Origin of the sequence: Acidovorax sp. (assembly GCF_046291265.1) — a bacterium.
In the GTDB taxonomy this organism is placed as follows: domain Bacteria; phylum Pseudomonadota; class Gammaproteobacteria; order Burkholderiales; family Burkholderiaceae_C; genus Acidovorax.
This window is the reverse complement of sequence record NZ_JBKBTV010000010.1, coordinates 1-57,671: the sequence shown is the minus strand read 5'-3', so window position 1 is coordinate 57,671 and position 57,671 is coordinate 1. Positions and strand designations below refer to the sequence as shown.

Here is a 57,671-nt window from a genome sequence, read left to right as displayed (position 1 = left end):
CGCCGGGTACGACGGCCAGCCGCTGCCGCTGCAGAACCCCGCGCTCATCCTCATCAACCGCATGAAGGTTGAAGGTTTTATCGTGAGCGAACACATGGAAGTCTGGCCCGAGGCCTTGAAGGAACTGGGCACGCTGGTCGGCACCGGCAAGCTGCGCCCACGCGAGACGGTTGCCGAGGGCATTGCTGCGGCGCCCGAAGCGTTTCTGGGTTTGCTCAAAGGCAAAAACTTTGGCAAACAACTGGTGAAACTGATCTGAGCATGCGTACCTTGCCACCCACGCTGCGCTGGACCTGGGCCCGGTTCGACGACCTGGGGGTGAACGCGCTGCACGACGCGCTGGCGCTGCGCTGCAAGGTCTTCATCCTGGAGCAGGGCCCGTACCAAGACCCGGATGGGGCCGACAAACAATCGCACCACCTGCTGGGCTACGACGAGGCGGGTGTCGCACAAGCGTGCCTGCGCGTGGTGGACCCGGGCGTGAACTTCCCCGAGCCCTCCATTGGTCGCGTTGTGACGTCGAAGGAGGCGCGTGGCAACGGCACTGGCCGGGTGTTGATGCAGGAGGGCATCGCCCGCTGTCAGCAGGCGTTTCCCGGCCAGGGCATCCGCATCAGCGCGCAGGCGCACCTGCAGGGCTTTTACGGCAGCCTGGGTTTTGTGGCCGTATCGGACGAGTACCTCGAAGACGATATTCCCCATATCGAAATGTTGTGGAGCCCCCCATGACCACTGCAACCGTACCCACCGCCAGCCCTGCACGCACCCACGACGTGTTCAACCAGAGCACGCCTTGGGCGGATGTGAACCTTTTCACCACGAACCAGCCCCTGCAAGACGCGCTGCGTCTGCATGCCCCCAGCCTGCCGCTGGCCGACCTCACGGCGCTGGGCGCAGAGATGGGATCGGCGGAAATGCTGGCCCACGCGCGCCTGGCCAACACGCACCCGCCGCAACTGCGCACGCACGACCGTTTTGGCCACCGCACCGATGTGGTGGAGTTCCACCCCAGCTATCACGCGCTCATCGGCGCTGCGCTGCGCCACGGATTACACGCCACGCCCTGGTCGCGCAAAGACACCGCCCACGCCCACATTGAGCGTGCCGCAGGCTTCATGCTGTTCACCGAGGCCGAGCCGTCGGTGCTGTGCCCCGTGTCGATGAGCTACGCGGTCACGCCCGCACTGCGCGGCAACGCGGCGGTATGGGCCGACTGGAGCGCCGGACTGGCCAGCACGCAGTACGACCCGCGCCTGGCCCTGTTCTCGCAAAAATCCGCGCTCACCATGGGCATGGGAATGACCGAGAAGCAGGGCGGATCGGACGTGCGCGCCAACACCACGCAGGCGGTGGCCGATGGCGAGGATGCCTGGGGTGCGCGCTATCGGCTGACCGGCCACAAATGGTTCTTCTCGGCGCCCATGTGCGACGCGTTCCTGATCCTGGCTCAGGCGCCGGGCGGCCTCACCTGCTTCTTCCTGCCGCGTGTGCTGCCGGACGGCGGGGAGGGGGCGGTCAACAACATCCGCATCCAGCGCCTCAAGGACAAGCTGGGCAATCATGCCAACGCCAGCTCCGAGGTCGAGTTCATCGACGCCATGGCCTGGCGCGTGGGCGAGGAGGGCCGTGGCGTGGCGCAGATCCTGGAGATGGGCACCATGACGCGGCTCGATTGCGCGCTGGGCACCAGCGGCCTCATGCGCCAGGCGCTCAGCATTGCGCTGCACCACACCCGCCAGCGGTCGGCCTTTGGCAAAAAACTGATCGACCAGCCGCTGATGCGCAACGTGCTGGCCGACCTTGCTCTCGAAAGTGAAGCGGCTACCGCTTTATCCATAAGGCTTGCAAGTGCTTTTGACCATAAAGACAAAAGCGAACACGAGGCGCTGATGGCCCGCCTGCTCACGCCCGTGGCCAAGTTCTGGGTGTGCAAGCGCGGCAGCGTGTTTGCCCAAGAGGCCATGGAGTGCCTGGGCGGTAACGGCTATGTGGAAGAGGGCGGCGAAGGCGTGATGGCCCGCATCTATCGCGAAATGCCCCTCAACTCCATCTGGGAGGGCGCGGGCAACATCATGGCGCTGGATTTGATGCGCGCTGTGCGCCGCGCCGACACCGCCGCCGCCCTGGCCGCCGAACTGGCCCCCGCACGCGGTGCCCACCCGGCGCTGGACCGCCTGGCGGGCGCATTGCCTTTGCGCGTGGACGCCATGACCACCGAGGCCGAGGCCCGCCGCCTGGCGCAGGACGTGGCCCTGGCCGTGCAGGCCGCACTGCTGCTGCGCAGCGCGCCCGGTGCCGTGTTCCGCGCCTTTTGTGATTCGCGCCTCTCCGGCGACTGGGGCTACAGCTTTGGCACGCTGGGTGCTGGTGTGAACCTTGACGCCATCCTGGCCCGCGCGCTTCCGGCCTGATTCGCCCTACAAATTTTTGCGGAGAACCCCATGTCCCACCTCATCCTGCACCACTACCCCTCGTCGCCGTTTTCCGAAAAAATCCGCCTGGTGCTGGGCTCCAAGCAACTGGCCTGGAAGTCTGTGGTCATCCCCAGCATCATGCCCAAGCCCGATGTGCTGGCGCTGACGGGCGGCTACCGCAAGACCCCGTTTCTGCAGATCGGTGCCGACATCTATTGCGACTCGGCCTTGATCTGCGATGTGCTCGAGCACGAGCAGCCCGAACCCGTGCTGTACCCGCCGCACTTGAAGGGTGTGGCCCGCGTGTTTGCGCAGTGGGCCGACACCACGTTGTTCTGGGCCGCCATGGCCTACAACCTGCAGCCCCGTGGCGCGGCCGTGATGTTTGCCAATTTGCCGCCCCAGGCCGCGGAGGCCTTTGGCGAGGACCGCCGCGAGATGAGCGCTGGCATGCAGCGCCTGCGCCCGGCCGACGCCACTGCTGCCTACCGCTCGTACCTGCGACGCATTGCGCACATGGTGGAAGAACACGACTTTTTGTTTGGCGCCGAGCCCTGCCTGGCCGACTTTGCGGCCTACCACCCGCTGTGGTTCACCCGCCAGTGTGTGCCGGTGATGGCCGACATTTTTGCGGCCACCCCGGCAGTGCTTGAATGGATGGACCGCATGGCCGCCCTGGGCCACGGCCGCACGGAGAAGTTCACCGCCCAAGACGCGATCACCGTCGCGGCGGGCCTCGACCCATTGCCCCTGATGGACGATGTGTTCCAGGACGAACATGGCATTGCACTGGGCACCCAGGTCACGATTGCCGCGGAGACTTTTGGCACCGAGCCCACCGAAGGCGAGCTGATTGCCGCCACCCGCACCCGCTACACGGTGCGACGCACCGACCCGCGCGCCGGAACAGTTCACGTGCATTTCCCACGCATTGGGTACGTGTTGAGGGCTGCGTCGTCCTGAGTGGCACTGCCGCTGCGTCGCCCCGCGCACCGCTTGCGCGACATGCGCCACGGACGCCGCACCAAAGGCCCTCTGCCCATACGTTTCGCCATCCCACCCCACCCGTTCGGGCTGAGCCTGTCGAAGCCAGGGCGCGCATCGCGCAGAAAGCGCTTCGACCCTTCGACAAGCTCAGGACAGGCAGGCTCAAGGCGAATGGGCGTAGATGCACCGTACCGACCTGGACCCTGATCAACACAACCACCGTTCAATTCAAGGAGACAACAACATGATCGACAACTTTTCTGGCAAAACCGCCGTACTCACCGGCGCAGGTTCGGGCTTTGGCCTTGAATGCGCGCGCATTGGTGCTCGCCTGGGCATGAACCTCGTGCTGGTGGACGTGCAGCAAGACGCGCTGGACGCCGCCACGGCCGAGATGCAAGCCGCCGGTGCCCAGGTGCTGGCCCGCAAGGTCGATGTATCGAACGCCGCCCAGATGGAGCAGCTGGCCGCGGACGTGGAGCAGCGTTTTGGCGCGCCGCACCTTGTATTCAACAACGCAGGCGTGGGCGCGGGCGGGCTGGTGTGGGAAAGCTCGGTGAAAGACTGGGAATGGGTGCTGGGCGTGAACGTCATGGGCGTGGTGCACGGCGTGCGCCTGTTCACCCCCATGATGCTGGCTGCCGCCAAAAAAGACCCGGCCTGGCGCGGCCACATCGTCAACACCGCCAGCATGGCGGGCCTGCTGGCGGCGCCCAACATGGGCATCTACAACGTGAGCAAGCACGCAGTGGTCAGCCTGTCGGAGACGCTGTACCAGGACTTGGCGCTCGTCACCGACCAGGTCAGCGCCAGCGTGTTGTGCCCCTTCTTTGTGCCCACCGGCATCAGCCAGAGCCACCGCAACCGCCCGGGCGAGCTGCCGGCCGACAAGCCCACCAAGAGCCAGCTCATCGGCCAGGCCATGAGCGACAAGGCCGTGGGCAGTGGCAAGGTCACCGCTGCCGAGGTGGCGCAGAAAGTGTTCGACGCCGCGGCGCAAGGCCAGTTCTACATCTACAGCCACCCCAAGGCCATTGCCTCCGTGCAGACGCGCATGGAAGACATCATGCTGATGCGCAACCCCACCGACCCGTTTGCCGCCAAGCCTGAGTTGGGTGCGCAGCTGCGCACCGCGCTGCGGGCGGATTGATGGCGTTGATCGGTTAGTGTGGCAAAAATATGAGTAAAAATGGCCTCTAGCGCTTATCCAGTAAGCGCTGATAGCTATTAAAAGAGTAGTAAATGGTGTCTCTTGCCGCATCTGCTCACCCCGTGCCGGGCAGCGCTTGGGGCCATGGCCATGCGCTCTTCGACACGGCCATCGGCACCTGCGGCATCGCCTGGGGGCCGGGCGGCATTGTGGCGGTGCAGTTGCCCGAGGCGGATGCCCAAGCCACCCAGGCGCGTTTGCTGCGCGGCCTTTCTCCGTGTTGCGCCGGTTCTGCAGAGTCACCGCCCGCCGTGCGCAGCGCCATCGAAGGCATCCAGGCGCTGCTCACCGGGCAGCCACGCGACCTGTGCGAGGTGCCACTCGACATGTCTGGCATCTCACCGTTTCACCAGCAGGTCTATGCCATTGCCCGGGCCATACCGCCGGGCAGCACGCGCACCTATGGCGAGGTGGCCGAGCAGATCGGCAGCAAGGGGCTGTCGCGTGCGGTAGGCCAGGCACTGGGGCTGAACCCCTTTGCGCCGGTGGTGCCATGCCATCGTGTGCTGGCGGCGGGCGACAAGCCCGGTGGCTTCTCGGCCGGTGGGGGCGCGCTGACCAAGCTGCGATTGCTTCAGATCGAAGGCGCTTGTCCAGGTGGGACATTGCCGCTTTTTTAGGTAGGCCAAAGGCCCGAAACGGCACGGCGCGTGTAGGCCAAATACCCCGTGTCCCCATGTGTTCGGCAGCGCACAGACCCAGTGTGTTGGCGCCTTGTACAAGAACCTCAGAGCGTTGCTGCCACGCAGCCGCGCAGTTCATTCGTACAAGGAGGTTTTCATGTCCCATTCATCCACTTTCTGCTCTGCGTGGGACACCTCTTGCGCAGGGCAACCTGCGGACATGTCCCTCGTAGAGCTGTCCACCCTGGGTGACCACCTGACCCATTGCGGCGCGCAGCGTGGGCCGTTGGATTCGGTGCTGGCGGGAGCCGCTTTTCTGCAGTCGGTGGTGGCCACGCATGTGGTGACCGCAGCGCTTGGCATCACGCTGCTGGTGGGGGCTGTATCGCTGGTCGGTTAGGCGTGGCGCGCCAGGGGTTGCGCACGCAGTGGCCCTGGGTAGAACCCGCCATCGACCGCATGCTGGACCCGCTGCGGGCAGAAGTGTTTGGTATTGCGCGTTTTGAGGAGCATGGCCGCCACCTGGGGGCATCGCACGAGGCTGGCAAGGCGCCCTTTGGCCGCACCACGTTCTACCCCCGGCTGCAGAGCAACATCCGCGCGCTGCGGGGGGCGTACCGCTACATCTTCGACGCATCGCACGATGAGCACGCCGTCAGCCCCGCGGCGGAATGGCTGTTTGACAACTTTCACCTCATCGAAAGCCAGCTCAAGGAGATCCGCGCCGGGTTGCCGCCGCGGTATTACCGTTCGTTACCGGTGTTGCAGCACGCGCCGCTGGAAGGGCTGCCCCGTGTCTACGGCGTGGCCTGGTCGTTTGTGGCGCACACCGACAGTGCGTTTGACGAGTCGCTACTGGTTCACTTTCTCGATGCTTACCAAGGCACGCGCGAACTGACGCAGGGGGAGCTGTGGGCGTTGCCCACCACCTTGCGGGCGGTGCTGATCGAAAACCTGCGCCGTCTGGCAGAGCGCCTGGCCAGCCACAAGGCGGCCCAAGAGCTGGCCAGCCAATGTGCCACCCACTACAAGGACCTGACCATGGAGGCGCTGGACGCTGCCGGGTCGGCCATGGCACAGCGCGGTGTGGCCCCCGTCTTTCTGGTGCACTTGGCGCAGGCGCTGGCGGGGCGGCGTTCGCTGGGGGGGCATGCTCAAGAGGTATTTCCTGCGCTGCGCTGGCTGGACACGGCGGTGCCGGACCTGGTGGCGCTGCAAACCCGTCAACAAATCGACCAGGCAGCCGACCAGCTGAGCATAGGCAACGCCGTGACCGCACTGCGGTTGATTGGCGCGGCCGACTGGGCGGACATCATTGCCCAGACCAGCCTGGTGCTGCGCGTGATGCTGCAGTCACCCGTGTTCGCAGCCGAAGACGAATCCACCCGCAACACCACGCTGCACGGCATAGAACGCTTGTCCGCGCGCAGTGGCTGTGGCGAGGCCGCCGTGGCCAAGGCGCTGCTGGCCCTGATGACGGGCGCCACCGGGCCTGCCGCACTGGCGGGCTACTGGCTGCAGGGGGCAGGGTGTGCGCAACTGGAGCAGGTGCTGGGCGCGCGCCGCCACACCACCGATGCGGTGGCGTTGTGGCGCTCAGCCGCCGCGCTGTCGCGCGTGCCGGTGTATCTGGGGGCGTTGTTGCTGGGCACCCTGGTTTTGCTGGTGGGTTTGATGGTCTCACCCGAACTGTGGGGGTCGTCCGGTTGGCACTACGCAGACGCATTGCATTGGGCTGGCGCTTTTCTGGTCGCCGCCTTGCTGGTGCTGCCGCTGTCTGAAATTGTGGTGGCTGTGGTCAACCGGCTGATTGGCGAGTCGGTCAAGCCCACCTACATGCCGCGTTACTTGCTCCCCGCAGGCATTCCGGCTTCTGCCCGCACGGTGGTGGTGATCCCCGCCATGCTGAGCAGCCAGGGCGCCATCGCCCGGCTGGTGCACCGCCTGCATCTGCATTACCTGGCCAACCCCGAGCCGCACGCGCAGTTTGCGTTGCTGACCGATGGGGTCGATGCCCACACGGCCGAATTGCCCGAAGACGCTGCGCTGCTGGCCCATGCGCAGGGCCTGATGCGGGCCTTGAACGCGCAGTACCCAGCCGTGTTCGGAAGCCCACAGCGCTTTGTGCTGTTGCACCGCCCGCGCACTTTCAGCGCCACCCAGCAGCAGTGGATTGGCTGGGAGCGAAAACGGGGCAAGCTGGAACAACTGGTGGCCGCGCTGGCAACGGGTGCGTCCGATGTGTTCGCCAACCTGGGCAGCTTGTCGCGGCTGGCGCCGCACACCCGGTATGTGCTCACACTGGACAGCGACACCCAGTTGCCCCCGGGCCGCCTGCGCAGCCTGGTGGGCGTGGCCGAACACCCCGAGAACCAGCCCCGGCTGGATGCCTCCGGGCAGCGGGTGGTGCAGGGATACGGCATTTTGCAGCCGCGCGTGCTGGCGCCGTTGCCCGTGCACGCCACCACGTCGCTGTGGCAGTGGTTGTTTGCAGGCCAGCAGGGGCTGGACCCCTACAGCGCCATGACGTCCGACGTCTACCAGGACTTTTTTGCCGAAGGCAGCTTTACCGGCAAGGGCCTGCTGCATGTGGCCACCGTGCACGCCGTGCTGGGCGGGCGGCTGCCGGAAGGCCAGGTACTCAGCCATGACCTGCTGGAAGGCGCGCTGGCACGCTGCGCCGTGGTGAGCGACGTGACGCTGGTGGAGGCCGAACCCGAACACAGCGACACCGCGGCATCCCGCCTGCACCGCTGGACGCGGGGGGACTGGCAGCTGTGGCCGTTTTTGCGAAACGCTCACCGCTGGGGCATTGGCCCGATCCACCGCTGGAAGCTGCTGGACAACCTGCGCCGTTCGCTGGTGGCGCCCGCGTCGTTGCTGCTCACGGTGCTGTCGTTCATGGGCGTGGGGCTGCCGCTCAAGACCACCTTGGCGGTGGTGGTGGCCGCCTATGCGGCCGCACCGCTGATGGGGGCGCTGGCAGGCTGGGTGCCCAGCCGCTGGGGGCAGGTGGGTGTGCGGTTTGTGCACGAGGCCTCGGTAGACCTGTTGCGCGCGCTGGCAGCGGGTGTGTGGCACCTGGCGCTGCTGCCGCAGCAGGCCTGGTTGCTGGGCGATGCGGTGGTGCGCACCGTGCACCGGCAACGGGTGAGTCGCCGACGTCTGCTGGAATGGACCACCGCCGAGGCCGCGCAGAACGCCCTGAGCACGGGGCTGCTGGCCACGCTGCGGCGGCATTTGTTTGCACCGGTGTTTGCCATGGGCTGTGCGGTGGCGCTTTGGGGCCTGAGTCTGAACCAGGGCGCAGGCTCCGATGGCCTGCTCACCGCGGCCTTGCCGGTGTTGGTGCTCTGGGCCCTGGCCCCGTTGCTGGTGTGGTGCGCGAACATCGCCCGGCCCGTGCCCAGCGCACAGCCGCTGACAACGGAAGACCGCCTGCTGCTGGAAGGTGTGGCACGCGACACGTGGAGGTTGTTCGAGCGCAGTGTGGACGCGCAAAACCACCACCTGCCACCCGACAACCTGCAAACCGTGCCCTACGAGATGCTGGCGCGCCGCACCTCGCCCACCAACATCGGACTGTATTTGCTCAGCACCATCTGCGCGCGGCAGTTTGGCTGGATCGGGACACAAGAACTGCTCGACCGCCTGGAGGCCACGTTGGCCACCTTGCACACCATGGAGCGGCACCGTGGGCATTTTTTGAACTGGTACGACACCGAGACAGCGCTGCCGCTGCACCCACGTTATGTGTCTACGGTGGACAGTGGCAACCTCTGTGCGCATTTGGTGGCAGTGGCGCAGGCGTGCAGTGTTCTGGCCCTCCACCCGCTCGACCCGCAGGCGGGTGCCACGGCCCGTCGAGCGTCGCTGGCCAGGCTGCAACCGCGCTTGCGTGCGCTGCCGCGTGTCGGGGTGGACATGGCGCGCCAGGTCGCACTCAGCCGCTTGCTGGGCATACATTCGGCCACGGATTTGGCCACCGGCGAGCCGCTGCCCGGTACGACAGCCTTCCGTACTTTGCTAAGCCAAGCGCAGGAGGAACTGCGCCTGCTGGCTGTACCCCGCCATCCGGCCATCGTCCACTCCCATCCGACAGAACACGACGAACTGCTGTGGTTGCTGGCCGACCACCTGGCCACGCTGCATTCGGCCGACCGGGACGCAACGGCAGTGCAACTGGGGGGTGCAGAAGCAGCGAGCAAACGCCTAGTGGCCTTGGCAGAGGCGTTGGATGCCCTGGCCTGGCAGGCGGACTTCCGGTTTTTGTACCACCCCAAGCGGCACCTTCTGCACATTGGTTACCGGCTGGAGGACCAACAGCTCGACACCTCGTTTTACGACCTGCTGGCGTCTGAGTCGCGCACCACCAGCCTGTTTGCCATGGCCAAGGGCGATGTTCCGATGCGGCACTGGGCCGCGTTGGGTAGGCCGTTTTTTGCCAATGGTTTTCACGCGGTGCTCCGGTCCTGGTCGGGCTCGATGTTCGAGTACCTCATGCCGACCCTGGTGATGGCAGAACCGCACCACAGTGCGCTGAGCGAAGCGGGGCGGTCCGCCCTGCGCGAGCACGAAACCTTTGTGCAGCGCACGGCATTGGACATGGGGCTGGGCGGCAGCATTCCCTGGGGCATTTCTGAGTGTGCCTATGCGGGGCGGGATCACACGCTGGCCTACCAGTACGCCCCGCAGGGCGTGCCGCGCCTGGCACTGCGCCGCGCGCCCGTGGGCGAGCTGGTGATCGCGCCCTATGCCACTGCGTTGGCCACACAGGTTGACGTGGGCGCGGCCTGCGCCAACTTTCGCGCGCTGACCACGCTGTCGGCGCGTGGGCGCTATGGTTTTTATGAGGCGCTGGACTTTACGCCCGAGCGCCAGACCCATGGCGAAAAACACACGCTGGTCAGCACCTACATGGCACACCACCAGGGCATGACCATTGTGGCGCTGGCCAACGTGCTGCTGGGCGGAATAGCGCAGCGCTGGGGTGTGGCGCATGCCCGCATCGAGGCCATGCTGCCGTTGCTGCAAGAACGCGCCCCGCGCGAGTTGCCTGCGCTGCTGGTCACGCCGCCACGCCTGCCGCTGCACACGCGCCAGAAAAAGACGCCCGACCACGTGCGCCCCGTGGTGCCCGGCGCCCAGGCGCTGGAGCCCACGCACCTGCTCAGCAACGGGCGCTACAGCGTCACCCTGCGCGCCAACGGCGCGGGTTGGAGCCGCTGGCACCAGACGGGCATCAGCCGCTGGCGCGACGATGCCCTGCGCGATGCGCAGGGCAGTTTTTTGTATGTGCGGCAGTCGGGCTCCAGCGTGCCAGCCTCCATCACCAGCCACCCGGCGCCCGACGAGCGTGCGGTGTACCACAGCATTTTTCACACCGACCGCGTGTGTTTCGACGCGCTGTGGCCCGGGCTCAAGGCGCACACCACGGTGTGGGTCAGCCCCGAAGACGACATCGAGCTGCGCAAGGTGGTGGTGAGCAATCTGGGCGACGCGGTGATCGAGCTGGAGCTGATCTCCGCCCTGGACGTCACGCTGGCCACTCATGCCGCCGATGAAGCGCACCCTGCGTTTTCCAACCTGTTTGTCAAAGCCGAATGGCTGCCCGCCCAACAGGCGCTGCGGTTTGTGCGCACGCCGCGCCTGCAGACCGAAACCACGCTGCAGGCCGCCCATTTTGTGGCCGACGTTGAGGGCCATGTGCTGGGTCTGCGTTGCCAGACGGACCGGCAGCTTTGGCTGGGGCGCAACCACACGCCCGCCCAGCCGTTGGCCCTGCTCAGCCGGGTGCCTGAGGTGCCGTCCACCCTGGACACCGGGCTGGACCCGGTGGCCGCCCTGGGCGTGATGCTGCGCATAGCACCCGGCGCCCAGGCCTGTGTGACGTTTGCCACGGCGGCCTCGCAAGACCCCGCCACGCTGGAAGCGATCATCGACAAATACCGGCAACGCACCTATGTCGAACGGGCTTCGGCCATGTCGGCCACGCTGGCCAGCATTCAGTGGGCATCGCACCGGCCGCACCGCGACTATCTGCCCGCATTGCAGGCGCTGACCACCGCGCTGGTGCTGACACTGCCCAAGATGGAGGGGCAGGGTGTTGGCATGGTGGCCCTGCAAGCGGCCCCACACCGGGTGTGCGACCGGCGCGTGTTGTGGCCGCTGGGCATCTCGGGCGACCGGCCGCTGGTACTGGTCATGGCGGGGTCGCCCCAGGGCATGGGCCTGCTGCGCACCATGGCCCAGGCGCTGCGTGAATGGGCCCATGGTGGCGTGGCGTGTGACATGGTGGTGCTCAGCAGCGAATCGCACTCGTACCACATGCCGCTGCAGCGCGAGCTGACCTTGCTGCGCGAGCACCACGACGCCGATCTGCTGACCCGCACGGGGCCCGCGGTGACCAGCTTGCGGGTGCTGCGCATGGACGAGCTGTCCGTCAACCAGTTGAGTACGTTGGCAAGCCTGGCGCGCATCACGCTCCATGCGGATGGGCACCCCTTGATGCACCAGATCAAGGCATGGATCGCGGAGCAAGGCGCATCCACGGCAACCGCCTGGCGCGGCGGCGCCACGGACGAAGTACCCACCCACCAGAGCAGCACCCGTGTGCTGGCACCCGAGGGCAGCTTTGCACCGGTGACCGCAACGTTCGGCTTTGATGTGGGAACCGGGTTGCGCCCGCCCCGGCCCTGGGTGAACGTGCTGGCCAACCCCCACCTGGGCACGCAGTTGTCCGAAACCGGCGCAGGCAACACCTGGGCGCTGAACAGTCGGCTCAACCAGCTCACCGCGTGGTCCAACGACCCCGTGGCCGACCCGCCCGCCGAATGGCTGCTGCTGCAGGACCGCCGCACGCGCGAGGTGTGGAGCCTCGCGCCATCGGCCTGGGGTGCTGGTGATGTCATCTACCACGTGGCGCATGCGCAGGGCACCACCACCATCAGCCACCGCCGGGGCGCGCTGGACGTGGTGGTGCGCTGGTGTGTGGATCCGGTCACCGCGGTCAAACAGGTGCATGTCCAGGCCCGCAACCTGGGGGGGCGGCGCGCGCACCTGCGTCTGGTCGGCATGGTGGAGTGGATGATGGGCGAAAAACGCGGTGACCGTGCCACGCTGGCCACCGCACCCTGTTTTGCGCCGCAGCCTGATGGCAGGTTGCAGGGCCTGTTGTGCACGCAGACCGAAGAGGCTGCAGGGTTTGGCGGGGGCACGGCTTTCTTTTGCGAATCATCGGCCGGGCCGGGCGCGGATGAACGGGTCAATGAAAGCCTGGACTGGACTTGCGACCGCCGCGAATTCTTTGACGCCTGGGGTGACCTGGTACTGCCCCTGCAGATGGGGCAGCGCAGCGGGTTTGGGCTGGACCCGTGCGCGGCCTTGTCGCGCATGGTGACGCTGCGTGCGGGTGCGTCGTTTGAGCATGTGTACCTGATGGGCTACGCAGCCAATGAGAGCGCAGCGCGCAAGCTGGTGGGGAGCGCTCTAGCGGTGGCGGCGACCGCGCGCGCAGCGGCCTCGATAGCGCACTGGAATGCGCTGCTGGGCGCTACGCATGTTGTCACCCCCGATCCGCTGTTTGATGCCATGGTCAACCGCTGGTTGCTGTACCAGACCGTGGCGTCGCGCCTGTATGCCAAGGCGGGCTTTTACCAGGCGGGGGGGGCCACGGGTTACCGCGATCAACTGCAGGACACCATGGCCCTCAGTTGGGCGCAACCTGGCGCCTTGCGGGCGCAGATCGTGCTGTGCGCATCGCGCCAGTTCGAGGCGGGGGACGTACAGCACTGGTGGCACAGCCCGGGCGGTGCGGGCGTGCGCACGCATTTTTCAGACGACCTGCTGTGGCTGCCGTTTGCCTGCGCGCACTACCTGCAGCGCACGGCAGACAGCGCGCTATTGAACGAGCAGGTGCCTTTTCTCGAAGGATCGGCCATTCCAGAGGGCGCAGAAGATATCTACGAGACACCCCACGCCAGCACCACCACCGCCAGCGTGTACGAACATGCCGCTCGCGCCATTGACCACAGCCTGCGCGTGGGGGACCATGGCCTGCCGCTGATGGGCGGCGGCGACTGGAACGACGGCATGAACCGCGTGGGCGATGGCGGACGCGGCGAGTCGGTGTGGCTGGCGTGGTTCCTGTGCGCCATCGCCACCGACTGGATTGCGCTGGCCCGCCAACGGGGCGACCTGGCCCGGGTGGAGCGCTGGCACACGGCGTTGACCGGCTGGCGCGCCGCCCTCGACACCCAGGCGTGGGATGGTGACTGGTTCAAGCGCGCCTACTTTGACGACGGCACGCCGCTGGGGACACACACCCGGGATGAGGGCCGTATCGACCTGATCGCCCAGGCCTGGTCGGTGCTCTCGGGCGCGGCCAGTGTGGAGCAACAGCACCATGCGATGGCTGCGGTCGAGGCACACCTTGTGGACCACGACTCCGGGCTCATCCAGTTGCTGGCGCCCCCTTTGCGCCATGCCGAACCCAGTGCGGGCTATATCCAGGCGTATCCACCGGGCGTGCGCGAGAACGGCGGGCAATATGCCCACGGCGGTGTCTGGGCACTGATGGCCGCGGCCGCATTGGCGGTGCAGGCATCGCCAGAGATGGGAGACATTGATGGTGCTGACAGCGAAGGGGCCGGTGATGTGCCTTACCGGTACTTCACGTACCTGAGCCCGGCGCACCGTGCACGGCACCCCGTGTGGGGCCCCTTGTATGGGGTGGAGCCTTATGTGATGGCGGCAGACATCTACAGCCAACCGCCGTATGTAGGGCGCGGTGGCTGGAGCTGGTACACGGGGGCTGCGGGTTGGCTGCACCGGGCGGCCGTGGAGTCGATCATGGGCTTGCAAATGAGCGCCCACGATCTGTTTTTTATCCCGTGCCTCCCCTCCCATTGGCCGGGTGCAGAAATCTGCCTGCTGCGGGCGGGCGTCACTTTGCGCTTCGTTCTGGTGCGCATGACCGCCGCACAGGAGGCCGGCCGCCATCTGCCCGATTCCGTACCCTCCGGCGCCCGATGGCTGTCAGTGGGGCAGCGGCTGCGCTGGGTGGAGGAGAAAACCAATGCGTGTTTTGTGATCCCGCTGCATCCCACGGATGATTTTTCAGTGCCGCTCGCTGAAAACGTGTTGGAAGGGGTGGTTAGGTAAAAGCAGTTATGTGCGATACCGTACAGACCGACCCGCCGTTGCGTTGGCACACTGGGCGCCACGCGCAATGCGGCGGCACTGTCAGCGAGTGCTCGCCGCCTGACCCAAGGTACCGCCATCAAAAAGACCGCCACCCCTCTGCAGAATCAGCTACTGGCTGCGTTGCCCGACTCCGAATTCCAGCGCTGGCTGCCTCAGCTGGAGCCGGTGGACCTGCCGCTGGGGCAGGTGCTGTACGAGTCGGGCGCGGCCATGCCCTTTGTGTACTTTCCGACCGATGCCATCGTGTCACTGCTCTATGTGCTGGAAGACGGGGCCTCGGCCGAGATCGCGGTGGTCGGATTTGAGGGGCTGGTGGGCATCTCCATCTTCATGGGCGGAGGCTCTACCCCCAGCCGGGCGGTGGTGCAAAGCGCTGGGTCGGGGTTCCGCATGCGCGCTGATGTGATGAAGGCAGAGTTTGAGCGCTCGGGGCCTGTGGTGCATTTGTTGCTGCGCTACACGCAGGCGCTGATCACCCAGATGGCGCAGACCGCTGTGTGCAACCGCCACCATTCTCTGGACCAGCAACTGTGCCGCTGGCTGCTGCTCAGCCTGGACAGGCTGCAGAGCAATCAGCTGGTGATGACCCAGGAGCTGATCGCCAACATGCTGGGCGTGCGCCGCGAGGGCGTGACCGAGGCGGCCCTCAAGTTGCAAAAAGCAGGGCTCATCAGCTACGCGCGCGGGCACATCAACGTGAAAGACCGGACCGGGCTGGAAGCGCGCACCTGTGAGTGCTACGACGTCGTGAAAAAAGAGTACGAGCGGCTGCTGCCCAAACGCACCGCGAGTTAGTCGAGTTAGGCGAGTTAGGCGAGTTAGGCGAGTTAGGCGAGTTGGCTGTGGGGTGGCGGCCATGGGCTGCCTGCAGTCCTTCCGTTGGGCTTGTGTGCGCTGGCAGACAGTCAAGGTGCAGCGCCATGCCCACACTGGGCACAGACTTGTTCCGCCCCAGCGCCGGTGCAGTCGCCATGACACTGCTTCTTTGAGTGGTGCTGGTCGACCAGTGAAACGCCCCGATGCCCCGTCCTGAAAACAAAATCATCCATTTGTTACCGCCTGCTGCGCGCAGGCAGTTTTTGGATCACTGCGAGCCCTTTGAGCTGATCCTGTCGGCTGAACTGAGCGCACGGGGTGAGCCACTGGCGCACGCGCACTTCCCCAATGAAGGTTTCTTGTCGCTGGTGGTCGATGTAGACACCCATCCGCCCCTCGAAGTGGGCATGTTGGGGGTCGAGTCCATGCTGGGTTCCGAACTGATTCTGGGAACGGCGGCCACGCCCTGGCGAGCGCTGGTGCAAGGCGCTGGCTCCAGCTGGCGCATCAGTGCCGCAGCGTTGCGCGCGCAGAGCGATGCCCTGCCTGCGCTGAAGACCTTGCTGCAAGCCTCCCTGCTGGTGCGGTTGCACCAGCAGACCCTGGCCTCGGCGTGCCAGCGCTACCACGCCATTGCGCCGCGCCTGGCGCGCTGGTTGTTGATGAGCGAAGACCGTTCGCGCACCAAGAGCTTTCACGTCACCCAAGAGTTCATGGCCTTGATGCTGGGCGTGCGCCGCGTGGGCGTGACGGAAGCGGCCAGCCATTTTCAGGACAGTGGCCTCATTGCCTACCACCGCGGCGAACTGACGGTGCTCGACCGGGCGGCATTGGAGGCGCAGGCCTGCAGCTGTTATGTCGCCGACAAAACCATCTACAGCCGCTTGATGAAAGCCCGCAGCTGAGCGGCTTGCTGCGAGCCTTGGCGGAGCCGTTGAAAGCGCAGCAGCGCCGCTGCTAGCCAGCTTCCCACGCCACTCCTAGGGCTTGATTTGAAGTTCGTCGTGGATGCTGCTGATCCCCAACACCCCATAGCTCAGTCTCACCCACCTGCGAATGGAAGAGCTGCGTTCGGCAGTTTGCAGAGGGCCTGTGTCTGCCGAGGCTTCGGCGGCCACCGCCTGTGATTGCCAAGGTTGCTGGGGCAGCAGCTGCGCCGTCAACCACACGTTGGCGCTGCAGCAGCGCCGCGGCGGCGGGTGTGTCGCTGACAGCGCCGGTGGCGCCAGTGCCGCTGAGTTGGTGGGTGCGGCTGACGATGGTGGGAGGCGTTTTGACGAAAAACAGAAAACTGTCCACTTTGTCTACGCCGGGCACGTTCTGAGCGACGAATAGGGCCAGATCCAGCTGTGTCTGGTTGGCCACCATGCCGCTGAGCAGCACCACACCTTGGTGCGACTCCACACCGATGTTGATGCTGTGAGACACCGGCGACAGCAAAAGCGCCGCCTTGACCCGCGAGGTCAGCACGCTGTCTTCCAGATAGGCCGAGGGCGATGCACTGGCCGGTGTCCAGCTGGCACCCATCTCCGCCCGTTTACAGCTTTGCAGCAACAGCACCGAAGCGAGAACAGCCGTTGCCATCGCACTGAAAGGGATCCGCGAAAGGTGTCGGGAGCGGGGGTGGAGTGTCATCGTGCAGGCCCTCAAAAAAGGAAACGGCATGGAATGGACCGGTCTTTGCACTGTTCCACATGGCACAGGCGTCGTCTGTGCGCAACCGTACCCACGGGGCGCAACCTCCGTCAGTCGAGCGGGCTTGAAGCTTCGTGAAACGCAAACCCGCAGCCGTCGCGTTTGGCTGCGTACATGGCTGCATCAGCGCAGGCGAGCAACTCGTCCGCCGTAGTGCCGTGGTCTGGGCAGATGGCGACGCCGATGCTGGGGCGCACCAGCAGTTGCAAAACACCAATTTTCATGGGGGTGGACACGACGTCCAGCAGCTTGTTGCACAGCTGGCGCAACGGCACCTCTTCTGCCACATCGTGCAGCAGGCACACAAACTCATCACCGCCCAGGCGCACCACGGTGTCGCCCTGGCGCACGGCACCGCGCAACCGCGCCGCGGTGATGCGCAGCACCTTGTCGCCTATGCCATGGCCGTAGGTGTCGTTCACGGCCTTGAAGGCATCAAGGTCGAGGTACAGCACCGCAAGCCCCGGGCTGTCGTGGCCCCGGTGTGCGAGTGTCTCGCCCAGTTGCTCCAGCAGGTGGCGCCGGTTGGGCAGGGCGGTCAGTTCGTCGTGCAAGGCCAGATGGCGGGCGCGGCGCTCACCCCCACGCACACGGTCCAGGTCGGTTTCGGCCTGCAGCAGTGCGGTCTGGGCGCCGTGAAAAGCGCGCTCCAGTTCTTGCCGCTGCGCGGTTTCGCGTTGCAGGGCCATGTGCATTTCATCCAGCGCCGCCACACATTCGCGCACGCTGAAATCAGGCCCCGGTTTGGAATGGGAAAAGGGCGTTTCTTCATCCCGCTGCGGGTTGCCCGAAAGCTCCCGGTTGACGAGCCGTGCACGCAGCGTGCGCAGAACCTGGTTCCAGTGCTGAATCTGGGCGGCACTGGGCCACGACGTGGTGAGCGTCTTGCCGAAAAGAAACTGTCTTTGGTTGATACCCATACGTTGGTCCTTGCAATAACTGGCCTGCGGCAGAGAAAATCCGCGCGGCGGGGAGTTGGGACAAACGCACCGCTATCAGAACAATGTCCTTACTCGTGACGCAGTCTGACGGGTTGAAACCTTCCTCACTGTCTGCCAGCGCACATAGCTGCGGCGCTGGGCCTGCGGTGCAATGCGAGCGTGGATGGCAGTGGGTGCATGTTGCGTACACCCACCAGAGCCTTTACACATGGGCGTGGAGTGCTACATTCATCAGAGCGCCGGGCCGCAGCCTGTGCTGCAGGACGCGCCCCTCCACCCACCGCTGATTCACAGGAACCCGCCCATGTCACCGGAACGCCAGCGACTGATCCGCCTGTTGTTCGATGAGTACATCGAGATGTATGCCGCGCGGGACGAGAGGTTGGTCACGCGGTTCAGCGACAGCTTCAGTGGCTTTGCAGGCAGCAGCGACCAGCTCATCAAAAGCCGCAGCGAGTGGATCGACGTCACGCTGCAAGACTTTGCGCAGGTGCCTGGCCGCATCGGCATCGACGTGGTGGACCTTTTCCCCCAAGAGCTGAGCGATGACGTGGTGGCCGTCACCGCGTTTTTTCACATCCACCTGCCCATTCCCGATGCGCTGTTTGCGCGCGAGACCGCGCGGCTGGTGCTGGTGTTTCGCCACGAGGGCGACGACTGGAAGATTGCGCACAGCAGCGTGTCCATCCCCTTTGGTGTGGCCCGACAGGGCGAGGTGTATCCGGAGGACCGGCTGGCGGAGCACAACCGCGAGCTGCAGGTGCTGGTGGAAGAACGCACCCAAGCCTTGGAGCAGGCCAATGAGCGGCTGCAGCTGATCAGCAATACCGACGCGCTCACGGGCATTGCCAACCGGCGCCACTTTGACCAGGCCCTGGCGCACGAATGGGCCCGCGCCCAGCGCTCGCATGCGCCTGTCGCGTTGATCATGCTGGACGTGGATGTGTTCAAGCATTTCAACGACCAGTACGGCCACCTGGCCGGTGACAAATGCCTGCAGGCGCTGGCATTGACCTTGGCGCAAAGTGGCGGTCGGCGCGAGGGGGACCTGGTGGCGCGTTTTGGGGGCGAGGAGTTTGTGGTGCTGTTGCCCGCAGCGGATGCCCAGATGGCCATGGATGTGGCCCACCAGATCCAGCACGCCATTCAGGCGCTGGCCCTGCCGCATGAGGGCGCGCCCTATGGCATCGTGACCGTGAGCTTTGGCGTGGCCACCGTGGTGCCCCAGCGTGACCAGGCGCCCGAAGAGCTGGTGCGCCGTGCCGACCGCGCCATGTACCGGGCCAAGCAGGGCGGGCGCAATCGCATCGAGTTGGCGCCCGACTGAGGTGTTGTTGAGTCAGCATCTTTGAACTTGAGACACCCGTTCGGGCTGAGCCTGTCGAAGCCTTGCGCGGCGCTTCGACTGCGCTCAGTCAGCGGCTTCAAGTGGGTTGATGCCGACTCCATAGGTGTGGCGCTGACTGATCAGCCGCCGATCAATGCGCACGCTGCCATCCGGTCTATACAGGGTTTACCCGAAACGCATGCACCGAAATGGTGACAATGGGCGGCTATGCATTTTTCCCGCTTTCTCAAAATGGCCCTCATCCTGGGCCTGCTCTCGGCCATCGGGCCGTTTGCCATCGACATGTACCTGCCCGCACTGCCAGATATCGGCGCCAACCTCGGCGCCTCGGTGGGCGCCGTGCAGTGGAGCCTGACGGCATTTTTTGTGGCGCTGGGGGTCGGGCAGTTGTTCTATGGCCCCGTCTCTGACATGGTGGGCCGCAAGCCCCCGCTGTACTTTGGCTTGGGCCTGTTCACGCTGACCAGCGTGGGCTGCGCGCTGGCCACGGACATTGAAACGCTGGTGGCGCTGCGCTTTTTGCAGGGCCTGGGTGCGGCGGCGGGCATGGCCATACCGCGTGCGGTGGTGCGTGACCTGCACACGGGCACCGATGCGGCGCGGCTGATGTCGCTGCTGATTCTGGTGTTCAGCGTGTCGCCCATCCTGGCTCCGCTGGTGGGCAGCGGGGTGATTGCGCTGACCGGCTGGCGCGGCGTGTTCTGGGTGGTGGCCGTGGCCGCCGTAGCCGGGCTGGTGCTGGTGTACGCCAGCCTGCAAGAGACGCGGCTTGCTGCTGACCGCGTGGAAAGCAGCCTGGGCGGTGCGCTGCGCGCCTATGCCCTGCTGCTGCGCGACTGGCACTACCTGGGCCTCGTGTTCATTGGCGGCTGTGCCATGGCCGGGTTTTTTGTGTACCTGGCGGGCTCGCCTTTTGTGCTCATCAACCACTATGGCCTGACGCCCACGCAGTACAGCCTGGCGTTTGGGGTCAACGCAGCGGCGTTCATCGGTGCCTCCCAGTTCACCGCCACGCTGGGCGAGCGGTTTGGTTTGGTGCGGGTGGTGAAGGCGGCGGCCACGGCGTCGGGCGCGGTGATGGCGTCGTTGCTGCTGTATTACCTGCTGGGCGGTGACGACCTGACCGTGCTGATCGGTTTGTATTTTGTGGCCAGTGCGCTCATGGGGCTGGTGATCCCCACCACCTCGGTGCTGGCGCTGGAGCAACACGGTGCCATCGCAGGCACGGCGTCGGCCCTGCTGGGCACGCTGCAGATGCTGACCGGCGCGCTGGCCATGGGCGTGGTCGGCCTGTTTGCCACCGGCAAGCCGCTGCCCATGGTGATTGGCATGGCCACGGGTGCGCTGGTGGGCGTGGCACTGGCCTGGATCACGCTGGGTGGCAAACGCGGTGCGATGGCGCACGCCTAGCCTGCGCAGCAAGTGTTTCGCAAAAATATGAGTAAAAAGTGCCTCTAGCGCTTATTGGATAAGCGCTAGTAGCTATCAATAAGTGAGTATTCGGCTGCGCGCCCGGCACCGAGGTGCGCGTACAGCCGTGATGCCTGCATGCAACAGCGGGCACGCCCCGGCCCTGCCGCCTGCTCAGCGCAGAGGTGTGGCAGCCAGCGCCGCTGCCACTTCTTCTGCCACGCCCCGCACCGTCCAGGGCGCAGAGCCTTCGGCATGGTTGCTGATGGTCACGAACGCGTTCTGCCCCCGGCGGGTCATGCCTGCAATCACGCTGGCAAGCTCCGCCCGGGTCGGCAGGTCGGGGTGGTGCAGGCGGTTGTAGGGCTCGTACAGCCGTTCCGCGTCTTCATAGCCATACGGGCCGTGCACCGGGTTCAGGTTCCAGCGGCAGACCAGCGGGCCGGGCCACAGCGCGCGCAGCAGGGGCAGTTGCTGCTGCAGCGGCGGCATCTTGGCGTGCAGGCCCAGGCAGTAGGTGGCACCACATTCGCGCAGCACCGCGGCAAAGTCGGGGGTCAGCCATTCGGGATCGCGCACCTCTACGGCAATCACGCCGTCGGGCGCTTGCGGCGCCAGCGAGGGCAGGGCCAGCAGCATGGTGCGCAGGCGATCCAGCAGCAGCGGCATGCGGTCCAACTGCGCCAGCGGCAGGGGGCTGAGCTGGAACACCAGCGCGCCCAGCTTGTGCCCCAGGCCCTGCAGGGCGGGCTCCACACATTCGCTGCGCGCGAGGTAGGGGCTCAAAAACGCTGGGTTGGGCTGGCGGCCCCGGCCGTCTTCGCTGCGCACCAGCGCATCGGTCACCACGCTGGGGGCCTTCACCACAAAACGAAAGTCGTCGGGCACCTGGGATGCGTAGCGCTCGAACTGGCTGGCGGTCAACGGGCGGTAAAAGCTGCGGTCAATGCTCACCGTGCGCATCAGCGGGTGCTGGGCGTACACCGCCAGGCCCTGTTTGGACAGTTGGGTGTCGGAATGTTCTCCCTCCCACACCAGTCCTTGCCAGCCCGGGTAGGTCCAGCTGGAGGTGCCCAGGCGCAGCGTGGGTGGCAGGTTGCGGGCCAATGCGTGCACGGCCTCATCCTGCGGTTGGGCCGTGACGGTGGCGCTCTTCTTGCGCTCGGCTGGCGGAGTGGGGGCGGGCGGCGAAGCAGGCGCTGAGGAAGGCGGCGATGGCGGTGCCGCCGGAGGGCCACCAAACAAATCGTCCTGAATGCTCATGCTGCCGCCATGTCACCGGGTTTCACGCCAGCGGTGCGGTCGCTGCGGGCTGCTCAGGGTGCTCGATGGCATCGGCCGCTTCATCATTGAGCGCCTGGGCGGTGCGCTGGGGCTGTGTCAGCGGGGTTTGAATCCACTTTTTGCCCTGGAAGAACTGGCGGGCACCGTCCTTGTCACCGGCCAGCTCCAGTTGCAGGCGTTCTGCGTCGCGCGCGCGGATGCTTTCTGCCACCTCGGCCACTTCGTCAGGGTCTACACCCAGGGTTTCCAGCGCCTGCATGCCAAAGCCCATGGCCGACTCGAAGGTTTCGCGCATCTGGTAGTCCACGCCCAAGCGCAACAGCTCGATGGCGTGCTGCCGGTCGTACGCGCGCGCCAGCACGGGGATCAGCGGGCACTCGTGCTTGAGCAGCTCGACGATGCGCGTCGTGGTCTTGGCATCGTCCGTGCACACCAGAATTGACTTGGCGTGGTGGGCGCCGCTGGCGTGCAGCACGTCCAGGCGCGTGCCGTCGCCGTAGTAGACCTTGAAGCCAAACTTTGCGGCCGCGCGGATCATGTCGGTGTCGTTCTCGATGATGGCGATGTCCACCCCGCGGGCCAGCAGCAGCTGGCTGGCAATCTGCGCAAACCGTCCGAACCCGATGATGAGCACCGTGCCCTTGAGGCCGTCGGCGGCTTCCACGCCGTTCATGTCCTGCGCGGGTTCGGGCGGCATCAGCCAGCGCAGCGACAACACCGCCAGTGGCGTCAGGGCCATCGACAAGATCACGGCGGCGGTCAGCACCGCGTTCACGCGCGCTTCGACGATGCCCGTGGCGGCGGCGGCCGAATAAAGCACAAACGCAAACTCGCCGCCCTGTGCCATCAGCATGGTGCGCTGCAGGGCCTCGCCGTGTTTTGCTTTGGTAAAACGCGCCACCGCATACACGCCAACGCCCTTGACGAACATGCAGGCCACCACACCGCCCAGCAGCAGCGGCCAGTTGTGCAGCACCAGCTGAATGTCCAGCGACATGCCCACACTCATGAAAAACAGGCCCAGCAGAATGCCGCGAAACGGCTCGACATCGGCCTCCAGCTGGTGGCGGAAGGTGGATTCGGACAACATCACCCCCGCCGCAAACGCGCCCATGGCCATCGACAACCCTCCCCACTGCATGGCCAGCGCCGCGCCCAGCACCACCAGCAGCGCGGCGGCGGTCATCACCTCGCGCGCTTTGGCGCGCGCCAACAAATTGAACAAGGGGTTCAGCAACCAGCGGCTGACAGCGATCAGCCCGACCACGGCCACCAGCGCCACGCCCACCGTTACCCACCGCGACACCGCCTGGTCTGCGGGTGCGGGCGACAGAAACGCCACGATGGCCAGCAGCGGCACGATGGCCAGGTCTTCCAGCAACAAAATGGACACGATGCGCTGGCCGCGCGGGGTGGACGTGTCTCCGCTTTCGTCCAGCAACTGCATCACGATGGCGGTGGACGACAGCACAAACCCCGAAGCGGCAATGAAGGCCACCGCCGCTGACAGCCCGGCCAGCACGCCCGTGGCCATGAGCAGTGCAATACACACCACCACCTGCGCCAGGCCCAGCCCAAAGATCTGCCGCCGCAGGTTCCACAGCCGCGAAGGCTGCATTTCCAGCCCAATGACGAAGAGGAACATCACCACGCCCAGCTCAGCCACGTGCAGGATGGTCTGCGCCTCGCTGAAAAAGCCCATGCCAAAAGGACCAATGGCCAGCCCCGCGGCCAGATAGCCCAGCACCGAGCCCAGGCCCAGGCGCTTGAAGAGGGGGACGGCGATGACGCCAGCGGCCAGCAGCACGACAACTTTGACGAGTTCGGTGCCTGATTCAGCGGCCATGGGGACTCCGGGGGTGACGAATGGAAAGAAAGCAGAAATGCAGGATAGGTTCGGCGAGGATGGTAGCGTCATCCGAGGGGGGGCTCAGAAGGTGTTCACCATCTCTAGGAAGTTCTCCGGGAGATCACTAGCAAGTCCCGAGCCGCGGCGCGGCGGCTGCGGCCTGTGTTCACGAATCCGAAAACAGGCCGCCTTCGTTCAGCAGCTCGTAGGTGATCTCGGGCCGCTGGTCCATGCCCTTTTTGATGGCGGCGGGGATCGCCTGGCGTGTTTTGCGGCACAGGCCGCGCTGTTCATGGACCAGGATGGTGATGCCGCGCAGGGTGCGCACCTCGTTGGGGCTGGGGGCAATGGTCAGGCCGATGCCCAGTTGCTGCTGCATGCGGTCCTGCACACGGCGCAGGTCGCTCAGGCTGGCGATGTTTTCCAGCCGCTGCAGCAGTTTTTTCTCTTCCACCTGGGTGAGCTGCAGGATGCGCGTGTCGCCATCGGGCGATTGCAGCAAGGCGTCCCGGTCACAGACACAGGCGCCGGGCGGGCATTCTGTGCGGATGGGAAAGCGACTATCGATGGGCATGGGCAAGTTGCGTGGACAGTCAAGTCAGGTTTCGAAATGGAAGGCGCTGCATTCGGCGGGGGCATTACCGCACTCATTGTGAGTCGATTGCATTTTATGGAGCCACGATGGTGAAGTGTCTGGTGAGGAGACGGTATCTGCTGAGAAGGGAAAGACCGGACGGCAAAAGCGGGCCGCTTTGGCGATGATCTGGATGACATTGCCGGTTCAGCCCCGCCGGTTTCCAAAGTAAAACCCGAACCACGCCTTGTAAGCATGGAGTCTGTCTCCGAAGAGGCTTTTGGGGATTCTCAGTAGACACCATGTATTACCGCACTTTCTTCACCGCTCTTGGGCTCAACAAGCCAGCCGACCACTCAGGGAGCCAGTTGGGCATGTGCCGTCTCTTTGCGGCTCTGCCCGCGCCCGGCACGGCGGGCCTTGTCGGGCGTCAGGCCCGACAGGCGGGCATGCGCTGCAGCGCGCAAGGTGATTTGCACCATCGTTCTCATTCGGGCGCTCCACACGCAAGCTTGCACAACCCGGCTGCTCTGCGATGGCTGCGCCAGCGCCTCGCATGGGGCTGCTCGGCGCTGCTGTTGGCCTGCCACCCCATGGCTTTGGCGCAGGAGGCCGAACTGCAGGCGCAGGATGCGCTGCAAACACTGACCTACCAGAACCTGGCGCTCGCCAAGGCGCAGCTGAAAGCGAAGGCGCCAGAGTGGATGGCCTCGCCACATGTGCAGGTGCGGCGTGGTCATCTCGAAACGGTCATCGCGGTCGGGTTGGAGGAAGGTCAGATGGACCAGGTAGACGGCGCTATTGCCGCGCTGCTGGCGCTGTCTGCGGAAACCGGTGACGATGTGGCGCGCGTGACAGCGCACAGCGCCAGGGCTTTCAGTCAGGGTGCGCGGGGCAAAGCGGGCGAGGTGCTGCAGGCGCTCAATATGATTGAACCGGTGGCCCTGCGCAGCCATGACCCGCAGGCGCTGTGGATATTTCATCTGGCGCGCGGCAGCCTGCACAACACCATGGGCCAGTTTGAGCCCGCTTTGGCCGATATTCTGCGCAGCAAGGACTTTGCGCTGCAGCGGCCACGGCAGTCGCGGGTGTCGTTGCTGCGCTCGCAGACTTACGCGGGGCTGGTTCACCTGTCGATGAAAAATGCAGACAAGGCGCTGGAGTCCATCGACGGCGCGCAGGCGCTGGCCAAGGAGCTGGGCGCAACGCAGGCGCTGGGCACCTTGCAACTGAACCGTGGCTATGCCGAGTCGGGCAGGGGGCGCCTTGAAGCCGCTCGTACCGCGTATCTCGCGGCGCTCCGGGTGGGGGAGTCTTCCGGGGTGCTGTGGCTGCAGGCCACGGCGCTCAACAACCTGGGCGACTTTCACCTCCTTCGCAAGGAATACAGCTTGGCGGAGCCTTACGCACGCCGCGCACTGGCCACGCAGCAACAGGCGGGCGACGCCGCAGGTGCCGCCATGGCGCGTTGCAACGTGGGCTTTGCGCTGATGGGGCAGGGCCGCATTGACGAGGGCGTGGCAGAGGTCAAGGCTGGGCTGAAGTTCATGCAGGACGCGGGGGCCCGCACCACCGAAGAACTCATTTTGGAAGAGCTGTCGCGCATGTACGAGCAAGCGGGCCGCTACCCCGAGGCGGTGGCCACCGCCAGAGCCCAGCAAGCGCTGGCCAAAGATATTTTGCGGGCCGACCGTGAGCAGGCCGTGGCTGAGCTGCAAGCCCGGTTCGACGCAGTGCAGCGCGACCGGCAGATCGAGACACTGGCGCACCAAAACAGCCTCAAAGACATTGAGATCAGCCAGCGCCAGGGGCAGTTTGTACTGGCCGCCATCGGCGCACTGGTGGTGCTGCTGGCGGCCAGCGTCATCGGCGTGCTGTACCGCCGCACGCGGCAGGCCAACCACGGTCTGCAGGAGGCCAAGCGCAGGGTCGATGCGGCGTTGCAAGACAAGAGCCTTTTTCTCGCCACAGCCAGCCACGATCTGCGCCAGCCGGTGCACGCCATGTCGATGCTGGTGGAGGCAATTGGCCTGCGCAATCGCAACACAACCATCGCGCCACTGCTGGCCGACCTCAAGAACAGCATGGCGGCCATGAACCAGCTGTTCAATGCGTTGCTGGATCTTTCCAAGCTGGAAGCAGGCGCCAGCGCCACCCATCGGGTGCCGGTCGACCTGAACGCGCTGGTGGAGGAGGTCGTGCAGATGCTGCGCAGCCAGGCCAGCAGCGGCGGGTTGCAGCTGCGCATGCACCTGCCCGCGCGCGGCGCCGTGGCCACGGCCGACCCCATGCTGCTGCGCCAGGTGCTGCTGAACCTGGTGCACAACGCGATCCGTTACACCCCAGAGGGCCAGGTTCTGGTGAGCGTGCGGTCACGTGGCCGCCAGTGGTTGGTGGAAGTGTGGGATACCGGCGTCGGCATTGCGGCGGCAGATGATCGGCGGCTGTTCAACCCCTACGTTCGCAGCAGCGCTTCAAAGGCGATTGACGGATCTGATCGCCTGCACGGCGGTGTGAGCGATGGCCACCCTCCATCGGGGGATGCAGACAGCGTTGAAGGGCATGGTCTGGGCCTGGCTGTGGTGGCGCGCTGCGCCCAGTTGATGGGCGCGGAGTACGGGTACCAGTCCCGCCTTGGAAAAGGTTCGCGCTTTTGGCTGCGCCTGGCGGTCACGGCGCAGGTTGCCGCACCGGCCACGTCTGTGGCCACACCGCCAGCGCTGCAGCATGCGCCCCATTTACACGCCATGCCGCTTGCTGACCTGCGGGGCAGGTGCCTGGTCGTAGAGGACGACCCACAGGTATTGAGAGCCTGGCGTGCGCTGCTGGAAGGGTGGAGCGTGGAGCTGCGTTCAGCCACCAACGCCGCCGAGGCCGTGCAGCACCTCAACGCTGGCTTTGTGCCCGAAGCGATCTTTTGCGATCAGCGGCTGCGCAGTGGCGAAAGCGGTTTTGCCGTTTTGCAGGAATTGCTGGCCCGTTGCCCCGATGCCAGTGGCGCCATGGTCAGCGGCGAGCTGGACTCCGAGGACCTGCGCGCCGCCGACCAGGATGGCTATCTGGTGTTGCGCAAGCCGCTTGACCCTGCCGTGCTGCATGCGGTGCTGACCCGCTGGCTGAGCGATGCGCAGGATCTGGGCCCGGCACGGAAAATCGACTGAAAGATCTCATCGAAAAGTGCTTCTGCCGCTTTATTGGTAAAGGCTTTTAGCTATGAATTGAGGAGTATTTTTGGCATTCTCTGTGTTCACGCGACGGTGACACATTTTTGCAATTTCGCGGCCCGGGTGGCGTGGGCGGGCCGCAGCGGGTGGTGCAGGCCGTGACGGCGCCCGGCGCGGTTGCGGCGATGCAGAACACGTGTGGCAAACTTCGCCGCTTCGCGTTTTGAACGGGCTACCAAAAGCCCGCCCCCTCCCATGCAGCAGATCATTCGGCAACTGGCCGCAGAAATCCGGGTCAGTGAACAACAGGTGCGCGCAGCGGTAGAGCTGCTCGACGGCGGCGCCACGGTGCCCTTCATCGCGCGCTACCGCAAGGAAGTGACGAATGGGCTGGACGACATCCAGCTGCGCGAACTGGAAGCCCGCCTGTCCTACCTGCGCGAGCTGGACGACCGCCGCGCAGCGGTCATCAAGAGCATTGACGAGCAGGGCAAGCTGACCGATGCGTTGCGCGCTGCCATTGCTGCCGCGCCCACCAAACAAGAGCTGGAAGACATCTACCTGCCCTTCAAACAAAAGCGCCGCACCAAAGGCCAGATGGCCCGCGAATTCGGCATCGAACCGCTGGCCGACAAGCTGTTTGCCGACCCCACGCTCGACCCGGCCACGGAAGCCGCGGCCTTCACCAAGCCCCCTGAAGTGCTGGACGATGGCAAAACGGGCGCCGACTTTTCGACCGTGCCTGCCGTGCTGGACGGTGTGCGCGACATCTTGAGCGAGCGCTGGGCCGAAGACGCCGTGCTGGTGCAGAACCTGCGCGAATGGCTGTGGACGGAAGGGCTGCTGCGCAGCAAAAAGGTCGAAGGCAAGAACGAGACCGACCCTGAAGTCTCCAAGTTTCGCGACTACTTTGAATACGACGAACCCATCGGCCGCGTGCCATCGCACCGGGCGCTGGCCGTGTTCCGCGGCCGGGGCCTTGAAATTCTCGAAGCCAAGCTGGTGCTGCCGGTCGAACCCGAGCCCGGAAAGCCCAGCCTGGCCGAGGGCAAGATTGCCCTGCACCTGGGCTGGAGCCATGCCGGCCGCCCAGCGGACGACCTGATCCGCAAGAGCGTGGCCTGGACTTGGCGCGTGAAGCTGAGCCTTTCGACCGAGCGCGATTTGTTCGCGCGCCTGCGCGACGACGCCGAAAAAGTTGCCATCAAGGTGTTTGCCGACAACCTGCGCGATTTGCTGCTGGCCGCGCCTGCCGGCCCGCGTGTGGTGATGGGGCTGGACCCCGGCATCCGCACGGGTGTGAAGGTGGCGGTGGTGGATTCCACGGGCAAACTGGTCGAGACGGCCACCGTGTACCCGCACGAGCCGCGCCGCGACTGGGAAGGCTCGCTGCACACCCTAGGCAAACTGGCCGAAAAACATGGCGTGAACCTGATCGCCATTGGCAACGGCACCGCCAGCCGCGAGACCGACAAGCTGGCGGCCGAGCTGATCAAATTAATGGAAAAAGTGCCTGTAGCGCAGACAGGACAAGCGCGAGCAGCTATCGAAAAGGTAGTGGTCAGCGAGGCAGGCGCCTCCGTCTACAGCGCCAGCGAATACGCATCGCAAGAGATGCCCGATGTGGACGTGAGCCTGCGCGGCGCGGCATCCATCGCCCGCCGCCTGCAAGACCCACTGGCCGAGCTGGTCAAGATCGACCCCAAGAGCATCGGCGTGGGCCAGTACCAGCACGACGTGAACCAGAGCGAGCTGGCGCGCACGTTGGGCACGGTGGTGGAAGACTGCGTGAACTCGGTGGGGGTTGACCTGAACACGGCCAGCGTGCCGCTGCTCAGCCGTGTGTCGGGCCTGTCGGGCAGCGTGGCCAAGGCGGTGGTGCGCTGGCGTGAGGCCAACGGCGCGTTCAAAAGCCGCAAGCAGTTGATGGACGTGGCGGGCCTGGGTGCCAAGACGTTTGAGCAAAGTGCGGGCTTCTTGCGCATTCGGGGTGGCGACAACCCCCTGGACATGACGGGCGTGCACCCCGAAACCTATCCCGTGGTCGAGCAGATCATGAAAACCACTGGCAAGTCCGTGGTGGAGTTGATGGGCCGCGCCGACATGCTCAAAACGCTCAAGCCCGAGCTGTTTGCGAACGACAAGTTCGGTGTCATCACCGTCAAAGACATCCTGACCGAACTGGAAAAGCCCGGCCGCGACCCGCGCCCCGACTTCAAGGTGGCGCGCTTCAACGACGGCGTGGAAGACATCAAGGATTTGAAGGAAGGCATGATTCTGGAGGGCACTGTGAGCAACGTGGCCCAGTTCGGCGCCTTCATCGACCTCGGTGTGCACCAGGACGGGCTGGTGCACGTAAGCCAGCTGGCGCACAAGTTTGTGAATGACGCGCGCGAAGTGGTCAAGACCGGCGACATCGTCAAGGTCAAGGTCATGGAGGTGGACGTGGAGCGCAAGCGCATCGGCCTGTCGATGAAGTTGGGTGAGGCGCCACCACGGCAAAGTGGTGATCGCGGCGCATCGCAAGGCAACCGCTTTGAAGGCGCTGCCCGCGGCTACCAGCAGGCTCCACGCCGTGGGCCCGAGCCCGTGCAACAGTCGGCGATGGCCTCGGCCTTTGCGAAGTTGCAACAGGCGAAGAACCGATAGCGAGCGGGATGTTGCGGGGGGCCATAATCGCCGCAACGAAACCTCTGGCGCCCATACCCCATGGAGTTGAACGCACTGCTGGCCCAACCAGTGGCACTGCCCAGCCTTCCGCGCGCCGTGGCGCTGCTGATGAGCGAGCTGGCTCAGGCCGAACCCAGTTTGCGGCGCCTGAACCAGCTTTTCAGCACCGACCCGGCCTTGGCAGGGCGGTTGCTGGAGCTGGCCAATTCCCCCACCTTTCAAATGCCGCGGCAGATCGCCGGCATCCCCGAGGCCCTGGCCTTGCTGGGCACGGTCCAGGTGCGTTCGCTCGTCACCTCGGCGCCGCTGGGCACCACTTCGCGGTCGGTGCCAGGGGTCAACATGCAGCAGTTCTGGCGCTACAGCCTCAACACGGCCAAGCTGGCGCGGTCGTTGGCCGGCATCGTCCACCAGAACCAGATTGCCGCGTACACGGCGGGCTTGCTGCACGCGGTGGGTGAGCTGGTGATTCACCTCGCCGACCCCGAAAAAGCGCAGTCGATCAATACGCTGGTGGCACCGTTTGACCTGCGGCGCGACAAGGTCGAACAGCGTATTTTTGGCTACAGCTACGGCCACGTCACCGCAGGCTGTGCGCGCCGCTGGCAACTGCCCGAGGTAGTGATTGACGCCTTGCAACACCAGAGTGCGCCGTTTGACAACAACGCCTACGAACCGCTGGCCGGTGTCATCCATCTGGCGGCCTGGCGCGCCCGGGCGCGCGAGGCCGAGCTGAGCGAAAAAGAGCTGGCCGTGTCTTTCCCCGGCGAAGTGGGGCTGACCTTGGGGCTCGACATCGACATGGTGCTGCAGCAAGACCCCATCGACTGGACGGCCAAGCCGGAAGCGCCGGACTACGTCGTTTGAAATATTTGTATTCTTGAAATAGAAATATAAATTTCGTCGGACGGCTGGTTTGTGATATTTATTTTTTTAATGAAATTATTTTGGTGTCGAATTGGATTTCGTCTTGAAGTCACATGAGTAATTATAACGAACGCGGGATGTCTAGGGTTTATGGCTGGGATTTTCTTCGCGGATTATGTGCTCTGGCCGTTGGTCTCTATCATTTGCTAATGTGGTTGCAAATGGTGGAGTGGTATTCTTTTGGTAGTTATGGAGTGTATTTGTTTTTTGTATTATCTGGTGCAAGCTTGGCTTACACCTACGGAAATAAAATTTCTCAAGGTAATTTTGTTTTTTGGAAATTTTTAGGGATGCGTTACGCCCGTCTAGCCCCGTTATATATTTTGTTGATGTTCTTAATTTTGCCGTGGAAAATTATGAAAGACGGAGCAACCGCATCGCTAATGAAAATTTTTCTGATGAACGGATTTTTTATCTTTGGATTTTTTGATCCAGCTGTGAATTCGATACTGATTGGTGGTTGGTCATTGGGTATAGAGTTCGTATACTATTTTTTATTTCCATTGATTTTGTTTTTTGTTCTGAAGTGTCATTTTTCGATTATTGTGTTCATGACAGCAGTGCTGGTTCAGTTCTGGTGGATTTATCACACCATTGGGCTGCCAAGTGGCTATGCTCAAAATGCAACGGAATTTCATCATCCTCAGGCTTTTATTGCTTATTTTGTAGGAGGCTGCATATTAGGTAATTTGCGCCGCGGGCAGAAGTTTTTGGTGATGCCCGCCCATGTGTTTGCTATTTTTGTTCTTTGTGGATTTTCGATAATTGCTACGTTGACATCAGTTGGCGCTGGGGATGAATTGTTAGGTATGCGAGGTGCATTTGGGTTTGTAGTGTGCTTTTTTCTTGTCTGGGTCGCCGGTGCAGCAGATCTCAAGAAAAAATACGCCAGAACCGCTCAACTGTTGGGTGATGCTACTTATGGCTTGTACCTCATTCATCCTGTTGTTTTTTTTGGGTTGATATGGGTGATTTTCCCAAGAATTGGTTTTTCTGACCCTGCGTCGTGGTGTGTGAGTTTGCGGATTGCAATGGTAGTAGTGATTTTGGCAGTCTCTTTTTTGCTCGCTTTAGTTAGTGAAAAGTATTTTGAAAATCCAATCAGAAAAAGATTGAAAAAGGCTTTTGCATGAATTGGTGCGTCATTTCCCGCCCATGAAAGCCCTGCGCATCCATGCTGGCCCCCGCGCCCGCCAACACCTTGAACAACACGGCCTGCAACCCGGCGACGTGAGCGTCATCCCGGCCGCGGCCGGAGGCCCCAAAGGCCTCATCCTGGGCCCACTGGACCGATTCATCTTTGGCCAGTGGCTGGCGCAGTCCAGCCAGCCCGTGCACCTGGTCGGTGCTTCGATTGGCGCCTGGCGCATGGCTACAGCGTGCTTGAACGAATCCGTGGCCGCGTTCGAGCGCCTGGAGCATGACTACATCCACCAAAGCTATGACCTGCCCCCCGGCAAAAAGCGGCCCACCGCAGCACATGTCAGCGAACGCTTTGGGCAGAACCTGCAGGCGTTTTATGGCGGGCGCATCGACGAGGTGCTGAGCCACCCGCGGTACCGCTTGCACATCGTCACATCACGCGGACGCCACCTGCTGGGCCGCGAACATGGTGTGGCCACACCGCTGGGCTACTTGGGGGCGTTTTTGACCAACACGGTGCACCGCAAGGCCATGGGCGCCTGGCTGGAGCGCGTGGTGTTCTCATCCGCCGGTGCAGCCCTGCCATTTGCCACCACCGACTACCGCACCCGCCAGATCGGACTGAACGCCGACAACTTCATGCAGGCACTGCAGGCCAGCTGCTCCATCCCCTTTGTTTTACAGGCGGTGCACAACATTCCGGGGGCCCCACCGGGCGCTTACTGGGATGGCGGCATTACCGACTATCACCTGCACCTGGCCTATGGAAAGCAGTTGGAAGGCAGTTCAAAAATGATAGCTACTAGCGCTTATCCAATAAGCGCTAGCGGCCAAAAAGACTCAAAATTGTGTGCGGCGGACAACGAAAAGGCCTCCGCAGGCATCGTGCTCTACCCCCACTTTCAGCACCGCGTCGTGCCCGGCTGGCTGGACAAAAGCCTCAAGTGGCGCCACAAGTCGACATCGGCGCTCGACAACATGGTGGTGCTGTCGCCGCACCCTGACTGGGTGCGCAGCCTGCCCAACGCCAAGCTGCCCGACCGCAACGACTTCACCCACTACGGCGCCGACAGCGCCGCCCGCGCCGAGGCATGGCTGGCTGCGACACAGGCCAGTCAGCAATTGGTGGACGAGTGGGTTGAGTGGCTGGAGCGGCCGGATAGGGCGGCGGTGCAGCCGTTGTAGTGGTCGTTAACCCGGTTCAGCTCAGGCCGAGGTGGGGCGCCGAGCTTCAGCCTGAGCCGCTTTTGCGGCATGGTGGTCAGAGTGGTGGCGGGCCCAGCCCATCACCTCCTGCGCCGGCATGGGCCGTGCAATGCCAAAACCTTGCGCCCGCTCGCACCCCAGCTCCAGCAGTTTTGCGCATTGTTCGGGCGTTTCCACGCCTTCGGCCACCACGTGGCGGTTGAATGCTGCGGCCAGGGCCACGATGGCGCTGACCAGGGTGAGGTCGTCGCCGTCTTCGAGAATGCCGCGCACAAAGGACTGGTCGATCTTGATCGTCTCGGCAGGCAGGCGCTTGAGGTAAGACAACGATGAGAAACCGGTGCCAAAGTCGTCCAGCGCAAAACGCACACCCAGCGCCTGGCAGCTTTGCATCATGCGGCGCATGTACTGCATGTCTTCCAGCGCTGCAGATTCCAGAATCTCCAGCTCCAGCCGGGTGGGTGACACCTCGGGGCAGGTGTGCAGGATGTCTTTGAGGCGCTGGACGAAATTGGGGCGGTGAAAGTGGGGGGCGGCAATGTTGACGCTGACCTCCCACAACATGCCAGCGTCCGTCCATTGCCGCATCTGGGCCAGGGCCTGGCGCAGCACCCATTCGCCCAGTTCCACCACCAAGTCGATGTCTTCGATCAGCGGCAGCACATGCTGCGGGCCCAGCAGGCCTTGTTCGGGGTGCTGCCAGCGCAGCAGGGCTTCGAGGCCCAGGATCTGCCCGGTGCGCAGGTTGACCTTGGGCTGGTAGTGCAGCACCAGCTCGCCCGCGTGCAGGGCCTGCGCGATGCGGGTCTGGCGGGTGTGCTGGGTCTGCACGGCGTGGTCGTGCTGCACGTCAAACACATGCATCTGGTTGCGGCCAAAGCTCTTGGCCTGGCACATGGCCTGGTCGGCGTGGCGCAGCAGCGTGTCGGGGTTGGCGTCGTCCTGCGGAAACACTGCCACGCCGATGCTCACGGTGGTGTTGAGTACGCGGTCGTCGATGGCGTAGGGCGCGGCGAGCTGCTCCATCAGCACCGCTACGCGCGCTGTGATGGCCGGTACATCGGCTTGTTCGCCGAGCAGCAGCACAAACTCGTCCCCGCCCATGCGGGCCACCGCGTCGCTGGCAGTGGCGAACGCGCCCAGGCGGCGCGCGGTTTCCTTGAGCAGACGGTCGCCCACGCGGTTGCCGTAGGTGTCGTTCACGGTCTGGAAATGGTCCAGGTCCAGCATGCAGACCGCCAGCAGCAGGCCTTTGTTTCGGGCGACAAAAATCGCATGGGTCAGGCGTTCTGCCAGCGCCGCGCGGTTGTACAGGCCCGTCAGTGCGTCGTGCCGTGCGTGCCAGGAGATCTGGTGGCGCAGGTTGCGCGTTTCCGTCACGTCGCGGAACACCAGCACGCAGCCCACGGCCATGCCGTCGCCTTTGCGAATGGCCGACGCGGTGTATTCGATGGCGTAGCGTTCGCCTGAGCGGTGGATCAGCACCTCGTAGGTCGCCTGCTTCAGCGCGCCGGTCTGGCTGTCGCGGTCCGGCGCCGCGCTGGCGGTGCGGTTGGCAGGTTCTTCGTACAGGCGGAACACGCTGTCTAGCTGGAGCCCCGTGGCCTGTTCGGCTGTGAACCCGGTCATGAGCTGGGCGGCTTCGTTCAGGCTCTCAATGCGCCCGGACAGATCGGTGGTGATCACGCCGTCACCGATGGACGCCAGTGTCACCTCTGCCCGTTCTTTTTCTGCGTGCAATGCCTCCTGCACGCGCTTGCGCTCGGTCACATCGACCAGCGTGCCGATGGTGCCCGCCAGCGCGCCGCTGGTGCTGGTGAATGGCGCTTCGTAGTACGCCATGTACAGAGGCGCCTGGTGGGCGCGCTGAATGCGGATTTCGTTGTCCTGCGCTTGAGCGATCTGGGCCGAACGTTCGGGCGACAGCTCTTCGGGGTAGGCTGGGGCCGGGGTTCCGCCGCGCGCAGCGGCTGCGTTGGGCGGGGCCTGAAAAAGCTGCTGCCAGGCGCGGTTGGCATCCAGATAGCTGCCATCTGCGTCTCGGACGAACACGGGCAGGGGCAGGGCGTCGATCAGCTGCCGTGTGAAATGCAGCTGCTCGCTTTGCATTTGCTGGGTATCGCGCAGCGACAGCACCAGCGACTGGATCTTGCCCGCCATGTCGTTGAAAGTGGCCGCCATGGCACGCGATTCGAGCGTGCCGGTCTCTTGCATGCGCGTGTCCAGGCGGCCTTGGCGGAACGCGTCGGTGGCTTCGGCCAGGCGGCGCAACATGCGCGCATTGGCGCGCAGCAGCACGGTCAGCAACACCAGGATGGTGATGATGTTGAGTGCCGAGATGCGCGCTTGCACGATGACCGTGCTCCAGATATCGCTGACCATGGGCTCGGTGCGCAAGGTCACGGTCAGCCGCGCGTTGGGCCGGTCGGGGGCCGTCTGCGCAAACTGCTGCACGGGAGGCTCCAAAGCCACCCAATCCACAAGCCACTGGGGGGCCGCGGCGGTGTCCGCAGGCAGCACCGGGGAGACTTCGACGGCGGGTTGCTCCCCAGCTTGCCACTTCAGCGATTGCACGTTGCGCCCCAGGCTGGCAGCGCCTTCGCGCAAGACGGCAGTGACTTGTGTGGGGTCGGTAGTGGTTGGCGGCAGGGCTGTCAACAAGGGCAGCAGCCGGTTTCCGGCGCGCTGCAGCTCGGTGGCTGCGTGGCGGCGCACCTCATCGGTTTCTGCGGCCAGCAGGTAGTGATAACGCACGGCAGTGACGATCAGGATGATCAGCACAATGGGCAGATACAGCCGGGGATAAGTGCCCCGAAGGAGCCATGTACTGAGATTTCCGGTGCGCATCGATACAGGCCCTTCTCTAAAAACCCCAGGGTAATGAATTGTTAATTAATTGTTGACTGGGGCGAGTCTAGCGCGTAGGCCTGCACCAAATCTGTAACGGGGTAGCGCAATCCCGCCCCGTTGCAGATGTGTGACGTTTTGTAAACAAACGAAAGGCTGGTGCAAGGTGCGTGCGCCAAGGGGACGGGCGTGGAATGTGGCGACCCACACGCGAGCAGCTGCCCCAACCCAGGTGGGCTGACGGCGTGTTGTCTCTGATCTCGATGTCGGCAGTGACTGGTTGGATCGCCGCAACTGCTGCAACGGCCTTGCCGCCGCGAACTACAGCGATTGCGTCAGCATGTCCCGGTATTCCTGCGGCGTAGCCACGCGCGGATTGGTCTTGTGGCAGTGGTCTGCCATGGCGCCCTTGATGATGTCGTCGAACATGTCCTCCGTCACCCCCATGGCCGCCAGACCCGTCGGCAGGCCCAGGCGTGCGTTCATGTCGCGGATGGCCTCGGGGATGTCGCCTGCGCTGGCCAGGCCCATGGCGTGGGCCATGCGCTCCAGGCGCTTGTCCTTTTGCACCGATTCGGCCGTCGCGTTGAACCGGATCACGGCGGGCAAGAACATGGCGTTGAGCGTGCCGTGGTGCAGGCGCGGGTTCACACCGCCGAGGCTGTGGCTGAGCGAATGCACGGCGCCCAGGCCCTTCTGAAACGCCATGGCGCCTTGCATGCTGGCGCTCATCATGTGCAGGCGTGCATCGCGGTCGCTGCCGGTGTGCGTGGCTTGTTCGATGTTCGCCCAACCGCGCGTGAGGCCGTCGAGCGCAATGCCGTCAGCCGGTGGGTTGAAGGCCGCCGACATGAAAGTCTCCATGCAGTGCGCAATCGCATCCATGCCCGTGGCGGCCGTCAGCATGGGGGGCAGGCCCAGCGTCAGTTCGGGGTCGCAGATGGCGGTCTTGGGCACCAGGTGCCACGAGTGAAAACCCAGCTTGCGGTGATCATGAACGATGATGATCGCGCCGCGCGCCACTTCGCTGCCCGTGCCACTGGTGGTGGGCACGGCGATCAGCGGTGCGGCACGCTCGGTGATGCGGGGCGAGCCGCCTTCGATGGTGGCGTAGTGGGTGAGAGGGCCTTCGTGGGTGGCAGCAATGGCAATGCCCTTGGCGCAGTCGATGGCCGAGCCGCCGCCCACGGCAATCAGGCCGTCGCAGCCTTGGGCCTTGTACATCTCCACGGCCGCGCGCACGGCGGCTTCGGTGGGGTTCGACGGCGTCTGGTCAAACACGGCCACTGTCATGCCGGGCAGGGCGTCCAGCGCCTTTTGCAGCACGCCTGCGGCTTTCACGCCGGGGTCCGTCACGATCAAAGGGCGTGTGATGCCGACACGTTCGCATTCTTGCTTGAGCAATTGGACGGCGCCGAATTCGAACTGGATCTGGGTGACGTAGTAGATGAATGCCATGGTGCAACAGGATGTGTGAAAGAAAGCGCCAGCGATTACGATAGCCCGCCAGCGTTGAGAGCAACCAACGAATAGCCCACTTTATAAGGAGGAGACACCCATGAACACGAAGCAAACCCTGATGGCAGCACTCTTTGCCGTCACCTCTGCGACAAGCGCGCAGGCCCAGTGCCTCAGCGATGCGCAGGCAGCCGAGCTGGTGGCCCACTACATCGCCAAGACCCCCGCAGCCAATCCCGAGAACCTGTCGGACGCCGATGGCGCCTGCACGCGCGGCAAGGTCAACGCACTGCTGGCCCAGCGCCTGGGCAAGGTGATTGGCTACAAGGCGGGCCTGACCAACCCCGCGGTGCAAAAACGCTTCAACACCGACAAACCGGTGTGGGGCAAGTTGTACGAAGGCATGGTGCTGCCGAGCGGCGCCACGGTCGACGCGGCTTTTGGCGCCCGCCCTTTGTACGAAGCCGACATGCTGGTGCGCGTGAAAAGTGCGGCCATCAACCACGCCAAGACGCCCATGGACGTGCTGGACGCCGTGGACCAGATCATCCCCTTCATCGAGCTGCCTGACCTGATGGTGCAGGCACCGCCCAAGCTCAACGGTGCGGGCGTGACGGCCATCAACGTGGGCGCGCGCCTGGGCGTGGCGGGTGCGCCCATCGCAGTGCCCGCCTACCGTGGCGAACGGTTTGTGATGCTGAAGGCGCTGGCCGACATGAATGTGTCGCTGGCCGATGGCGCGGGCGCCCGACTGGGTGGTGGCAAGGGCAGTGACATCCTGGACCACCCCCTCAACGCCGTGGTGTGGTTGGCAGCAGCGCTGAAGCAAGAGGGCTTGGCCATGCAGCCAGGCGATCTGATCAGCCTGGGCTCGTTCTCGCCGCTGCTGCCGCCCAAGGCGGGATTGGCGGTGACGGCCACTTACGAAGGTCTGCCAGGCGCTGCCCCGGTGCGGGTGACCTTCAAGTAAGTAAAACACCCATGATTTGCCCGCGCTCTGCGGGCTTCTTTCTGTTGCCGAGACTTTGAACGTTGACCGATCTGCACATTCACCACACCCGCCTGACCCCCCAGATGCGCAGCGTGCTTGAACGCATGGCCCGCGCAGGGCATGCACCGCTGCACACCCGCTCTCCGCAAGATGCGCGCGTTGCCTACCAGGCGGGCGCCGATGTGCTGGAGGTGCCCAAGGCGACCCTGGCGCGCGTGGAGGACTTGAAGATCCCGGCCCGCGACGGCCATGCGCTGCCCGCGCGGCTGTACGCACCCACCACGGAGGTTGGCCTGCCGGTGCTGCTGTACACCCATGGCGGCGGGTTCACCATTGGCAACATCGCCACGCACGACATCCTGTGCCGCGAACTGGCGCGTCTGGCTGGGTGCATGGTGGTGTCGCTGGACTACCGGCTGGCGCCAGAGCACCGCTTTCCCACGGCCAGCAACGACGCGTGGGATGCACTGCAGTGGTTGGCGGCCCATGCGGAGTCCTTGGGGGCAGACCCCGCGCGATTGGCGGTGGGTGGCGACAGCGCCGGTGGAACGTTGGCCGCTGTCAACGCCATCCTGGCGCGCGATGCGGGCCTGCCGCTGGCGCTGCAGCTGCTGATCTACCCCGGCTGCGCCGCCCACCAGGACACGCCGTCCCACACCACCTTTGCGCGCGGCCTGGTGTTGGAAGAACCCGCCATCAGCTGGTTCTTCGGCAACTACGTGAGCAGTCGCGAGGAACGAGACGACTGGCGTTTTGCGCCCCTGAACGCACCCGATGTCGAGGGCGTGGCGCCCGCGTGGGTGGGCTTGGCCGAATGTGATCCGCTGGTGGATGAAGGCATCGAATATGCCGACAAACTGCGCTTGGCAGGCGTGGCTGTCGACCTCGACATCTACCGTGGGGTGACCCACGAATTCATCAAGATGGGCCGCGCGATTCCTGAGGCGCGCCAAGCCCATGTCGACGCAGCCCGTGCGCTGCGCCAAGCGTTTTCCACGGAGTGACAGAAAAGATGCAACGAAGTGACTTCCGCTGTTTTCACCGCCTGCGCGTGCGCTGGGCCGAGGTGGACATGCAAAAAATCGTGTTCAACGCGCACTACCTGATGTACATCGACACCGCGATGAGCGACTACTGGCGCGCGCTGGCTTTGCCTTACGAGGCCAGCATGGAGGCGCTGGGCGGCGAGATGTATGTGAAGAAGGCCACGGTCGAATACCACGCGTCTGCGCGTCTGGACGACACGCTGGATGTGGGGCTGCGCTGTGCGCGTGTGGGCAACTCATCCAGTCTCTTCGAGGCAGGCATCTTCAGTGGCGACCAGTTGCTGGTCTCCGCCGAGTTGATTTACGTGTTTGCCGACCCCACCACCCAGACCTCGCGCCCCGTGCCGCCTGCGCTGCGTGCCATTTTTGAGAGCTTTGAAGCAGGCGCAGAGATGGCGGAGGTGCGCACAGGTGACTGGAACACGCTGGGCCGCGACGCCGGCCGCCTGCGCACTGCAGTGTTTGTGCGCGAGCAGCACATTCCGGCAGAGATTGAAGCCGATGCGCTGGACGCCACTGCGCGCCATGCCGTGGTCTACAACCGCCTGGGGTTGCCGGTGGCCACTGGCCGGTTGCTGCAAGAGTCGCCGGGCGTGGGTCGCATTGGCCGCATGGCTGTGGACCGGTCGGTGCGCGGCGCGCAATGGGGGCGGCAGGTTCTGGAGGCGCTCGTCGCCGCATCGCGTGCCCGCGGCGACGCTGCGGTGCATCTGCATGCCCAACGCAGTGCCGAAGGCTTTTATCGCCGAGCGGGGTTTGTGGTGCACGGCGAGCCGTGGGAGGAGGCAGGCATCGCGCACATCGCCATGAAACAGCAGCTATAAATGATTGCTATAAAAAAAGAAGCTGGTGCCGCTTGATACCAAAGGTTTGTAGATAGTTTTCTATCTGAAAGCCTTTCGATTCAAGCGCTACAAGCTCCTGTATTGATAGCGTTTGAGAGCTGCAGCGGGCCGGTGACTGAGTCGACCTCGTTACATCCTCATGTATCAGATGTCTGCGAGCAATTCGTAGGGCAGGGGGGCCAGCGTCAGCGGCACGCCGTCCGCATTGCCCACTTGCAGCGCGCCCTGGGTCGCCGACGCAATCTGCAAAGACACGATGGCATCGACCCCACCGCCCGGTGCAGGGGCGACTTGCACCACGGTGCCACAAGGCTGCTCCAGGTCGGTGGCCGCAAACACTTCGGCGCCCACCGCCACGTCGGCGGCGGCGTGCGCAATGTAGGCCCGGCGCTTGAGCGTGCCGCGGAACTGGCTGCGCGCAACGACCTCTTGTCCGGGGTAACAGCCCTTCTTGAAGTTCACGCCACCCACAGATTCGTAGTTGAGCATCTGCGGGACAAAAGATTCGAAAACGGGGGTGGTCAGCGTGGCCACGCCACTGCGCACTTCGCTCCACAACCAAAGGGCCGGGTCGATGGCCGTGCCCGCGGGGGCGGGGTCTGACGCGGGGGCAAGCCACAGTGCGCGGGGTTGACCATCCGCCGGATATAGATGCACCACGCTGGCTGTACCGATGTCAGCTTTGCTCCATGCCGACTGCGGGCCACTGGTCAAGGCCGTGACAGCGTCTCCGACCAGACCGTACAGCGCAAAGTCGGCAGTCGCATCGGTCAACTTGGCCTTGCTGCGCATCACAAACATCGACAGGCGTTTGAGCGTGGTGGGCAACAGGTCGTGGCTGCAGAGCAAAAGTATTTCGGTGGGGCTGCGCTTGAAGCCAATGAAACTGGCCTGCATGCGGCCTTTGGCGGACAAAAAGGCAGAAAGACGGGCCTGGTCTAAACCCAGCAGCGCGAAATCCTGGGTGAGCTGGCCATGCAGAAACTTGGCGGCGTCTTCGCCTTCCACGCGAATCACGCCCAGATGGGACAAGGGGGCAATGCCGTTCAGGGGGTAAGTCATCGCTGAATTATGATGCCCGGTCCCATTCATACAGGCAGCAGGGTTGTGCGACGTTTACTGGTTTTGATCGTGTTGGTGGTGATTGCATCGGGTGGCGCCGCCTTCTGGTGGCTGCATCAGCCTATGGTGGCGGGTAGCGACGCGCTGGAGCTGGCCATCGAGCCCGGCACCACGCCGCGCGGCGTGGCCCGCGACGTGGTGACAGCCGGGGCGCAGACCGACGCGCGCCTGCTGTATGCGTGGTTCCGTTTCTCGGGGCAGGACCGGGCCATCAAAGCGGGCAACTACGAAATCCCCCCCGGCACCACGCCCCGCAGCCTGCTGCAAAAACTGGTGCGCGGTGAAGAAAGCCTGCGCGCCATCACCCTGGTGGAGGGCTGGAACTGGCGCCAGGTACGGCAAGCGCTGGCGAAGGAAGATCAGCTCAAGCGCGACTCCACCAACCTCACCGATGAAGCGCTGATGGCGCAACTGGGCAGGCCGGGCGTGCACCCGGAGGGGCGATTCTTCCCGGACACATATACCTACGCCAAAGGCTCCAGCGACATCGCGCTGCTGCGCCGGGCACTGCATTCGATGGACCGCCGCCTGGAAGCTGCATGGGCGCAGCGCGCGGCAGACACGCCCCTCAAGTCCGCCGACGAAGCGCTGATCTTGGCCAGCATTGTCGAAAAGGAAACCGGCCGCGCCAGCGACCGCGGACAGATCGCCGGCGTGTTTGCCAACCGCCTGCGCATCGGCATGCTGCTGCAGACCGACCCGACCGTGATTTACGGCCTGGGCGACAAGTTTGACGGCAATCTGCGCCGACGCGACCTGCAGACCGACACGCCGTGGAACACCTACACCCGCGGCGGTTTGCCGCCCACGCCGATTTCCATGCCGGGCAAGGCGTCGCTTGTGGCGGCCGTGCAGCCAGAAGCCACACGTGCCCTGTACTTTGTGGCCAAGGGCGATGGCACCAGCCATTTCAGTGCGTCGCTGGAAGAGCACAACCGCGCGGTCAACCGCTACCAGCGGGGCCAATGACGGCACACAGCACACGCCGTCCATAGCGTCGTCTGCTGCGCCCATTGGGTCATTGCCTGCACACCCACCCGCATCAACCCAAGGTTTTCATGTCACGACCCGGTCTGTTCATCAGCTTTGAAGGCATCGACGGCGCAGGCAAGTCCTCGCACATCGAGGGACTGGCGACGGCGTTTCGCGCGCAAGGCCGTGCCGTCACCGTGAGCCGCGAGCCCGGTGGCACGCCCCTGGCAGAAAAGCTGCGCGAGATGGTGTTAAACGACCCCATGGATGCGCTCACCGAGTCGTTGCTGATTTTTGCCGCCCGGCGTGACCATCTGCGCAATGTGATCGAGCCTGCGCTGGCGCGCGGAGATGTGGTGCTGTGCGACCGGTTCACCGACGCAACGTTTGCGTACCAGGGCGCGGGGCGCGGCTTCGATCTTGAAGTGCTATCAACTTTGGAGCATCTCGCCCAGACAGGACTAGCGCTAGACCCTGATTTGATGCGTGAACCTGATCTGACGGTGTGGTTTGACCTGGCCCCCGAGGTGGCAGCGCAGCGCCTGGCGGGTGCGCGCGTGCCTGACCGGTTTGAGGCCCAGCCGGTGGAATTCTTCCGCCGCGTGGCGCAGGGCTATGCAGACCGCGCGTTGGCTGCGCCCCAGCGATTTGCCCGGCTCGACGCCGCTCAGGACCGGCACCGCGTGTGGCAGCAGCTGACCAGCGTCTTCGTGCGTAAGGGGTGGCTGGCCATCATGGTGGCGTCCCAAGGAGGACCGCAATGACCGAAACGGCAGAAGCAGGCACCACCGCCCTCGCGCCCTGGTTGGCCGCCCAGCGCGCCAGCCTGCTGGCACAGCGCGGCCACGCGTGGTTGCTACAGGGGCCGTCCGGCCTGGGGCAGTACCGCCTGGGGTTGGAGCTGGTGCGCGCGTGGTTGTGTGACGCACCCACCGAGCACGGCGCCTGCGGCCACTGCCGCAGCTGCCACGCCATTGATGTGCGCACACATGCTGATCTGTGCGTGCTGATGCCTGAAGTGCAGATGATGGCGCTGGGCTGGCCTTTGTCCGAAAAAGCGCAAGCGGACATTGACGACAAAAAACGCAAGCCCAGCCGCGAGATCCGGGTGGAGGCGATGCGCGACGCGGTCGAGTTCTCTCAACGTACCTCGGGGCGGGGCCGCGGCAAGGCCGTACTGGTGTATCCGGCCGAGCAGATGAACCACATCACGGCCAATGCACTGCTCAAAACACTGGAGGAGCCGCCTGGCGATGTGCGGTTTGTGCTGGCCAGCGAAGCTGCCCACCAGTTACTGCCCACCATCCGCAGCCGCTGCCTCGGTCACACCATGGTGTGGCCCGCCGATGCCGAGATGCAAGCCTGGATGCAGTCGCAAGGCATTGCACGCGACGCTGCCGCATCGTTTTTGCGTGCTGCCGGAGGGCGGCCTGACGATGCCCTGGCGCTTGCCCATTCGGGCCGCAGCCCCCAGGCCTGGGCCGCGCTGCCGCAAGCCGTCGCGCGGGGTGATGTGACGGCATTGGGTGACTGGGCCCCCGCCCAGGTCATCGATGCGCTGCAAAAGCTGTGTCATGACCTGCTTGCGGCCAGCGTGGGCGCGGCCCCGCGGTACTTCGCCCTGGCAGACCTGCCCAAAACGCCGCCGCTGGGGGCGTTGACACGCTGGTCGCGCGCGTTGACCAAAGCCGCGCGCACGGCCGATCACCCGTTCAACGCCGGACTCATGCTGGAGGCGCTTGTCGCCCAGGCGCGAAACACCCTACACTCCAAACACTAAGGCCACCACTCCCACCCATGAGCAGTCCATCCACCGCCCCCCGCCCCAGCGTCATGCAGCTGGCCATCAAGGAAAAGGGCGCCTTGTATGCGGCCTACATTCCCTTTTTTGCCGAAGGGGGCATTTTTGTACCCACGCAGCGCGACTACAAGCTGGGCGATGATGTTTACGTGTTGCTGACCTTGCCAGACGACACGCAACGCTACCCCGTTGCAGGCCGGGTGGCTTGGGTAACACCCGCGCGGGCGGCTGGCAATCGCACGCAAGGGGTTGGCATCCAGTTCCCCAAAGACGAGAAATCGCGCCAGCTCAAGGTCAAGATCGAAGAATTGCTGGGCACGGCCCTGGGTTCTGACCGCCCGACCCAGACCATCTGAGCCCGGCCTTTGCTTGTGCCGACCTGCGCTCGCGGGTCGGCTTTTTTATTTTGAAACCACATGTTCACTGATTCGCACTGCCACCTCAACTTTCCAGAGCTGGTGAGCCAGTTGCCCGCCATCCGCCAAGCCATGGCCGAGGCGCAGGTTACCCGCGCTCTGTGCATTTGCACCACTCTGGAAGAGTTCGAGGGAGTCCATGGCCTGGCCATGGCCCATGACAATTTTTGGAGCACGGTGGGCGTGCACCCCGACAACGAAGGAGTGACCGAGCCCACGGTGGACGACTTGCTGACCCGTGCGGCCTTGCCACGGGTGGTTGCCATTGGTGAAACGGGTTTGGACTACTACGGCATGGAAGACCGCAAGGGTGGCCGCAGCGTTGCGGATCTGGAGTGGCAACGCGACCGCTTTCGCAACCACATCCGCGCGGCCCGTGCGTGCGAAAAACCGTTGGTCATTCATACCCGCAGTGCGTCAGAGGACACCTTGGCGATCTTGCAGGAAGAGGGCGAGGACGGCGCGGGCAACCGGGCGGGCGGCGTGTTCCACTGCTTCACAGAATCCATGGTGGTGGCTCGCGCTGCGCTGGACCTGGGCTACTACATCTCGTTCTCAGGCATCGTGACCTTCAAGAGTGCGCAAGAGTTGCGTGATGTGGTGGCGTTTGTGCCGCTCGACCGCATGCTGATTGAAACCGACAGCCCTTATCTGGCGCCCGTGCCGTACCGCGGCAAAACCAACAATCCATCGTACGTGCCGTATGTGGCCCGGCAGGTTGCCGAGACCAAAGGCATTGCACTCGAATCGGTGGCGGCCGCCACCAGCCACAATTTCGACATCCTATTCAAGGGAGTGACGGTATGACTATCTTGGATCGCCGCGCCACATTGGCAGCCCTCGCGCTAGCGGCTTGCGGGGCGCTTGTTTCATTGCCCGCCAACGCGGGAGCCTATGAGGATTTTTTTATCGCCATTCAGCGCGATGACGGGGACGCCATCACCACGTTGTTGCGCCGCGGGTTCGATCCGAACACGGGCGACCCGAATGGACAGGTGGGGCTCACGATTTCGTTGCAAAACGGATCGCTCAAAGCGTTCGCTGCGCTGATGGCGGCGCGGCAGGTCAACGTGGAAGCGCGCAATGCCCAAGACGAGAGCCCGTTGATGATGGCTGCGCTCAAAGGCAATGTGGATGCGGTCAAGGCCCTGCTGGCGCGCGATGCCGATGTCAACAAGACGGGCTGGGCTCCCTTGCACTACGCGGCATCGGCGGGGTCGCCCCAGCACGCGCAGATCATCTCGCTGCTGCTGGAGCGTCACGCCTACATCGATGCAGCGTCGCCCAACGGCACCACCCCCTTGATGATGGCCGCACATTACGGCTCGACCGAAGCAGTGCAACTGTTGCTGGAAGAGGGCGCCGATCCAACGCTCAAGAACCGGTTGGGCCTTGCAGCAACCGATTTCGCAATGCGTGTGGGCCGCACCGAATCGGCCGAAAAAATTGCCACCGCTATCCGGCGCCGACAGCCCAACCGGGGCAAGTGGTAAAAAAGTGTTTTGCCCCGATGGGGCAATTTGGGCTGTTACTGGCTGCGCCCCTGGCCTTCGGGTAGTTCGTCGGCGGCGGATGGGGGCCGCGATTGCAGGCGTGCATACAGACCTCCGCTTGCCATCAGTTCGTCGTGGGTGCCCTGTTCGGCGATGCGCCCGCGCTCCATGACAACCACCCGATCGGCATGTTCGATGGTAGAGAGGCGGTGGGCAATGACCAGGGTGGTGCGCCCCTGCATCAACCGCTGCAGCGCTTCTTGCACCAGCCGTTCTGACTCTGTGTCCAGTGCCGACGTGGCCTCGTCGAGAATCAGTATGGGGGCGTCTTTGTAGAGAGCGCGCGCAATCGCCAGCCGTTGGCGCTGCCCGCCGGATAGCTGCGTGGCGTTGTGCCCCACCACAGTGTGGATGCCCTGCGGAAGGGCTGCCACATGCTCTGCCAGGTTGGCGGCCACCAGACATTCGTTCACCCGTTTTTCATCTACGGCGTGGCCCAGTGCCACATTGGCAGCAATGGTGTCGTTGAACATCACCACGTCCTGGCTGACCATGGCGAACTGCGAACGCAGTGAACCCAGGTCCCAGTCCGGGAGGGCGTGTCCATCCACCTGAATCTGGCCCGACGCGGGCAGTGCAAATCGTGGCAACAGGTTGACCAGTGTGGTCTTGCCCGCGCCGGACGGGCCCACCAGCGCAACAATCTCGCCGGGTTCTACGCGCAGGCTCACACGGTCCAGCGCAGGCGCGTGGTCGGGCCCAAAGGACACCGTCACGTTATCGAGCATGAGCGCGCCCTTCACACGGTCAGCACGGTGTTGTCCGCCGGTTTCGGCGCCAGTGTCGCCCAGGAGGCCCAGGCCCCGCTCCAGCGCGGCCACGCCGCGCGTGATGGGACTGGCCACGTCAGCCAGGCGCCGTATGGGCGCGATCAGCATCAGCATGGCGGTAATGAACGAAACGAATCCGCCCACGGTGACGTCTTTGGTGTCCACCGCACCGCGGCTTTGCCACAGAGCAATGCAGATCACGACCGACAGCGCAGCCGCTGCAAGCAACTGGGTCAATGGCGTCATGGCCGCAGAGGCGATGGTGGATTTGATGGCCAGCCCCCGCAGGCTGTGGCTTAGGCCCGCAAACCGTTGTGCCTGGCCCGCCTGCGCGCCGTGCAGGCGCACCATGCGATGGGCCAACACGTTTTCTTCCACCACGTAGGCGAGTTCGTCGGTGGCTTGCTGGCTGCTTTTGGTGAGGTGGTAAAGACGACGCGACAGCGTCTTCATGATCCAGGCCACACCGGGCACGACCACGGCCACGATCAGCGTGAGCTGCCAGTTGAGATAGAGCAAGTAAACAAGCAGCGCCACCAGCGTAAAACCGTCGCGCGACAGGCCCAGCAGGGCTTGCACAAGCAGCGTAGCGCCCGTCTGAACTTCATACACCACCGTGTTTGACAAGGCACTGGCAGACTGCCGCGCGAACAACCCCATCTCTGCGGCCAACACGCGTTCAAACAGCGCTTTCCGGAGCGCCAACATGCCTTCGTTGGCGATTCGTGCAAGTGCGTATTGCCCGACAAACTGCGCTATCCCGCGCACAAAAAAAACGCCCAAGATCGCCAGAGGTACAGCCCACAGTGGCAAGGTTCCTTGGGTAAACCCCTTGTCCAGCAAGGGTTGCAGCAGCGCTGGAATCAGCGGCTCTGTGATTGCGCCAACAAGGGTGGCAACAACCGCCAGACTCCACGCCATTCTCTGGTTGCCAAAGTAGACAGAGAGCCGCCTCAGGCGCGCAGTCAGGCTGGACGAGGGGGCGGAGGCAGGAGAGGGCTTGGCGCCCGTGTCGGTAGCTTGCATGTGGCCGCGATTTTACGGGCGTGAAACTTTTGCCTGCACAGTTTGTCACAGGGGGTCTTCCGCTGTGTGTAACATTCGGGTTTGCCCTTCGGCCCCTGTTCAGCTAATGCTGGCTGCCAATGACCACTGATCGCAACTCCTCAAATTCCTCTCCTGCGGCTTCGCTGCACCCGCTTCGCCGCCATGTGCTGGCCGCGCTTATTGCCACCCCTTCTTTGCCTGTGCTGGCCCAGTTCCGCGTCGAGGTGGTGGGCGTGGGCTTGAAGCAACGACCTATCGCCATCGCCCCCTTTCGGGCAGAGGCGCAGGCCCCCCAAAAGATTTCGGCCATTGTTCAAGCCGACCTTGAACGCAGCGGGCAGTTTTCCGCGGTGGATGCATCCGGAGTCGCGCTGGATGAAACCTCGCGTCCGGATGTCGCCCTGTGGAAGCAGCGGAATGCAGAGTCTTTGGCGACCGGCAGCATCACGCGCTTGGCAGATGGCCGGTTTGACGTCCGCTTCCGGTTGTGGGATGTGGTGAAGGGGCAAGACCTTGGTGGTCAGAGCTTCGTGGTCACCCAGGGTGATCTCCGCTTGGTGTCTCACCGGATCGCAGATTTCATCTATGAAAAGCTAACAGGCGAGCGCGGCGTGTTTTCCACACGCATCGCTTACGTCACCAAAACCGGGCCCCGTTACAGCCTTTGGGTCGCAGATTCGGACGGCGAAAACGCCCAGTCAGCGCTGTCCAGCCCCGAACCCATCATTTCGCCCGCATGGTCGCCCAATGGCGGGCAATTGGCTTACGTGTCATTTGAGTCCCGCAAACCCGTTGTCTACGTTCACGACGTAGCATCGGGTCGCCGGCGCTTGATTGCGAACTTCCGCGGCTCCAACAGCGCGCCAGCGTGGGCGCCTGATGGCCGTTCATTGGCCGTGACACTGAGCCGGGACGGTGGTTCGCAGCTGTACATGATTGACGCAAACGGTGGGGAACCCCGGCGACTGATGCAAAGCGCTGGTATCGATACCGAGCCAGCTTTTTCTGGCGACGGCCGATCTATCTATTTTGTGAGCGATCGGGGCGGTGCGCCGCAGATCTACAAAGTCAGCGCCTCCGGTGGCAATGCCGAACGCGTGACGTTCACGGGCAGCTACAACATCTCGCCCAGTGTCAGCCCGGACGGCCGCTGGCTTGCGTATATTTCGCGGGTGGGCGGAGCTTTCAAGTTGCATGTGATGGACCTGTCCTCCGGCACGGTGAATGCGGTCACAGACTCCACCGCGGATGAAAACCCCAGTTTTGCACCCAACAGCAAACTCATCGTATACGCCACCCAACAACAAGGCCGTGAATCGCTGATGACCACGACCTTGGATGGAAAAATAAAGGCCCGCCTTGCGGGACAGGCGGGAGACATTCGCGAACCGGATTGGGGTCCGTTTCAAAAGCAGTGAACCTTCACTCCATTTCAATTACCAAGTTTTCAGGAGATTTTTGGATGATCAAACGCGTAACTTTTGCCCTTACCGTCTTGGCACTTGTCGCTGGATGTAGTTCCGGCGTCAAGCTGGACGACGTGCCGGTGGAAGACAAAACCGCCACCTCCACCATGGGTGGTGCAAACACCGGTGCAAATTCTGGCAGCACAGGCCAGAGTGGTGTGGCGGGTGTGGACCTGAATCAGTCCGGCCGTGACGCTGCGGGCCCGGTGGGAGTCAGTCGCATCGTGTACTTTGACTACGACAGCTATGTCATCAAGCCTGAGTTTCAGTCCCTCATCGAAGCCCATTCGCGCTTTATCAAAACGGGTCAGGGCCGCAAGGTCATGATTGAAGGTCACACCGACGAACGCGGTGGCCGCGAATACAACCTGGCGCTGGGTCAGAAGCGCGCCGAAGCCGTGCGCCGCTCGCTTGGGCTCCTGGGCGTTCAGGACGGCCAGATGGAAGCCGTGAGCTTTGGCAAGGAAAAGCCAGCAGCTCAAGGTGGCACTGAAGACGTACACGCGCAAAATCGCCGTGTAGAACTCTCCTACCGCTGATGCAGCAACGACTTTTGCACCTGCCGCAACGTACTTTGGCTGCGTTGGCATTGTCTGTGCTGACCATGTCCGTCAGCCACGCCGCATTGTTTGAAGACAGTGAGGCGCGGCGCGCGATCATTGAGATGCGCCAACGGGTAGATGGTTTGCAGCAATCGGGGCAGAGATCCGCTGAAGAGCTGCGCAAGCTGGGGGAGGAAAACAGCCAATTGCGCAGGAGTCTGCTGGACTTGCAGACCCAAATTGAAACCCTGCGTGTGGATCAGGCGAAGCTGCGTGGTCAGAACGAGCAGCTGCTTCGGGACGCCGCGGACTTGCAGCGCCGCCAGAAGGACATTGCACAGGGGGTGGACGAGCGCTTGCGCCAATTCGAACCCGTCAAAGTGACGTTGGATGGCCAAGAGTTTCAGGCCGACCCAGCCGAAAAACGTGACTTTGAAGCCGCGCTGGCGGTGTTTCGTTCGGGCAAATTCTCAGAAGCTGGCGCCGCCTTTGGTGCGTTCGTCAAGCAATACCCGCGCAGCGGCTTTACACCCTCTGCAAGGTTTTGGCTTGGCAATGCCCAGTACGCTGGCCGTGAGTACAAAGAAGCCATCACCAACTTCAAACTGATGTTGTCGGAGGCACCGGCCCACGCACGGGCCCCTGAAGCGGCTTTGTCCATTGCCAATTGCCAGGTCGAACTCAAAGACACGCGCACAGCGCGCAAAACGCTTGAAGACTTGGTGCGCGCATATCCGCAATCAGAAGCGGCCGTGGCCGCCAAAGAACGTCTTTCACGATTGAAGTGAAGTGATGTCGGCTGAGGAACCCGTGCGGGCCCTTGTGGCCGAAGCCGCGTCCGAAAGTACGGTGCAGCGCCGCTTCGGGGGGCTGGAGCGCCTTTACGGAGTGGCGGGCGCTGCAAGGATTCGAAACGCCCATGTCGTCGTGGTTGGTATCGGTGGCGTAGGGTCATGGGCTGCCGAAGCGTTGGCGCGAAGTGGGGTGGGTCGCATCACGCTGATTGATCTTGACCATGTGGCGGAATCCAACATCAATCGCCAGATTCACGCTTTGACGTCCACCGTAGGCCAAGCCAAGGTGCTGGCCATGCGGGATCGTATTGCCCAAATTCACCCGGATTGTGTCGTGCAATGTGTGGACGAATTTGTGGACGCGAATAACTGGCCAGGTTTGCTTCCGCACGGCACTGTGGATGCCCTTATCGATGCCTGTGATCAAGTAAAAGCAAAAACTGCCTTGGCTCAGTGGGCAAAAGACACCGACGTTGTGCACATTGCCGTGGGTGCCGCGGGTGGCAAGCGATACGCGCACAAAGTTGACATCGATGACCTGGCCAATACCACCCATGATCCGCTGCTGGCCCAGTTGCGCTACCGCCTGCGCAAATTCCACCAAGCACCGCGCGAGGGCAAGAAAATCGGCGTGGTCTGCGTCTTCAGTCGTGAAGCGGTGGCGCAGCCAGATGCGTCATGCAACATCGATGGAGATGGATCACTGAACTGCCACGGCTATGGCTCAGTGGTTGCTGTCACGGCAACCTTTGGCCAGTGCGCTGCTGGCTGGGTCCTCGACAAACTCGCCACGACTTCTCAAAAGTCATCAAAAATAACGCTATAATCTAAGGCTTTGCAGCTATCGATAAGATAGTTTCAAATGTGGGACGTTAGCTCAGTTGGTAGAGCAGCGGACTTTTAATCCGTTTGTCGTGGGTTCGACCCCCGCACGTCCCACCACTCTTTTCAAAGCTCACCGCTTGATTTCAAAGGCCTCCTCGCGGAGGCCTTTGTCTTTCTGGAATCTTATCTATCACCTGCCCCTTCGGTGCGTCAGATGATGGTGGCTTGCCACCATCACGGATCACGTCGTCGGCGTATCTACATGGCTGGGTGCGAAAAGATCCCAGCAGGCAATGAACAGTGCGGCGATCACAGGGCCTATGACGAAGCCGGTAAGCCCGAACATGGACATGCCGCCCAGCGTGGAGATCAGCACCACGTAATCCGGCATTTTGGTGTCTTTGCCCACCAAAATTGGGCGTAGCACGTTGTCCACAAGCCCGATAACGAAGATGCCAAAGGCGGTGAGAACAACCGCTTGCCACACAGCGCCCGTGGCCAGAAAGTAGATAGCCACGGGTACCCAGATCAGACCTGCACCCACTGCGGGCAGGAGCGACAGAAAAGCCATCAGTACGCCCCAAAGGACCGGCCCCTGAATCCCCAGGATCCAAAAAATCATGCCGCCCAGCGCACCTTGGGACGCGGCGACCACGATGTTGCCCTTCACCGTAGCGCGAATGACGGTGGTGAACTTGCTGATCAGTTGCCGCTTGTGCGCATCGTCCAGGGGGGTTGCCTGGCCGATCCGTAGCGCGAGGCGTGACCCGTCTCGCAGCAGAAAAAACAGCAGGTACAGCATGATGCCGAAGCTCACCACAAACTGCAGCGTGTTCTGACCAATGCTGAGTGCTTGTGTTGCCACAACCTGGCTGGCTTGTACAGCCACGGAAGAAAATTTCTGCTGCAACTCTGCGACCGTGGTCAGATTCAGTCGGTCTAGCAAGTTGGCTGCCCATTCCGGCAGCGCGGCGATCACTTGCTGAAGGTAGAGGCCGAAGTTCAGTTGCCCTGACCTGACCCGTTCGTAGATCACCGTTGCTTCCTGAATCAACGATATGGTGATGGCCGTCATGGGCAAGATGACAACGACCAGACACAGGCCTAAGGTGCACAGCGCGGCCAGATTCTTCTTTTGGGGCATCCGCCGCAGGAGCTTGCGGTGCAATGGGGCAAACAGGATGGCAAGGATCACGCCCCAGAACACTGCGCCATGAAACTCCCACAGGATGGCACCGAAAGCGACGGTGACCACGATCAGCAGGAGCAGGAAAGTTTTGTTTTGGAGGGTCGAAGGTGTCATGTTTGGGTCAAGCAATCGAATACCCGGAATGTACGCGAGCGCCCGCCGCAGGCCGCAGTTTTGGGTGCGTTTGTTTGATGCGCGAAACCACCATGGTTGGGCGCACTCCCGTTCAGTGGCACAATGGCGCCCGTACCAAGGCCCTTCCCTAGCCACAGTCGCATCCGCCAACCGGTTCAGCCGTGCCGCGGAAGGTTTCTCAACCAACTAATGCTTTCCCAAGGAAAGCGGAGGTCAGCGGAATATGAGCGATACGACATCCGTCTATCAAGCCTACCAAGGCAACACCTACCTCTTCGGCGGCAATGCGCCCTATGTCGAAGAGATGTACGAGAACTACCTCGAAAACCCCGGCAGCGTGCCTGACAACTGGCGCGAGTATTTTGACGCGTTGCAGCATGTGCCTGCCGTCGATGGCTCCAATGCCAAGGATGTCCCCCACCTGCCAGTCATCAATGCTTTTGCCGAGCGTGCAAAACAAGGTGGCACCAAGGTCGTGGTTGCTACGGGTGCCGACTCTGAACTGGGCCGCAAGCGCACCGCCGTTCAGCAACTGATCGCCGCTTACCGCAACGTTGGTCAACGCTGGGCCGATCTCGATCCGCTGAAGCGCACCGAGCGCCCAGCGATTCCTGAACTCGAACCCTCTTTCTATGGTTTCAGCGATGCTGACCAGGAAACCGTGTTCAACACCAGCAACACGTTCTTCGGCAAAGAATCGATGCCGCTGCGCGAGCTGATCAATGCGCTGCGCGAAACCTACTGCGGCTCTATTGGTGCCGAGTACATGTACGCCACCGACCAGAACCAGAAACGCTGGTGGCAGGAAAAGCTGGAAAAGATCCGCAGCAAGCCCAGCTTTGGCGTAGAAAAGAAAAAGCAGATTCTGGATCGCCTGACGGCTGCTGAAGGCTTGGAGCGTTTTCTGCACACCAAGTACGTCGGCCAAAAGCGTTTCTCCCTTGAAGGGGGTGAAAGCTTTATCGCCGCGATGGACGAGTTGATCCAGTCCGCTGGCGCCAAGGGTGTCCAGGAAATCGTGATCGGCATGGCCCACCGTGGCCGCCTGAACGTGTTGGTGAACTCCATGGGCAAGATGCCCAAGGACCTGTTCGCAGAGTTCGACCACACCGCGCCTGAAGACCTCCCATCCGGCGACGTGAAGTACCACCAAGGCTTCAGCTCCGACGTGACCACCCCTGGCGGACCGGTTCACCTGTCGCTGGCGTTCAACCCGTCCCATCTCGAAATCGTGAATCCAGTGGTTGAAGGCTCGGTGCGTGCCCGTATGGACCGCCGCGCTGACCCGCTCGGCAAACAGGTGCTGCCTGTGCTGGTGCACGGCGATGCGGCCTTTGCTGGCCAGGGTGTGAACCAGGAAACCCTGGCGCTGGCCCAGACCCGTGGGTACTCCACGGGTGGCACGGTGCACATCATCATCAACAACCAGATCGGTTTCACCACATCCGATCCTCGCGACACGCGTTCCACGTTGTACTGCACCGACATCGTCAAGATGATCGAATCGCCCGTGCTGCACGTGAACGGTGATGACCCAGAAGCTGTGGTTCTGGCCACCCAGCTCGCCCTGGAGTTCCGCATGGAATTCGCCAAGGACGTGGTAGTGGACATCATCTGCTTCCGCAAGCTGGGCCACAACGAGCAAGACACGCCTGCTCTCACCCAGCCACTGATGTACAAGAAAATCGGCCAGCACCCCGGCACGCGCAAGCTGTATGCCGACAAGCTGGCGGCGCAGGGCATGGGCGAAACCTTGGGCGACGACATGGCCAAGGCCTACCGCGCCGCCATGGACGCTGGCAAGCACACGGTCGACCCTGTGTTGACCAACTTCAAGAGCAAGTACGCCGTCGACTGGAGCCCGTTCCTGGGCAAGAAGTGGACCGACGCAGGTGACACAGCCATCCCGTTGGCCGAGTGGAAGCGTCTGGCCGAAAAGATCACGACCATCCCAGAAAGCGTGACTCCTCACCAACTGGTCAAGAAGGTGTACGACGACCGCGCAGCCATGGGCCGCGGCGACACGCCGGTGGACTGGGGCATGGGTGAGCACATGGCGTTCGCCTCGCTGGTGGCCAGCGGCTACCCGGTGCGTCTGTCGGGCGAAGACTGTGGCCGTGGCACGTTCACGCACCGCCACTCGGTCATTCATGACCAAAAGCGCGAGAAGTGGGACATCGGCACCTATGTGCCTTTGCAGAATGTGGCCGAGAACCAGGCCCCGTTTGTCGTCATTGACTCCATCCTGTCCGAAGAAGCTGTGCTGGGCTTTGAGTACGGCTACGCTTCCAACGATCCCAACACCCTGGTGGTCTGGGAAGCCCAGTTTGGCGACTTTGCCAACGGCGCTCAGGTCGTGATCGACCAGTTCATCGCGTCGGGTGAAGTGAAGTGGGGCCGCGTCAACGGCATCACGCTGATGCTGCCGCACGGCTACGAAGGCCAGGGCCCGGAGCACAGCTCGGCCCGCCTGGAGCGTTTCATGCAGCTGTCGGCCGACGCCAACATGCAAGTGGTGCAGCCCACCACGGCCAGCCAGATCTTCCACGTGTTGCGCCGCCAGATGGTGCGCGATCTGCGCAAGCCGCTGATCATCATGACGCCCAAGTCGCTGCTGCGTAACAAGGATGCAACGTCTCCGTTGTCCGAGTTCACCAAGGGCAGCTTCCAGACGGTGATCCCGGAGCAGAACGAGGCAATTGTCAAGAAAGCAGCCAAGGTCAAGCGTGTGATCGCCTGCTCGGGCAAGGTGTACTACGACCTGGTGAAGAAGCGCACTGAGCGTGAAGACGAGGACGTCGTCATTCTGCGCGTCGAACAGCTCTACCCCTTCCCGCACAAGGCGTTTGCAGCCGAGCTCAAGAAGTACCCGAACGCCACGGACATCGTGTGGTGCCAGGACGAGCCACAGAACCAGGGCGCCTGGTTCTTCGTTCAGCACTACATCCACGAGAACATGCTCGATGGCCAGAAGCTGGGCTACTCCGGCCGTGCGGCGTCGGCATCGCCCGCCGTCGGCTACTCGCACCTGCACCAAGAACAGCAAAAGGCGCTGGTGGACGGCGCGTTTGCCAAGCTCAAGGGTTTTGTCCTGACCAAGTAAGGCCAGTTGCACCCCGAAAACAGAACAGAACAAAACCCATTCCGAAAGAATTGATATGGCTATCGTAGAAGTCAAAGTCCCCCAGCTGTCCGAATCCGTGGCGGAAGCCACCATGCTGACGTGGAAGAAAAAGGCCGGCGAGACAGTGGCAATCGATGAGATCCTGATTGAGATCGAAACCGACAAGGTGGTGCTGGAAGTGCCCGCACCGGCAGCGGGCGTGCTGACAGAAATCATCCAAGCGGACGGTGCCACGGTGGTGGCTGAGCAGCTCATCGCCAAGATTGATACCGAAGGCAAGGCTGGCGCGGCTGCGCCTGCTGCCGCTGCCGCAGCACCTGCTGCTGTCACGGCATCGGCTCCTGCAGCCGCACCGGCGGCTGCCGGTGGTTCCAAGGGCGACGTGGCCATGCCAGCAGCCGCCAAGTTGCTGGCCGAAAACAACCTGTCTGCGTCGGCTGTGGCTGGCACGGGCAAGGATGGCCGCGTGACCAAGGGTGACGTGCTCAGCGCAGTCGCCGGTGGTGCCGCCAAGGCCGCCATTGCGGCGCCTAGCGCCATCCCTACGGGCGTGCCCACCAAGACGCTGCCGCAAGTGGCAGCACCCGCAGGCAAAGAGGACCTGAGCGGTCGTCCCGAGCAGCGCGTGCCCATGAGCCGCCTGCGTGCCCGCGTGGCCGAGCGCCTGCTGCAATCGCAATCCACCAACGCCATCCTGACCACGTTCAACGAAGTGAACATGGCCCCGGTGATGGACATGCGCAAGAAGTTCCAGGACGCGTTCACCAAGGAACACGGCGTGAAGATCGGCTTCATGAGCTTCTTCGTGAAGGCCGCCGTGCATGCCCTGAAAAAGTACCCGGTGCTCAACGCTTCGGTGGATGGCAACGACATCGTCTACCACGGCTTCTTTGACATCGGTATTGCCGTGGGTTCGCCCCGCGGCTTGGTGGTGCCCATCCTGCGCAATGCAGACCAGATGAGCTTTGCCGACATCGAGAAGAAAATTGCTGAATTCGGCAAGAAGGCCGCCGAAGGCAAGCTGGGCATTGAAGAAATGACCGGCGGCACCTTCTCCATCTCCAACGGCGGAACGTTCGGTTCGATGATGTCCACCCCCATCATTAACCCGCCCCAGTCCGCCATTTTGGGCGTGCACGCGACCAAGGACCGCGCTGTGGTCGAAAACGGCCAGGTCGTCGTTCGACCCATGAACTACCTGGCGATGTCTTACGACCACCGCATCATCGATGGCCGCGAAGCCGTGTTGGGCCTGGTGGCGAT

Annotated in this window: 43 protein-coding genes and 1 tRNA gene (1 of these 44 running past the window's edge); 33 read left to right on the top strand and 11 right to left on the bottom strand. The window is 63.6% G+C overall.

Going from position 1 to position 57,671, the window contains the following annotated elements:
• The 10 genes from ACK41V_RS05975 to ACK41V_RS05930 all read left to right on the top strand — a co-directional run.
• On the top strand, positions 1-259 hold the 3' end of the coding sequence (locus tag ACK41V_RS05975) for an NADP-dependent oxidoreductase (protein ID WP_409779205.1). 758 nt of this gene lie to the left of the window's left edge; 259 of the gene's 1,017 nt are visible here — the last part of the coding sequence; the start codon falls outside the window, past its left edge; it ends in the stop codon at positions 257-259.
• A gap of 2 nt (positions 260-261) precedes the next feature.
• Positions 262-729: a GNAT family N-acetyltransferase gene (locus ACK41V_RS05970; RefSeq protein ID WP_409779202.1), complete on the top strand. Its 468-nt coding sequence runs from the start codon at positions 262-264 to the stop codon at positions 727-729.
• Entirely contained in the window at positions 726-2,411 is a 1,686-nt protein-coding gene (locus ACK41V_RS05965; RefSeq protein ID WP_409779199.1) for an isovaleryl-CoA dehydrogenase, read from the top strand. Before ACK41V_RS05970 ends, ACK41V_RS05965 begins: the two co-directional genes overlap by 4 nt.
• A 30-nt stretch (positions 2,412-2,441) precedes the next feature.
• Positions 2,442-3,377, top strand: coding sequence for a glutathione S-transferase family protein (locus ACK41V_RS05960; RefSeq protein WP_409779197.1), 936 nt, complete (start codon positions 2,442-2,444; stop codon positions 3,375-3,377).
• Positions 3,378-3,645: 268 nt separating this feature from the next.
• Complete coding sequence (locus tag ACK41V_RS05955; protein ID WP_409779194.1) at positions 3,646-4,551, top strand: SDR family oxidoreductase; 906 nt, start codon at positions 3,646-3,648, stop codon at positions 4,549-4,551.
• A gap of 92 nt (positions 4,552-4,643) precedes the next feature.
• Entirely contained in the window at positions 4,644-5,231 is a 588-nt protein-coding gene (locus ACK41V_RS05950) for a methylated-DNA--[protein]-cysteine S-methyltransferase (RefSeq protein ID WP_409779191.1), read from the top strand.
• A 160-nt stretch (positions 5,232-5,391) separates the two neighbouring features.
• Complete coding sequence (locus tag ACK41V_RS05945) at positions 5,392-5,634, top strand: hypothetical protein (RefSeq protein ID WP_409779188.1); 243 nt, start codon at positions 5,392-5,394, stop codon at positions 5,632-5,634.
• A 59-nt stretch (positions 5,635-5,693) separates the two neighbouring features.
• Positions 5,694-14,396: a GH36-type glycosyl hydrolase domain-containing protein gene (locus ACK41V_RS05940; protein ID WP_409779338.1), complete on the top strand. Its 8,703-nt coding sequence runs from the start codon at positions 5,694-5,696 to the stop codon at positions 14,394-14,396.
• Positions 14,397-14,558: 162 nt separating this feature from the next.
• On the top strand, positions 14,559-15,233 hold the full coding sequence (locus tag ACK41V_RS05935) for a Crp/Fnr family transcriptional regulator (RefSeq protein WP_409779185.1): 675 nt from the start codon (positions 14,559-14,561) through the stop codon (positions 15,231-15,233).
• A gap of 224 nt (positions 15,234-15,457) precedes the next feature.
• Positions 15,458-16,159 carry a Crp/Fnr family transcriptional regulator gene (locus tag ACK41V_RS05930; protein WP_409779182.1) on the top strand — a complete coding sequence of 234 codons (702 nt, stop codon included), beginning with the start codon at positions 15,458-15,460 and terminating at the stop codon, positions 16,157-16,159.
• Between the two features lie 52 nt (positions 16,160-16,211).
• Here the strand turns inward: ACK41V_RS05930 and ACK41V_RS05925 are convergent, their stop codons facing one another.
• Positions 16,212-16,919 carry a BON domain-containing protein gene (locus ACK41V_RS05925; RefSeq protein WP_409779179.1) on the bottom strand — a complete coding sequence of 236 codons (708 nt, stop codon included), beginning with the start codon at positions 16,917-16,919 and terminating at the stop codon, positions 16,212-16,214.
• An 80-nt stretch (positions 16,920-16,999) separates the two neighbouring features.
• The gene (locus ACK41V_RS05920) at positions 17,000-17,869 is read right to left on the bottom strand and encodes a diguanylate cyclase domain-containing protein (RefSeq protein WP_409779176.1); all 870 of its coding nucleotides are present in this window, start codon (positions 17,867-17,869) and stop codon (positions 17,000-17,002) included.
• 325 nt (positions 17,870-18,194) lie between these two features.
• On the opposite strand from ACK41V_RS05920, the gene ACK41V_RS05915 reads away from it, so the two are divergent.
• Together ACK41V_RS05915 and ACK41V_RS05910 are read left to right on the top strand one after the other, a co-directional pair.
• Positions 18,195-19,217, top strand: coding sequence for a GGDEF domain-containing protein (locus ACK41V_RS05915; RefSeq protein ID WP_409779173.1), 1,023 nt, complete (start codon positions 18,195-18,197; stop codon positions 19,215-19,217).
• A 228-nt stretch (positions 19,218-19,445) separates the two neighbouring features.
• Entirely contained in the window at positions 19,446-20,648 is a 1,203-nt protein-coding gene (locus tag ACK41V_RS05910; RefSeq protein ID WP_409779170.1) for a multidrug effflux MFS transporter, read from the top strand.
• 174 nt (positions 20,649-20,822) lie between these two features.
• Here ACK41V_RS05910 and ACK41V_RS05905 read toward each other — a convergent pair whose 3' ends face one another.
• The 4 genes from ACK41V_RS05905 to ACK41V_RS05890 all read right to left on the bottom strand — a co-directional run bounded on the left by ACK41V_RS05905 (position 20,823) and on the right by ACK41V_RS05890 (position 24,846).
• A complete protein-coding gene (locus tag ACK41V_RS05905; RefSeq protein WP_409779336.1) occupies positions 20,823-21,905 on the bottom strand; it encodes a DUF72 domain-containing protein in 1,083 nt (360 codons plus the stop codon).
• A 28-nt stretch (positions 21,906-21,933) separates the two neighbouring features.
• Positions 21,934-23,778 (bottom strand): monovalent cation:proton antiporter-2 (CPA2) family protein, encoded by a 1,845-nt coding sequence (locus ACK41V_RS05900; protein ID WP_409779167.1) that lies wholly within the window; start codon positions 23,776-23,778, stop codon positions 21,934-21,936.
• Positions 23,779-23,947: 169 nt separating this feature from the next.
• Complete coding sequence (locus ACK41V_RS05895; RefSeq protein ID WP_409779164.1) at positions 23,948-24,355, bottom strand: hypothetical protein; 408 nt, start codon at positions 24,353-24,355, stop codon at positions 23,948-23,950.
• Positions 24,356-24,711: 356 nt separating this feature from the next.
• The gene (locus ACK41V_RS05890) at positions 24,712-24,846 is read right to left on the bottom strand and encodes a hypothetical protein (protein ID WP_409779161.1); all 135 of its coding nucleotides are present in this window, start codon (positions 24,844-24,846) and stop codon (positions 24,712-24,714) included.
• 102 nt (positions 24,847-24,948) lie between these two features.
• On the opposite strand from ACK41V_RS05890, the gene ACK41V_RS05885 reads away from it, so the two are divergent.
• From ACK41V_RS05885 to ACK41V_RS05865, 5 genes are all read left to right on the top strand, one after another.
• Positions 24,949-27,516, top strand: a complete 2,568-nt coding sequence (locus ACK41V_RS05885; RefSeq protein ID WP_409779158.1) for an ATP-binding protein — start codon at positions 24,949-24,951, stop codon at positions 27,514-27,516.
• Between the two features lie 258 nt (positions 27,517-27,774).
• Entirely contained in the window at positions 27,775-30,168 is a 2,394-nt protein-coding gene (locus tag ACK41V_RS05880) for a Tex family protein (RefSeq protein WP_409779155.1), read from the top strand.
• 60 nt (positions 30,169-30,228) lie between these two features.
• Complete coding sequence (locus ACK41V_RS05875) at positions 30,229-31,056, top strand: HDOD domain-containing protein (RefSeq protein ID WP_409779152.1); 828 nt, start codon at positions 30,229-30,231, stop codon at positions 31,054-31,056.
• A 113-nt stretch (positions 31,057-31,169) separates the two neighbouring features.
• On the top strand, positions 31,170-32,249 hold the full coding sequence (locus tag ACK41V_RS05870) for an acyltransferase family protein (protein ID WP_409779149.1): 1,080 nt from the start codon (positions 31,170-31,172) through the stop codon (positions 32,247-32,249).
• Positions 32,250-32,271: 22 nt separating this feature from the next.
• Positions 32,272-33,444 (top strand): patatin-like phospholipase family protein, encoded by a 1,173-nt coding sequence (locus ACK41V_RS05865; protein WP_409779146.1) that lies wholly within the window; start codon positions 32,272-32,274, stop codon positions 33,442-33,444.
• 21 nt (positions 33,445-33,465) lie between these two features.
• Here the strand turns inward: ACK41V_RS05865 and ACK41V_RS05860 are convergent, their stop codons facing one another.
• On the bottom strand, positions 33,466-36,246 hold the full coding sequence (locus ACK41V_RS05860) for an EAL domain-containing protein (RefSeq protein ID WP_409779143.1): 2,781 nt from the start codon (positions 36,244-36,246) through the stop codon (positions 33,466-33,468).
• A 387-nt stretch (positions 36,247-36,633) separates the two neighbouring features.
• Positions 36,634-37,770 carry an iron-containing alcohol dehydrogenase gene (locus ACK41V_RS05855; protein WP_409779141.1) on the bottom strand — a complete coding sequence of 379 codons (1,137 nt, stop codon included), beginning with the start codon at positions 37,768-37,770 and terminating at the stop codon, positions 36,634-36,636.
• Positions 37,771-37,870: 100 nt separating this feature from the next.
• Here ACK41V_RS05855 and ACK41V_RS05850 point away from each other — a divergent pair, with 100 nt between their 5' ends.
• The 3 genes from ACK41V_RS05850 to ACK41V_RS05840 all read left to right on the top strand — a co-directional run bounded on the left by ACK41V_RS05850 (position 37,871) and on the right by ACK41V_RS05840 (position 40,631).
• Positions 37,871-38,740 carry a 2-keto-4-pentenoate hydratase gene (locus tag ACK41V_RS05850; RefSeq protein WP_409779138.1) on the top strand — a complete coding sequence of 290 codons (870 nt, stop codon included), beginning with the start codon at positions 37,871-37,873 and terminating at the stop codon, positions 38,738-38,740.
• A 104-nt stretch (positions 38,741-38,844) separates the two neighbouring features.
• Entirely contained in the window at positions 38,845-39,765 is a 921-nt protein-coding gene (locus ACK41V_RS05845; protein ID WP_409779333.1) for an alpha/beta hydrolase, read from the top strand.
• An 8-nt stretch (positions 39,766-39,773) separates the two neighbouring features.
• Positions 39,774-40,631, top strand: coding sequence for a YbgC/FadM family acyl-CoA thioesterase (locus ACK41V_RS05840; protein WP_409779135.1), 858 nt, complete (start codon positions 39,774-39,776; stop codon positions 40,629-40,631).
• A gap of 165 nt (positions 40,632-40,796) precedes the next feature.
• Here ACK41V_RS05840 and ACK41V_RS05835 read toward each other — a convergent pair whose 3' ends face one another.
• A complete protein-coding gene (locus ACK41V_RS05835) occupies positions 40,797-41,714 on the bottom strand; it encodes a YgfZ/GcvT domain-containing protein (protein ID WP_409779133.1) in 918 nt (305 codons plus the stop codon).
• A gap of 45 nt (positions 41,715-41,759) precedes the next feature.
• Here ACK41V_RS05835 and mltG point away from each other — a divergent pair, with 45 nt between their 5' ends.
• From mltG to ACK41V_RS05805, 6 genes are all read left to right on the top strand, one after another.
• Positions 41,760-42,743: an endolytic transglycosylase MltG gene (mltG, locus tag ACK41V_RS05830; protein ID WP_409779130.1), complete on the top strand. Its 984-nt coding sequence runs from the start codon at positions 41,760-41,762 to the stop codon at positions 42,741-42,743.
• An 89-nt stretch (positions 42,744-42,832) separates the two neighbouring features.
• Positions 42,833-43,510: a dTMP kinase gene (tmk, locus tag ACK41V_RS05825; RefSeq protein ID WP_409779127.1), complete on the top strand. Its 678-nt coding sequence runs from the start codon at positions 42,833-42,835 to the stop codon at positions 43,508-43,510.
• Positions 43,507-44,526 (top strand): DNA polymerase III subunit delta', encoded by a 1,020-nt coding sequence (locus ACK41V_RS05820; protein ID WP_409779124.1) that lies wholly within the window; start codon positions 43,507-43,509, stop codon positions 44,524-44,526. The genes tmk and ACK41V_RS05820 overlap by 4 nt, the downstream gene beginning before the upstream one ends.
• Positions 44,527-44,543: 17 nt before the next feature.
• Positions 44,544-44,903 carry a PilZ domain-containing protein gene (locus ACK41V_RS05815; RefSeq protein ID WP_409779121.1) on the top strand — a complete coding sequence of 120 codons (360 nt, stop codon included), beginning with the start codon at positions 44,544-44,546 and terminating at the stop codon, positions 44,901-44,903.
• Positions 44,904-44,963: 60 nt separating this feature from the next.
• Positions 44,964-45,770, top strand: a complete 807-nt coding sequence (locus tag ACK41V_RS05810) for a TatD family hydrolase (protein ID WP_409779118.1) — start codon at positions 44,964-44,966, stop codon at positions 45,768-45,770.
• Positions 45,767-46,456 (top strand): ankyrin repeat domain-containing protein, encoded by a 690-nt coding sequence (locus ACK41V_RS05805; protein WP_409779115.1) that lies wholly within the window; start codon positions 45,767-45,769, stop codon positions 46,454-46,456. The genes ACK41V_RS05810 and ACK41V_RS05805 overlap by 4 nt, the downstream gene beginning before the upstream one ends.
• 35 nt (positions 46,457-46,491) lie before the next feature.
• Here the strand turns inward: ACK41V_RS05805 and msbA are convergent, their stop codons facing one another.
• Positions 46,492-48,312, bottom strand: coding sequence for a lipid A export permease/ATP-binding protein MsbA (gene msbA, locus ACK41V_RS05800; RefSeq protein WP_409779113.1), 1,821 nt, complete (start codon positions 48,310-48,312; stop codon positions 46,492-46,494).
• Between the two features lie 119 nt (positions 48,313-48,431).
• Between msbA and tolB the strand changes: the two genes are divergently transcribed.
• The 5 genes from tolB (at position 48,432) to ACK41V_RS05775 (ending at position 52,077) form a co-directional block, all read left to right on the top strand.
• Positions 48,432-49,751, top strand: coding sequence for a Tol-Pal system beta propeller repeat protein TolB (gene tolB, locus ACK41V_RS05795; protein WP_409779110.1), 1,320 nt, complete (start codon positions 48,432-48,434; stop codon positions 49,749-49,751).
• Between the two features lie 44 nt (positions 49,752-49,795).
• Entirely contained in the window at positions 49,796-50,338 is a 543-nt protein-coding gene (gene pal, locus ACK41V_RS05790) for a peptidoglycan-associated lipoprotein Pal (protein WP_409779108.1), read from the top strand.
• A complete protein-coding gene (gene ybgF, locus ACK41V_RS05785; protein ID WP_409779105.1) occupies positions 50,338-51,129 on the top strand; it encodes a tol-pal system protein YbgF in 792 nt (263 codons plus the stop codon). Before pal ends, ybgF begins: the two co-directional genes overlap by 1 nt.
• 4 nt (positions 51,130-51,133) lie before the next feature.
• Complete coding sequence (locus tag ACK41V_RS05780) at positions 51,134-51,961, top strand: ThiF family adenylyltransferase (protein WP_409779102.1); 828 nt, start codon at positions 51,134-51,136, stop codon at positions 51,959-51,961.
• Between the two features lie 40 nt (positions 51,962-52,001).
• Positions 52,002-52,077, top strand: a tRNA-Lys gene (locus ACK41V_RS05775).
• Positions 52,078-52,201: 124 nt separating this feature from the next.
• On the opposite strand, the gene ACK41V_RS05770 is transcribed toward ACK41V_RS05775, so the two are convergent.
• Entirely contained in the window at positions 52,202-53,263 is a 1,062-nt protein-coding gene (locus ACK41V_RS05770; RefSeq protein WP_409779099.1) for an AI-2E family transporter, read from the bottom strand.
• Positions 53,264-53,507: 244 nt separating this feature from the next.
• Here ACK41V_RS05770 and ACK41V_RS05765 point away from each other — a divergent pair, with 244 nt between their 5' ends.
• Both ACK41V_RS05765 and odhB read left to right on the top strand, forming a co-directional pair.
• A complete protein-coding gene (locus tag ACK41V_RS05765; protein WP_409779096.1) occupies positions 53,508-56,387 on the top strand; it encodes a 2-oxoglutarate dehydrogenase E1 component in 2,880 nt (959 codons plus the stop codon).
• A 55-nt stretch (positions 56,388-56,442) separates the two neighbouring features.
• Positions 56,443-57,671: 2-oxoglutarate dehydrogenase complex dihydrolipoyllysine-residue succinyltransferase (odhB, locus tag ACK41V_RS05760; RefSeq protein ID WP_409779094.1), on the top strand; the 1,229-nt coding region annotated here is incomplete at its 3' end.

What these genes read in the sequence shown, in the direction of transcription:
- ACK41V_RS05970 (WP_409779202.1), top strand. Translation starts at nt 262, where the DNA reads ATGCGTACCTTGCCACCCACGCTGCGCTGGACCTGGGCCCGGTTCGAC.
- ACK41V_RS05965 (WP_409779199.1), top strand. Translation starts at nt 726, where the DNA reads ATGACCACTGCAACCGTACCCACCGCCAGCCCTGCACGCACCCACGAC.
- ACK41V_RS05960 (WP_409779197.1), top strand. Translation starts at nt 2,442, where the DNA reads ATGTCCCACCTCATCCTGCACCACTACCCCTCGTCGCCGTTTTCCGAA.
- ACK41V_RS05955 (WP_409779194.1), top strand. Translation starts at nt 3,646, where the DNA reads ATGATCGACAACTTTTCTGGCAAAACCGCCGTACTCACCGGCGCAGGT.
- ACK41V_RS05950 (WP_409779191.1), top strand. Translation starts at nt 4,644, where the DNA reads ATGGTGTCTCTTGCCGCATCTGCTCACCCCGTGCCGGGCAGCGCTTGG.
- ACK41V_RS05945 (WP_409779188.1), top strand. Translation starts at nt 5,392, where the DNA reads ATGTCCCATTCATCCACTTTCTGCTCTGCGTGGGACACCTCTTGCGCA.
- ACK41V_RS05940 (WP_409779338.1), top strand. Translation starts at nt 5,694, where the DNA reads ATGCTGGACCCGCTGCGGGCAGAAGTGTTTGGTATTGCGCGTTTTGAG.
- ACK41V_RS05930 (WP_409779182.1), top strand. Translation starts at nt 15,458, where the DNA reads ATGCCCCGTCCTGAAAACAAAATCATCCATTTGTTACCGCCTGCTGCG.
- ACK41V_RS05925 (WP_409779179.1), bottom strand. Translation starts at nt 16,919, where the DNA reads ATGCCGTTTCCTTTTTTGAGGGCCTGCACGATGACACTCCACCCCCGC.
- ACK41V_RS05920 (WP_409779176.1), bottom strand. Translation starts at nt 17,869, where the DNA reads ATGGGTATCAACCAAAGACAGTTTCTTTTCGGCAAGACGCTCACCACG.
- ACK41V_RS05915 (WP_409779173.1), top strand. Translation starts at nt 18,195, where the DNA reads ATGTCACCGGAACGCCAGCGACTGATCCGCCTGTTGTTCGATGAGTAC.
- ACK41V_RS05910 (WP_409779170.1), top strand. Translation starts at nt 19,446, where the DNA reads ATGCATTTTTCCCGCTTTCTCAAAATGGCCCTCATCCTGGGCCTGCTC.
- ACK41V_RS05900 (WP_409779167.1), bottom strand. Translation starts at nt 23,778, where the DNA reads ATGGCCGCTGAATCAGGCACCGAACTCGTCAAAGTTGTCGTGCTGCTG.
- ACK41V_RS05895 (WP_409779164.1), bottom strand. Translation starts at nt 24,355, where the DNA reads ATGCCCATCGATAGTCGCTTTCCCATCCGCACAGAATGCCCGCCCGGC.
- ACK41V_RS05890 (WP_409779161.1), bottom strand. Translation starts at nt 24,846, where the DNA reads ATGAGAACGATGGTGCAAATCACCTTGCGCGCTGCAGCGCATGCCCGC.
- ACK41V_RS05885 (WP_409779158.1), top strand. Translation starts at nt 24,949, where the DNA reads ATGGCTTTGGCGCAGGAGGCCGAACTGCAGGCGCAGGATGCGCTGCAA.
- ACK41V_RS05880 (WP_409779155.1), top strand. Translation starts at nt 27,775, where the DNA reads ATGCAGCAGATCATTCGGCAACTGGCCGCAGAAATCCGGGTCAGTGAA.
- ACK41V_RS05875 (WP_409779152.1), top strand. Translation starts at nt 30,229, where the DNA reads ATGGAGTTGAACGCACTGCTGGCCCAACCAGTGGCACTGCCCAGCCTT.
- ACK41V_RS05870 (WP_409779149.1), top strand. Translation starts at nt 31,170, where the DNA reads ATGAGTAATTATAACGAACGCGGGATGTCTAGGGTTTATGGCTGGGAT.
- ACK41V_RS05865 (WP_409779146.1), top strand. Translation starts at nt 32,272, where the DNA reads ATGAAAGCCCTGCGCATCCATGCTGGCCCCCGCGCCCGCCAACACCTT.
- ACK41V_RS05855 (WP_409779141.1), bottom strand. Translation starts at nt 37,770, where the DNA reads ATGGCATTCATCTACTACGTCACCCAGATCCAGTTCGAATTCGGCGCC.
- ACK41V_RS05850 (WP_409779138.1), top strand. Translation starts at nt 37,871, where the DNA reads ATGAACACGAAGCAAACCCTGATGGCAGCACTCTTTGCCGTCACCTCT.
- ACK41V_RS05845 (WP_409779333.1), top strand. Translation starts at nt 38,845, where the DNA reads ATGCGCAGCGTGCTTGAACGCATGGCCCGCGCAGGGCATGCACCGCTG.
- ACK41V_RS05840 (WP_409779135.1), top strand. Translation starts at nt 39,774, where the DNA reads ATGCAACGAAGTGACTTCCGCTGTTTTCACCGCCTGCGCGTGCGCTGG.
- ACK41V_RS05835 (WP_409779133.1), bottom strand. Translation starts at nt 41,714, where the DNA reads ATGACTTACCCCCTGAACGGCATTGCCCCCTTGTCCCATCTGGGCGTG.
- tmk (WP_409779127.1), top strand. Translation starts at nt 42,833, where the DNA reads ATGTCACGACCCGGTCTGTTCATCAGCTTTGAAGGCATCGACGGCGCA.
- ACK41V_RS05820 (WP_409779124.1), top strand. Translation starts at nt 43,507, where the DNA reads ATGACCGAAACGGCAGAAGCAGGCACCACCGCCCTCGCGCCCTGGTTG.
- ACK41V_RS05815 (WP_409779121.1), top strand. Translation starts at nt 44,544, where the DNA reads ATGAGCAGTCCATCCACCGCCCCCCGCCCCAGCGTCATGCAGCTGGCC.
- ACK41V_RS05810 (WP_409779118.1), top strand. Translation starts at nt 44,964, where the DNA reads ATGTTCACTGATTCGCACTGCCACCTCAACTTTCCAGAGCTGGTGAGC.
- ACK41V_RS05805 (WP_409779115.1), top strand. Translation starts at nt 45,767, where the DNA reads ATGACTATCTTGGATCGCCGCGCCACATTGGCAGCCCTCGCGCTAGCG.
- msbA (WP_409779113.1), bottom strand. Translation starts at nt 48,312, where the DNA reads ATGCAAGCTACCGACACGGGCGCCAAGCCCTCTCCTGCCTCCGCCCCC.
- tolB (WP_409779110.1), top strand. Translation starts at nt 48,432, where the DNA reads ATGACCACTGATCGCAACTCCTCAAATTCCTCTCCTGCGGCTTCGCTG.
- pal (WP_409779108.1), top strand. Translation starts at nt 49,796, where the DNA reads ATGATCAAACGCGTAACTTTTGCCCTTACCGTCTTGGCACTTGTCGCT.
- ybgF (WP_409779105.1), top strand. Translation starts at nt 50,338, where the DNA reads ATGCAGCAACGACTTTTGCACCTGCCGCAACGTACTTTGGCTGCGTTG.
- ACK41V_RS05780 (WP_409779102.1), top strand. Translation starts at nt 51,134, where the DNA reads ATGTCGGCTGAGGAACCCGTGCGGGCCCTTGTGGCCGAAGCCGCGTCC.
- ACK41V_RS05770 (WP_409779099.1), bottom strand. Translation starts at nt 53,263, where the DNA reads ATGACACCTTCGACCCTCCAAAACAAAACTTTCCTGCTCCTGCTGATC.
- ACK41V_RS05765 (WP_409779096.1), top strand. Translation starts at nt 53,508, where the DNA reads ATGAGCGATACGACATCCGTCTATCAAGCCTACCAAGGCAACACCTAC.